Raw genomic sequence first — 44,500 nt, forward strand, 5'->3', positions numbered from 1 at the left:
CGAATGGGTCGAACCATATGAGCCTTTAAACTGTACGCCTTTCAGAAGCTCTCCGTCTGTTACGCCTGTGGCAGCAAAAATGGCATCATCGCCTTTTACCAGGTCTTCCATAAGAAGGACTTTATTAATATCGAGGCCCATCTTCAAGCAGCGCTCAGCCTCTGCGTCATTTTGCGGAAGAAGTTTTCCTTGAATCTCTCCGCCAAGGCACTTAAGGGCTACAGCTGCCAATACGCCTTCTGGTGCTCCGCCTGATCCGAACAGGATATCTACACCTGTCTCATCAAAAGCTGTATTAATGGCTCCAGCTACGTCCCCGTCATTAATTAACTTAATTCGGGCACCTGCTTCGCGAAGCTGGCTGATGATGTGCTCATGGCGCTCACGGTTAAGCACTGTAGCCACGACATCCTGGATATCTTTGTTTTTTGCTCTTGCGACCGCTTTCAAATTATCCAAAACAGAAGCGTTAATATCAATTTGTCCAACTGCTTCAGGACCAACTGCAATTTTGTCCATGTACATATCCGGAGCATGCAGAAGATTTCCGTGGTCAGCTACCGCAAGAACAGCTAAGGCATTCCAGCCGCCGGATGCAACGATGTTAGTGCCTTCAAGCGGATCAACAGCAACATCTACACGCGGGCCATAGCCTGTTCCAAGCTTTTCCCCGATATAAAGCATTGGCGCTTCATCCATTTCGCCTTCCCCGATAACGACTGTTCCCTTCATTGGCACCGTATCGAATACATCTCTCATTGCAGAAGTAGCGGCATCATCCGCTTCATCTTTTAATCCGCGGCCCATCCAGCGTGCTGATGCTAAAGCGGCACCTTCCGTTACGCGAACTAATTCCATTGACAAACTTCTTTCCATCGATTCTTCCTCCCCGGATTCTAAGGCTGGCAGCATGGCGAATGCGGACCGGGTCTTTACCGCCGGCACCGCAAAAGCCCGCCTTAATTTATATTTGTCTGCTGATGTCACTTAAGCTTTGGCCCAAGCAATCATCAGTCAGCTGTCAATATCTCAAGATGATGTTTCTCTATTTATGCGTTCTTCATTTGTTCCATTTCTTCTTTGCTCATTTCTTCGCGCCAGATTGTGGCACCAAGTCCATTCAGCTTTTCAACAAGATGGCTATAGCCTCTGTCGATATGCTCTAAGCCTGTGACTTCAGTAACTCCCTCAGCCATCAAACCGGCAATTACCAGTGCTGCGCCTGCGCGCAAATCGCTCGCCTTAACTTTAGCGCCCTGAAGCTGGATTGGCCCATTGATGATCGCCGAGCGTCCTTCAACTTTAATGTTGGCATTCATTCTGCGCAGCTCATCAATATGCTTGAAACGGGCACTATAAATGGTATCCGTAACCATGCTTGTCCCTTCTGCACCAGTTAACAGAGAAGTCAGCGGCTGCTGAAGATCTGTGGGGAAGCCAGGATAAACAAGCGTTTTAATATCCACTGCTTTCATTTTCTCAGCTGGCCCGACAAATACCTGGTCGTCGTTCGTTTCAACCTGAACGCCCATTTCGCGAAGCTTTGCTATTAGGGACTCAAGGTGATGGGGGATTACATTGTCAATCAGCACACCTTCTCCGGCCGCTGCACCAACGATCATATAGGTTCCCGCTTCAATCCGGTCTGGGATAATCGTATGCTGGCAGCCATGCAGCTGATCTACGCCATCGATGCGGATCACATCTGTGCCGGCACCCTTGATTTTCGCACCCATATTGGTTAAAAGCGTAGCAACATCAATGATTTCAGGCTCTTTTGCAGCATTTTCGATAATCGTTCTGCCTTTTGCCCTGACAGCGGCAAGCATGATATTGATGGTTGCTCCAACGCTGACAACATCGAGATAAATACGGGCTCCGCGGAGCTCATCGGCACGAAGGTAAATGGCTCCCTGCTCATTGGTCACACGCGCGCCAAGAGCTTCAAAACCTTTAATATGCTGGTCAATCGGCATTGGCCCCAGATGGCATCCGCCAGGAAGTCCAATAACCGCTTTTTTGAATCGGCCGAGCATCGCTCCCATTAAATAATAGGAAGCGCGTAATTTTTTCACTTTTCCGTTCGGCAAAGGCATGGAAATCATGGAAGAGGGATCTACTGTCATATCATTTCCGGAGAATTCAACAGTGCCCCCTATTTCTTCAAGCAAATCTTTTAGAATTTGTACATCCGAAATATCCGGCAAACCTTCAATTGTCACAGGCGATTCCGCTAAAATGGTAGCTGGAATCAATGCTACTGCACTATTCTTCGCTCCGCTGATCCGGACTGTTCCTTTTAATGGATATCCGCCTGCAATCATTAGCTTTTCCATTTGTAACTCCCTTCTAAGCCGTTGTTAAACACACATGCTGACATTTGACTTCAATATTTAAAAAATTGATAGCCCTTACACCAAAAGCTACACACTACTTTTCTAACCAATTCCGCCAGAAAATAGCCCCAGATTCTATAAGAAACCAAATAGGCTTGTCTATTTTTAATATCGGAAAAATAGTCTTTGGGAAAATATGCACTTACATATTATCATGTATCTGCATTTTGCAACATTGCAAGATGAATAAGGAACAATTTTCCATGTGTTTTTTACAGATTCCGACATTATCTTTATCCTATAGTTTACACGAAAAATCAAATCTCATGTATTGTATTCAAAAAAAGTTAAAATTAAGAAAGAAGCACTAAAAGCCGGGGTACAAGTGAAGGGGCTGGCTTTGCTCAAGAAAAACGCAAGCGCCTTGCCCACCCCCGACACCTCGAGGGGGCAGGCACTTGCGCTAGACAGCTCTCAAAGTACAAATAAACAAAGCCAGTTTCCTAGAGTTATTTTTCCGAAGAAAGCCTTATCCTCTTGAGTTCCAGTCTGCCAGGAATGCTTCGATTCCCTTATCTGTAAGAGGATGGTTGAATAATTGCTGGATGACTTTATAAGGAACTGTCGAGATATGGGCTCCTCTTAATGCAGCATCCGTCACATGCTGAGGATGTCTGATGGAAGCGGCAATGATTTCTGTATCAATGTCATGAATTGCAAAGATTTCTGCGATTGTGGAAATGAGATCCAGACCGTTATGGCCAATATCGTCCAAACGTCCAAGGAATGGAGAAACGTATGTAGCACCTGCTCTTGCAGCAAGCAGCGCCTGGTTTGCACTGAAGATTAAAGTTACATTTGTTTTAATGCCTTCTTTTGAAAAAGCACTTACTGCTTTTAGACCATCGGGGGTCATTGGGACTTTTATTGTGATGTTAGGTGCAATCGCTGCAAGCTCTCTTCCTTCTTTAATCATGCCTTCTGCATCAAGGGCGATAACCTCTGCACTTACTGAGCCTGGCACCAGGTCCGTGATTTCACGCAGACGGTCAGGGAAGGATACATTCTTTTCCTTTGCCACCAATGATGGATTGGTTGTTACTCCTGCTACTACCCCAAGGGCATATGCCTCTTTAATTTCGTCCATGTTTGCTGTATCGATGAAAAACTTCATAATAATCCCACCTTGTTTAATATTTTGATAATTAATGCTGCGGATATCTATGTATTATTAAATAAAGTTGTGATTCTGTAAAGCCTTACATTTGGATGCAGAAATTCCGCCAGCAGGCACTCAGCGAACCGCCGGATAAAATACAGGGAAACCGCCCCTAAATCCAGAAGCGGTTTCTTATGCAATGATATTAATTATGCTTTGTTTGAAGAACCGAACTCGCGCATTTTGCCGATTACAGTTTCTTTAATCGCTTCGCGTGCCGGTCCTAAGTATTTGCGTGGATCGTATACTTCTGTATCTGCTGCCAATACTTCGCGAACGCGTTTTGCAGAAGCAATTTGGTTTTCAGTGTTTACATTGATTTTTGCGGTTCCTAAAGAGATGGACTTTTGGATATCCTTTGTTGGAATTCCAGTTCCGCCATGAAGAACTAAAGGAACACCTGTAAGGCTTCCGATCTCTTCCATTTCAGCAAAGCCAAGGTTTGGCTCACCTTTGTATGGGCCATGAACAGAACCAAGTGCCGGAGCAAGGCAGTCGATGCCTGTGCGTTTTACCAGTTCTTCACATTCTTTAGCATCAGCATAAATAACGCCATCAGCTACAACATCGTCTTCCTGTCCGCCGACAGTTCCTAACTCTGCTTCAACTGAAACGCCTTTTGAATGTGCATATTCAACTACTTTAGAAGTAGTCTCAACGTTTTGTTCGAATGGATCATGAGAAGCATCGATCATAACAGATGTGAAGCCTGCATCGATCGCTTCTTTACATTTATCAAAACTTGAACCGTGATCTAAGTGGATAGCCACTGGAACGGTAATTTTGTAATCTTCCAGCAGTCCTTCAACCATCTTTACAACCGTTTTGAAACCGCCCATGTAGCGTGCAGCACCTTCGGAAACACCAAGGATAACCGGTGACTTTTCTTCTTCTGCCGCCTGCAGGATAGCTTGAGTGAACTCAAGGTTGTTTAAGTTAAATTGACCTACTGCATAGCCTTCTGATTTTGCTTTATTCAGCATTTCAGTCATAGAAACTAAAGGCATTTTTCTTCCTCCTTATTGATAATCGTTTAAGTTCATCAGACTAAATACTGTTAAAGTTTTCCCCTTAACACTATCGAATATGTACCCTTAAAATAGTCCGCTAAACAGATACGATCCTTTGGAATTCATCTGTTATCATACCAAAAAGGACTTAGAAAAGCCATTATTCCAGAGCGTTTTTGTTAATTGTCATAAAGCAAACGCTATCATTTTTATAGCGATGGAATTTCAGCTTAAAAACGGATAATTTTGGATTATTTCGAGTTAGGCACAGGCAAATATTTCTTTACCGCTGCCCTGATGTCATCGATATCGAATGGCTTCGCAAAGTGAGTAAGAGCTCCGAGATCCTTGGCCTCCTGAATCATATCGAGCTCGCCATATGCAGTCATGATAATGACGCGGATATCTTTATCCACCACTCTCATTCTTTTTAAGATTTCAATCCCATCCATTCCCGGTATTTTCATGTCGAGAAGAACAAGATCAGGCGAATGCTTGGAAACAATGTCGAGAGCCTGGACTCCATTGGCAGCCTGGTATGTTTCGTACCCTTCTTTCTGTAGTACCTCATTAAGCAAAATACGGATTCCGAACTGATCATCTACAATTAAAATTTTCCCTTTCATCAAGCCACCTCTTCCTGTCGTATTAAAAGCACTTAGGTTTAAAACCATACTGAATTATGACTGCAGGTCACTTAACTATACATTCTCCTACAGCTAATTTCTCTGTGAAACATGATTATTCCTGCTGGTTTTTGCAATTTCAAATGTGAATATTTTACCTTTTCCTCCCTTTTCACTATAATAGAACCGCTAAGTGCAGTGACCGAAGGAGTGAAATAATTGCTTAAGATGTTTTCTACCCAGCTGACAGGGCTGTTTAAAAGACTTCAGGAAAAAGAGGAGTTTTCCATCGAGGACAGCGCACGCCTATTGGCTCAAGCTGCCGCCGGTGATGGAAAAATATATATTTACGGTACTAAAGAAATGGCTGCCATTGGCTATGAAGCCGTTCATAGCCAGGAACCGCTTAGAGATGCAGCGATTTTGGAAAGTGATGCGAAAGTCGCAGAAACAGACAGAGTGATCATCTTCTCAAGACATTCAGATGACAAAGACGCTGCTGCTCTGGCAAAATCTTTGTCTGAAAAAGGAATTCCCTTTGTGGCTGTGAGCACAGTTAAGGCGGAAAACAATGTTAACATCTCTGATTTAGCCGATGTCCATATTGATTTGAAGCTTGCTAAAGGGCTCCTTCCTGATGAAGAAGGCAACCGCTTCGGCTATCCGGCATCCATGGCTGCTTTATTTGTTTATTATGGAATTAAGTTTACGATTGAAGAGATTTTGGCGGAGTATGAATAATAGATGAGCAGAATCAGCCCCCAATTTCGGGGGCTGCTGTCATTTTTCTAGTTTGTTCCTTATTGCTGAGCTGGCTTCTTTTGGTGCTTGATTACCTGTAATGGCACTTCCAACGATGACAACATCAGCAATACTATCCTTCAATTCCCCGATTGTTTTTTCTGAAATCCCGCCTGCAATAGCGACTTCGATATCATTTAACCCTTTAACAAGTCTGAATAAAGCGGGATCCGCTATAGAACCCTCTTTCTGCATATCCTTTCCTATATGGAGACAAAATAAGTCCGCTCCCAAATCATATAGGCTCTTAACTCTTTTGGCGTCCTTAATTCCCAGCAAATCAATCATAATTCTTTTATTAGCATCATTTGCAATCTCTAATGCCTGTTTGATCGTGCTGTTATGTGAAAAGCCCATCACAGTCATAACGTCCGCCCCTGCTTTAAAGGCCTGTTCTGCCTCATGTTTTCCTGCGTCACAAGTTTTCATATCCGCCACAATTGTTTTTTCTGGATAAGCAGCCTTCATTTCCCGAACTATCTTCATACCATATTCTTTAATAACGCCCGTCCCGATCTCAATCCAATCGATATTGTCACTAGTTTCATCTGCGATACGGAAACATTCCTGCTCGGTTAAGCGGTCAAGTGCAAGCTGAATTTTCACTTCTATTCTCCTTCTTTTAGAATTGTATTTTTATAAGGAAGCAGCCTGAAACAAAAACCACAGGAATACTTCCTGTGGCTTATTTTTCATATTAAACTCCTGAGTATGCCATAAAGCCGCCGTCAACTGGTACCGTAACACCCGTTACGAAACCAGAATATTCTTCGTCAGCAAGCCACAGCAGCACACCAAGCAAATCTTTTGGCTGGCCAAATCTTTTCATTGGTGTATGAGCAATAATTTTTTCTGATCTGGCCGTATGGGAACCATCTTCATTCAATAATAAATTGCGGTTTTGAGTTGTTAAGAAAAAGCCCGGTGCAATTGCATTTACCCTCAACCCTGTTTCTGCGAAATGCACAGCCATCCACATTGTAAAATTATTAATGGCTGATTTGGCTGCACTATAGGCAGGCACTTTTGTCATTGGCGAGTAGGAACTCATTGATGAGATATTAATAATGATAGGCGATTCCTGCTTTAGCAGTTCTTTGCCAAAAACCTGGCTGGCTAAAAAAGTCCCTGTAAAGTTGCTGGCAAATACATGGGAAAAGCCTTTCTCATCCATATCAAAGAAGGACTTCTCAGAAGAAGTCTCCGCATTATAGGTTTCTACAGATGTAATGGCATCCGGGTGATTCCCGCCTGCCCCATTAATTAATATATCTACCTGTCCAAAGTGGCTGATCACTTCTTCCCTTGCTTTTTCCAGGGATTCACGGTCTAAGACGTCTGCTGCAACAGCAATCGCTGTTCCCCCTGCTTTTTCAATTTCAGCCGATACTGCAGCTCCCTTTTCTGCCGTACGATTTAGAATCGCCACTTTCACCCCATGCCTTGCGAGCTCCCTGGCCATTTCCGAGCAAAGCACGCCGCTTCCGCCCGTAATCACAGCTGTTTTTGCATTTAAATTTTCATGTATTGGAAACATTCGCATTCTCCTTATTTCTCAGATTGATAGGCATCCCATAATCCGTGAAGATACATGATCCCAAGAGCCCGGTCATATAAACCATATCCCGGTCTGCATTCTTCACCCCAAAGATGCCGGCCGTGGTCAGGACGCACGTACCCCTCATATTGAATCTCTGATAACTCCTTGACGACCCCTTTAATATTGATGGAACCATCTGCTGTTAGATGAGAAGTTTCAATAAAATCGCCATTGTCGAATATCTTTACATTTCGGATATGTGCAAATGGTGATCTTGCGACAAATTTTCTTGCCAGGTCAACCATGTCATTTTGCGGATTAGCTCCTAGAGATCCTGTACAAAATGTAATGCCATTGGAGGGAGAGCTGGAAATAGATAGGAGTTTCTGCAGACTTTCTTCTCCGGTCATGATACGCGGCAGGCCAAAAATGGACCAGGGCGGATCATCCGGGTGGATTGCCATCTTGATGCCTGCTTCTTCTGCCACTGGCAGTATTTCCTTTAGGAAATACTGCAGGTTATCCCACAAGTCCTCTGCCGTTATATCCTGATACGCTGCAAATAACTCTTTAATCCGGGACATTTTCTCAGGCTCCCAGCCAGGAAGAGTCAAATCAGAAGCCTCGGAAACCGTTTTAATTAAATCCTGCGGATCCAGATTTTCCACTTTGTTTTTTTCATAAAACAATGCCGTTGAGCCATCTGGAAGTGCACGGTATAAGTCAGTCCGCGTCCAATCAAAGACAGGCATGAAGTTATAACAAATAACTTTAACCCCAAATTCACCCAGGTTCCGAATGGTTTTCTTATAATTTTCTATATGTAGGTCCCTTTCATTGTTTCCAAGCTTAATAGATTCATGTATATTAACACTTTCCACCACATCTGCATGAAACCCAAAGGACTTTATATACTCAACTTCCGATTTAATCTCATCTGTTTCCCAAACTTCCCCGACAGGTTTTCTGTGAAGGGCCCAAACGATTCCTTTCACATTGGGTATCTGTTTCACTTGTTCAAGAGTTACGGTATCATTATCCCTTCCATACCAGCGAAAAGTCATATTCATTTTCCGCCGCCTCCCTTAATTGCTTCGACATATTTTTCACAAAGTGCTTTTACCGACTCTTTGCCGCCGGCTTTGTAAGCCTTGTTTAAGTCACTTCCAATACCGGCTGCGACAGCGCCAGCTTCAAGCCACGCACTGACATTATCCAGATTCACACCGCCAGTGGGCATGATGCTCACCTGAGGCAGGGGTCCATTGACTGCACCGATAAATGATGGATCAAAGCGATTTGCCGGAAACAGCTTTACAATGTCACAGCCGTATTCGAGAGCTGTCACGATTTCAGTTATGGTCATGCATCCAGGAAGATATGGAATGCTGTATCGATTGCAAAGCAAGGCTATATCCTTATCAAAATGCGGACTCACTACAAATTCCGCCCCATTTAAAATAGCATGACGGGCTGTTTCCGAATCCAGAACTGTCCCAGCCCCGATTATACCGTCTGAGCCTCTTAAAGTCTGAAACACTTTTTCCGCCTCAGGTGTAGTATAAGTCACTTCAATAGCACGAAAACCTCCTGCTATGGCTGCCTCAGAAATTTCAATCGCTTCTTCAGGTGTTTTTCCGCGCACAACTGCAACCACTTTCGATTCTGTCAGCTGATTAAGTTTCTCTATTTTTAAGTTCATCTAATCTCCCCTTAATCGAAAACAATAACTGCTTTTCGAACCTGGTCAGGATTGTTCTCTACATATTGGAATGCTTCCTTCACTTCACTTATCGGAAAATGGTGGGTAATAAAACCGTTTGATTGAAGCTTTTCTGCATTCAGCAGAGATACAACCTTTTCAAATTGGTTTGTCTGAAGCCGTGAACCGACAATGGTTACTTCTTTTTTAGTGATTGGAAGCTGCGGAATGGATGATGGCCGTTCATCAAACCCCAGCACAACTACTGTGCCGGCAGGCGATACAAGATTTACGCCAAGCTCAAAGGTAGAAGGCAGACATACTGCATCAATCACAACATTTGGCCCTTCACCATCTGTCAATTCCAATACCCGATCTTCTACAGACTCTTCCGATGCATTAATAATTTCATCTGCCCCATTTTCTTTTGCAAATGCCAGTCGCTCCTGCTTCAAATCACTGATGATGACTCTTGCTCCCTGCAGCTTAGCCATTTTTAAAATGCATATGCCTATCGGGCCGCTTCCCTGGATGAATACAGTATCTCCTTCCTCAACGCCCCCGCGCCACACAGCTTGAGCTCCAATGGTGTAGGGTTCAGCCAATACGATTTCATCCCATTCTAAAGATGAATTCACAACATGAAGCTGTTTTTCAGGCAGTACGAAGAATTCCCGCAAGCCTCCATCTTCATGAACACCGAAAACAGATAATGACTGGCATACATTCGGGCGCCCTTTCCGGCATGCGTAGCACTCTCCGCAGTAGCGGATTGGCTCCACTACAACATGGTCACCAGGTTTCATTCCTGAAACATTTGACCCGACATCAACGACTTCACCAGCCACTTCATGGCCAGCAATTCTTGGATAAGTGGCAAGTGGATTTGTCCCATGGTAAATATGCATATCAGAACCGCATATTCCGACCCTTTTCACTTTCACCAGGACCTCATCGGGATCACTTATAACTGGTGCTTCTATATCAATAACTTCCATTTCCATTGCACTTGGAATTTGAACTGCTTTCATACTTTTACCCCCTATTCAAATAAACTCGGAAGGAACAGTGAGATTTGCGGCACAAAAGCCACAAGCATTAAGACTGCCAGACTGACACCTAAAAATGGCAGTAATTCTTTTGCTGTTTTCCCAATTGAGATCTTGCCAATTTGTGATGCTACGAATAGACATACACCAACCGGAGGCGTTACAAGTCCAATAACAAGGTTCAATACCATCATGACACCAAATTGAACCGGATCCATTCCGATGGAAGCCGCTACTGGCAATAACACCGGGAATAGGATGACTAGAGCCGCAATCGTCTCCATGAACGTTCCAACAAATAACAGCAGCAAGTTAATCAATAGAATAACGACAATTGAGTTTGAAGAGATCCCCAGTATTGCATCTGCAACCATTTGAGGAATCTGCTCACTTACCATAATCCAGCCAAACAGGTTGGCAAAGCCTACGAGAAGCATGATAGAAGCCGTACCTGTCATGGAAGAGAGCATAATTTCCGGAATTTTTTTAATTGGAAGCTCTTTATAAACGAAGATTCCAATGACAAAGGCATACAATACTGCAATGACAGAAGCTTCAGTCGGTGTGAAGTAGCCTCCGAGAATTCCATACATAATGATAACTGTCATAAATAGTGCCCAGAACGCTCCAGTGAAGCTTTTCCATATTTCCTTTAATGACTTTCTTTCCCCTTTGGGATAATTTCTTTTAACAGAAATAATATAGGTTGGAATCATTAATCCCAGTCCAAGTAATATCCCTGGCAGAGCACCGGCCAAAAACAGGTCGCCAATAGATACTGACGCAAGTGTCCCCACGATAATCATTGGAAGAGACGGAGGAATAATCGGGCCAACCGTTGATGAAGATGCCGTTACAGCTGCAGAAAAACCTGCTCCGTACCCTTCTTTTTTCATCGCAGGAATAAGAATAGCTCCTATACTGGCTGTGTCTGCCAATGCTGTACCTGAAATGCCTGCAAATCCCATTGAGGATCCTACATTTGCTAAGCCAAGGCCCCCGCGGATATGGCCGAAGCAATTATTTGCAAACTGAATGATGCGATCCGTAATACCGCCAGCATTCATTAAATTTCCTGCCAGAATAAACCCGGGAATACAGAGCAAAACAAAGGAGTTTAATCCTCCAAACATTTTTTGCGGAATGATGCTTAACGGGATATCAGCCAGAATTAAATAAAAAAGTGAAGACAGCCCAAGGCTGAATGCTACTGGCACGCCCAGGAATATCAGAATTATGAACGAGAAAAACAAAATGGCTGCCATCATAGCTCCCCACCACCCATTTGTGAATTAAAGTCTTCTTCATTTCGAATTAGCCTAATGATTTTGACAATTGAATACAATAATAAAAATGAACTCATGATAAATATTGCAGCGTGGATTACCGACATCTGAAAAGGCATTGTAGCTGAAGTCTGGTTTCCCCCTAGCTGTGTAAAGAACCATCCTTCTTTAACGAGAACCCCGCTTAGCAATATAATCAGCAAATAAATTCCAATTTCATAATAGCGGCGAAAAGCATGTGACATTTTTGCGAGTATCAGATCCACATTAATAAACTCGCCTCGAAGCAAAGCTAGCGGTGCCCCAAAGCAAATGGAGTATATAAACAAATATCGCGTAAGCTCTTCCGTCCAAATGGCTGTGTAGGGAAGATAGCGCGACATGATTTGGATGGTAACCACGATAATAACCCCTGAAAAACTCATAACAGTCAAGAAGGCTAATATTCGGTCAAGCCAAATTCGAATCTTCATGTTTTCATTCCTTCCTTTAATTAAAGGCACAGCTGGCAAAATAGTCAGCGGTGCCTTTAACTTGTTCCAATAAGACTATTATTCTACCTCTAGAATTTTTTCATAAAGCTCATACTGTTCCGGCTTAAGGCTATCTTTAATCGCAGGCTGCATTTTTTCACGGAAGGCATCCTGGTCAACATCAACAAACTCCATTCCTTCGCTTTCAAGCTCAGACTCTATTTTTGAAATTTCCTCATCATAAAGTTTTTCTCCAAATGCCTGTGCTTCTGCAGCTGCTTCTGTCACAGCTTTTTTCTGTTCATCATTCAGGGCCTCAAACTGCTTGTTCCCAATCAGGATATAAATCCATGAATATACATGCTCTGTACGGTTCACATACTTTTGAACTTCATATAATCCGCCGCTCTGAATTAAGTCAACCGGATTTTCCTGTCCTTTAATAACTCCTTGCTGAAGGCCAGTAAATACTTCATTGAAGTCCATAACCTGCGGCTTAGCGCCTGCAGCTTCCCAAACTTTCAGGAACAATGGAACATTTGGTACACGCATTGAGAATCCCTTCAAATCAGATGGTGCCTCAATAGGCTCACTTGAAGTCAAGTTACGTGGAGCGCGTGTATGATAATACAAAGGAGTCAAGCCAACTTTTTCAGTGATTTCCTTTTCAATTTCTTCACCGATTTCCCCTTCTACAACCGTTTTTACATGGTCAAGATCACGGAAGGCATACGGTACTGCCATTAAAGCAGCTTTAGGTGCCCAGTTTTGCATGGTTTCCCCTGAAATGACCATGTCAGCTGTACCCGCCTGAATGGCATTGATTGTATCTGTTTCTCCGCCAAGAGAGTTATTCGGGAAAATTTGAATTTCAATTTGCCCGTCTGTTTTTTCAGTAACCAGATCTGCAAATTCCTCAGCTGTTTTATGCCAAATGTGATTCTCGTCTGCCAAGTGGCCAAACTTCCACTTGATTACTTCTCCCTCTTGCTTCTCGCCACTTGCCCCATTAGAACCGCCAGAACCGCAGGCACTAAGCATCAAAGTCGCAGCTAAAACACCGGATAACCACTTAAATTTCATTGTTTTTCTCCCCTTTTTTTCTATAGATTTAGTTTGTTAAAAACTGATGTACCGTTGAAGCAATTGTGATCCCTTTTTCGAGATTTCTTTCTTCATTCATTTGTTCAATTTCACCTGTCACAAGAACACTTTTAAAACCGGGAGCTGGAGGGGCCTGACGGATTTCTGCCATCATTTGATCCATATTTCCCAGGAATGCTTCTGCATCCGTGAAGAATGCCGGATTAATTGCACAGAAATAATGGCCAAGCTTCCGCTTCTTATCCAGGTCTCCATACATCTTGGCTACATGCGGCCCAAAAGCTGCACCTGCAAGCAAACCTGAGAAGATATCGACAATCATTGATAGTCCATAGCCCTTAGGCCCGCCAAACGGAGAAAGTGAAACGACCTTGGAAGGATCTCTTACGGTTTCCCCATTCTCGTCCACACCCCATCCTTCTGGAATTTCTTTTCCTTCTTCTTTATATTGAAGAATTTTCCCCAGAGCTACATTCGATGTTGCCATATCCAGGATGAATGGTTTCTGTGTTTTTGCCGGAACGCCATAGGCAATCGGATTGGTTCCAAGGAAAGCATCTTTGCCTCCAAATGGCACGACAATTTTATCGGTATGGGTCATCGCAATTCCAATCAGGTTTTGCTCTGCCGCGTTTTGAACAAAATAACTAAGTGCCCCGCAATGGCTGCTGTTAATGGCTGTTACCATCCCCACACCATTTTCCTTTGCCATCTGGATGGCATGATTCATGGCTTCATCTGCAATGACATGTCCAAATCCGTCATCGCCATCGACTACCCCTGTCACAGGACCAGTTTTATTGAATGTAATCTCCGGATTGGGATTGATTCCTCCCGCATTTAGACGATTCACATAATGTTCAGTACGAAGTACACCATGTGAGTTAACATTTCTTAAATCTGCATGAACCAGTATTTCCGCAACTTTTTCTGCATGTTCATGTATCAAGCCAGCATCTGTTAATTTCTGAACTACTAGCTTCTCAGCTTCTTCATGATGAATTGTCACAGTAGACATAATGATCCCCCTACTCCAGGTTGGTATGTTTCTTGACCATTTCTTCGTTCGAATTTCTTTCTGATAAACTATCAACAATTGCAGCATCTAAGATGAGATGTGCGGCCTGATCAAACTGATTTCCCAGAGGCTGAATCGTATCCGGTTCTCCTGTATGGCGGTATTTTGTTGCCGCAGGAATTTGCATTCCCCCCGTAAAGCACGGCTGATGAATGGCCTCTTTATTAGTGGTTATTAAAAATACTTTTGCCCCCGCCCTGAAGGCGTTTTCAGAAAAACTTATTGTCTGTCCTGTTTTGGCTGAGCCAGATAAAACGATTAATATATCGTCTTTCTGAATGGCCGGTGTTGTTGTTTCTCCCAAAACATAGACCGTTTTCCCGCTATGCATGAGACGCATGGCAATCGCCTTTGCCACTAGGCCTGAACGACCTTCTCCAGTAAAGAAAAAACGAGCGTCACTCTTTAAAAGTGCTACGAAAGATTCGTATTCGTTCTTATCGACATGTGAGCATACTGCTCTCATTTCTTTGAGAATTGTAAAAATTGTATCCATTGTCCACCTCTTATCTTTCAACAATAAGGTCATTATTGATAAATGCGTTTACTTCATTTAGATAAGGAAGACCTTCATTATCTCCTGAGACGGTTGTAACCAGGGCGCCTACGCCATTCGCAAATTGAAGCAGCTTTTCCTTGCTGAAACCGTTCAGCCAGCCATAAACGTATCCTGCATCGAATCCATCTCCGGCTCCGACTGTATCAACTGGAGTCACACGGAAGCTCTCTGCCCGTGTCCAAATACCCTCCCGGAATAGCTTTGATCCATTAGCGCCATCCTTTAAGACCAAATCTCTGATGCCATATTCTCTGGCAAAAAGCGCAAGTTCATCTTCTTCTTCCATCCCGCTTATTAACCTGATCTCTTCTAACCCAGTCAGCAGGATATCAACATGCGGAAGAATGTCTTTATACGCTCTTCTCGCTTCTTCGATTGACCAAAGCTTCAGTCTGATATTTGGATCAAAGGAGATTGGAATCTTTTTTTGTTTTGCAGCTTCTATCACTTTAGCGGCAATTTCGATGTTCTTTGGATCAATAGCAAGGAAAACACCTGTAAGATGGACAAGATCTACATTTTCAAACAGTTCTTCCTGAATCATATCCGGTGTCAAAGTTAAAATAGGCGAGTTATACCGGTAATAGAATGTCTTGCCTGATCCATCCTCATTGATTTCCTTAAAGTTAAGTGATGTTGGGCAGCCGCTTACAAAATTCACACCCGATACATCTACGCCCTCTCCCCGAGCGAAGTTATATATGACTCTGCCAAACTCATCTTCCCCCAGCCGGCTAATCCACTTGCTGCCTAACCCAAGCCTTGCACATCCAATGGCAAAGTTGAGTTCTGCACCGCCCACCTTGCGTTCAAACTGGGTAACATATCTAAGTGGCCCTTTTACAGCTGGGTTCAGTGTTATCATGGCATCTCCGATTGTTAAAACTTTGAATGGTGATGACATTATTTTCTCTCCTAACACTCTATAAAGATTCCCGCTCAACTAAAGCAGGAGCGTATCTTTTAATCTCGTATACTTCCTCAAATCGAGGATTTCTAATTAAATCTAATAAAACAGAAGCGGCATCATTGCCAATTTCAAAGGTTGGCTGTTTGATGGCTGTTATCGGTGTTGCCGAGATTTCCAGGAAATCAGAATCATCTACAGCGATAACGCTTACATCTTCGGGAACTTTTAAATTCTTTTTTCTAAAAAATTTCAAAAGTTCAATGAGCGAAAGATCGTTTGTAGCAAAAAATGCCTCTGGTGTTTCTTGACTCATCCACATTTTTTCCAGTTTAGGGATAATGTCTTTTCGTTCTGCAGCAATAATCCAATCATCCTTTACAGGCAAATCATTTTGTTTCAGCTTTTTCTTGTATCCATTTATCCGTTCAATCCGTGGTGTCACTTTTTGGCTTAAGGACATGGATACCAGACCTATTTTCTTATGGCCTTTTTGGACGATTTCCTGAACGGCAATCTCAGCTGCTCTCTCGTTATCCAAAAGCAGTGTCGGATAAATAGCTTTATCAAGCTTTCTATCTACAAAAACAATGGGGAAATTTGAAAGCTTCAGCCGTTTATATTGATCTTCATTTCCGATGGTCGGAAAGATAATCAGACCATCAACTTGTTTAGCTAAAAGCATATCAATGTATGCACGTTCTTTTTCCGGATTATCGTCTGCGTTACAGACAAATAAATGAAATTCATTTTTTTCGCAGACATCTTCAATAGCCCTGATAATTTCTGTCGAAAACGTATGAAGTATATTGGCAACAATCACTCCGATGGTTGATGACTTCTTTTGCTTCAAACTTTTAGCTACGAAATTCGGGATATATCCCAGCTCGCGAATGGCGTCTTCAATTCGCATTTTAGTGGATTCCGCCATATACTCGTAGCGATTATTGATATACTGTGAAACTGTGCTCTTTGATACGTTTGCTTTTTGCGCAACATCTAACATCGTTATTTTTTTCATGTTGTACTATCCTCTCGCAAAACCGATTTAGTAAATCGGTTTAGTAAACCGGTTTAGTGAAAGTATAAATGAAAACCTTTTCAAAATCAATACTAAAATTTCTGAATTTTATTTTTTGCAGAAATCATTCGACAACGATCCGGACAAAAAAAACCCCTCCGAATCCGAAGGGATTTTAACACTTTATTATTTCTCACTAAATTTCAATGACGCCCCGACAAATTCACGGAATAATGGCTGAGGGCGGGTTGGTCTTGAGATAAATTCAGGATGGAACTGGGAAGCAACGAACCAAGGGTGATCCTTCACTTCGATGATTTCCACTAAGCGGCCGTCCGGGCTTGTACCGGAGAAGACAAAGCCTGCTTTCTCCATATCCTGGCGGTAGTGGTTGTTGAATTCATAGCGATGGCGATGGCGCTCATATACCACCTCATCCTGGTATGCCTCAAATGCTTTTGTATCTTCATTCAATTTACAAGCTTGCAGACCAAGTCTTAGAGTTCCGCCTAAATCCTCAATATCTTTTTGCTCAGGCAGAAGGTCGATAATTGGATGCGGTGTTTCAGGAGCAATTTCTGCTGAGTGTGCCCCTTCAAGACCCAGTACATTTCTTGCAAATTCAATGGAAGCCAGCTGCATGCCAAGGCAGATGCCAAGGAATGGCTTTTTGTTCTCACGCGCATATTGAATCGCAAGAATTTTCCCTTCAATGCCTCGGTCCCCAAATCCGCCTGGAACCAGGATTCCATCAACATCCTGAAGCAGTCCATTGACATTATTGCTGTCTACTTCTTCAGAGTTGATCCATTTGATTTCAATATCAGAATCAAAAGCATAACCCGCATGCTTTAAGGCTTCGACAACTGAAATGTAAGCATCCTGCAATTCAACATATTTACCGACAAGGGCAATCCTTGTTTTTCTGGAAAGGTTCAGAACCTTGTCAACCAGCTGTTTCCACTCGGTCATGTCCGCTTCTCCGCAATTCAGCTTTAAATGCTTGCAGACGATTTCATCAAGCTTCTGATCTTGAAGGGATAGCGGTATAGAATATAATGTATCCGCATCTGTTGCTTCAATAACTGCTTCTTTGTCGATATCACAGAATAGCGCAATTTTATCCTTCATATCCTGGGAAATTGGCATTTCTGTACGAAGAACGATTACGTTTGGCTGAATGCCAAGGCTTCTCAGTTCTTTAACACTGTGCTGTGTAGGCTTTGTTTTCATTTCGCCTGCGGCCTTTATATAAGGAACCAATGTACAGTGAATGTACATCACATTATCGCGGCCGATATCGCTCTTAATCTGACGGATCGCTTCAAGGAATGGAAGTGACTCAATATCCCCTACTGTTCCGCCGATTTCTGTGATGACCACATCAGAATTCGTTTCATGGCCTGCACGGAAAACTTTATCCTTGATTTCATTTGTGATATGCGGAATAACCTGCACTGTTCCGCCGTTATAGTCGCCGCGGCGCTCTTTTCTAAGGACGGTTGAGTAAATTTTACCAGTTGTTACACTGCTGTATTTAGTCAGGTTAATATCAACAAAACGCTCATAGTGGCCTAAGTCCAGGTCAGTCTCCGCGCCATCACCTGTTACAAACACCTCACCATGCTGGTACGGGCTCATTGTTCCCGGATCCACATTTATGTAAGGATCGAATTTCTGAATCGTAACCGTTAACCCTCTGTTTTTCAATAAGCGGCCAAGTGATGCTGCCGTGATTCCTTTTCCTAGTGACGAAACAACTCCGCCCGTAACAAAAATATACTTAGTCATGAAAAATTCCCCCTTGATATCAGTTTGTGCATAATGATGCTGGTTTAAAGACTTGATGATAAAAATTCTATTGTTCAGCCTCCGACTTTTCAGCAGAAGCTTATCGCAAAGGGATGGTTTAGCTCTTTTAAAAAGGCACATGGCCTATAAAAAAATAAAAAGCGCTCCTCTTACTTAAGTAAGTAAGGGAGCGCTATTAGCGTCTAAACAATCGTCCTTTTTTAAGGAGCCCAAAAAGTATTCTACAAGCCCTGAAACGAAAAGTCAAGATTATAAATCTTCTTCGTCTTCGTCAGCGTCGAGGTCATCTTCCTCAAGCTCTTCGTCCTCATCGCCGAGGTCGTATTCTTCATCTTTATCGATTATATCATCATCGTCTTCGAAGTCATCATCATCATCAAGATCATCGTCATCGTCGAGAAGATCGTCATCATCGTCTTCTGTCAGATCATCATCATCGAATCCGTCGATATCGTCGTAATCGATATCCTCTTCATCAAGCTCATCATAATCTTCAAGATCGAGATCATCGTCATCCTTTTTCTTCGCCTTTTTCTTCTTTGGCTTGATTACGGTAACGATTTCTTCTTCATATTGGTCAACTGGATACCATGAACGAAGGCCCCAGCGGTTATCGCCCAATCCGATAAAATGGCCATCTATATTTAAATCTGTATAGAACTGTGCAATTTTCCCTTTAACTTGTTCCTCTGAAAGGTTCATAAGTTTAGCCACTTCATTCATAATGTCATTAAAGGCCATTGGTTCTTTTTTGCTTGTTAGAAGCTCATAAGCCACTTCAATCAATGACATTTCCTGTAATTCTTCTTTTGAGAACTGTTCCAAACTCAATATCAGCACTTCCTTTCCTATGTAAACGCTCATTCTGCAGCGCAAATCACTAACTATTTAAGCTGAAGTTCCGCAGCTGTCCGTAAATGCATTAGGACAGCCTGCAAGAAGGCATATTCTTCATTATAAACAAATTTTTACGGTTTATGCCAGTTATATCTGCTGTTCTGCGTATTTTTATGCGATTTATTCTTGATTTTAACTATCTTAATAGGGCTTTGAATGATGTCCGTTAATTTCCGCTACGGGCACTTGCTTTCCGCGGGGAGGAACAGAGCTCCTCGGCTTCGCCTGCGGGGTCTCCCGATGACCCGCATCTCCCGCAGGACATTGAATAAGCTTCCTCGAATGAACACCGCACGAAGGAAATGCAACAGCATTTTCGAGGATCAAGTGCCCTCCGCTCCAATCAACAGGGTGCTGACTACACGTTTTTTACTATCACTGCCGAATCAAAAATGCCTTCACTTTTTGAATACGAGTGTTCGGATAAATTAATGTAACACATAAAGCTAATCTGCCCTTTTTCTCCTCCTGCGCTTTAACGGGCGATCCCATTTTTTATAGGCGAGCCAGGTGAAGTAGATGGAGAGCAGATAGAATGCAATGGCTCCCAGCTGTTTTCCATATAAGAAGTAGACTCCTGCAGCAGCTGCAAGGATGGCTATGTAGAGCAAGATTTTTTTCATTTTTTCACATCCTCAGGTTCCCCGAAGTGCAATGCTATGTATTGATTCCATTATATAGGATATGGATGTATTTTATATTAATTCTATGTTAAATAATAGTGCAGAAAACAAGGGCCTGCTGCTGCAGGCCCTGTTAATCCATTTGGTTTTTACATATTCCGCCGGTACTGTCCGCCTACTTCGTATAGCGCACGGGTGATTTGGCCGAGGCTTGCCGCTTTGACGGTTTCCATCAGCGCGGCGAAAATGTTGCCGCCGCTGACTGCTGTTTCCTTCAACTGTTTCAGTGCCTCTTCCGATTTGTCTTTGTTGCGTTCCTGGAAGCTGCGCAGGTTGCGAATTTGCGTTTCTTTTTCTTCCTTCGTTGCCCTTGCAAGCTCCATGTTGTTCATTTCATCCTCTGATGGAGGATTAGGATTCAAGTAAGTGTTGACTCCGATTATTGGAAGCTCTCCAGTATGCTTTTTCATTTCATAGTACATGGACTCATCCTGAATTTTGCCGCGCTGATATTGAGTTTCCATGGCACCGAGAACGCCGCCGCGGTCATTGATGCGTTCAAACTCTCTCAGTACCTGTTCTTCCACAAGATCTGTCAGCTCATCCACGATAAAGGCGCCCTGAAGCGGGTTTTCATTTTTCGACAAGCCATGCTCTTTTGTAATAATCATCTGGATGGCCATTGCACGGCGGACAGATTCTTCTGTCGGTGTCGTGATGGCTTCATCATACGCATTGGTATGAAGCGAGTTACAGTTATCCTGAAGCGCCATTAATGCCTGCAGCGTTGTGCGGATATCGTTAAAATCAATTTCCTGTGCATGCAGAGAGCGCCCTGAAGTCTGGATATGGTACTTCAGCTTCTGGCTTCTTTCATTTGCGCCATACTTATCTCTCATAACCGTTGCCCAGATGCGGCGCGCCACACGCCCAAGGACTGTATACTCCGGATCAAGTCCGTTGGAGAAGAAGAATGAAAGGTTTGGTGCAAAATCATTGATGTTCATGCCTCTGCTCAAATAGTACTCAACATAGGTGAAGCCATTTGCCAGTGTAAAGGCAAGCTGAGAAATCGGGTTTGCACCCGCTTCTGCGATATGGTAACCGGAAATCGAAACAGAGTAATAATTGCGGACTTTATGGTCGATAAAGTACTGCTGAATATCTCCCATCATTCTCAAAGCAAATTCCGTAGAGAAGATACAAGTATTCTGCCCCTGATCTTCTTTTAAAATGTCAGCCTGAACCGTCCCGCGGACAGTCTGCAGCGTGTTCGCCCTGACTTCTGTGAATTCCTCAGGTGTCAGCACGCGGCCAAGCTCCTGCTCTTTTACTTCAATCTGCTGTTCGATGGCCGTATTCATGAACATCGCCAAAATGATCGGTGCCGGCCCATTAATCGTCATCGATACAGATGTAGATGGATGGCACAAATCAAATCCGGCATAAAGCTTCTTCATATCATCCAGTGTACAGATGCTGACTCCACTTTCCCCGACTTTTCCGTAAATGTCCGGGCGGTAGTCAGGATCCTCCCCATATAAGGTTACAGAATCAAATGCTGTGCTCAGGCGCTTTGCGGCATCATCTTTGGACAGATAATGGAAGCGGCGGTTTGTCCGTTCAGGCGTACCCTCTCCGGCAAACTGTCTCTTCGGATCTTCACCCTCGCGTTTGAATGGGAAAACACCAGCTGTATAAGGGAATGAACCCGGCACGTTTTCTCTGTATACCCAGCGAATGATTTCTCCGTAATCCTTGTACTTAGGCAGTGCCACTTTTGGAATGGACAGCCCGGATAAGCTTTTTGTTTTTAGCACCGTCACGATTTCTTTATCGCGGATTTTTGTCACAAATTGTTCGCCTGAGTATTTTTCCTTCAGATCATCCCAGCCAGCAAGGATTTTCTTTGTTTCAGCAGTCAGCTTCTCTTCTGCCGCTGATTTAATGCCTTCAAGAGAAGCAATGACTTCTTCATTTCCTTCTTGTTCTTTTACAGCAAGCAGAGCCCCTTCCAGCTGGAACAGTTTGCGGGCGAGATCGGCCTGCTCCTCGGCTTTCTTGTGATAGCCGCGGACTGTTTCAGAAACTTCGCGCAGATAATAGCGCTGTTCATTCGGAATAATCACATTCTGCTTCTCAACTTTTGCACTTTTTGTAAAACTTGTCTTCCAGTCTGTGCCTGCTTTTTCATTAATCGTTTCCACAAGTGCAGCAAACACCGCATTTGTGCCAGGATCATTGAACTGGCTGGCAATGGTTCCGTAGACAGGCATGTCTTCCAGCTCTTTTTCAAATAGCATCCGGCTGCGCTGGTACTGCTTTTGCACCTGGCGCATCGCATCCTCTGAACCTTTGCGCTCAAATTTATTAATGACAATTAAGTCTGCATAATCGATCATATCTATTTTTTCAAGCTGGGAAGGCGCACCGAATTCGCTTGTCATGACATACATCGAAGCATCACAAATTTCCGCAATGCCGGCATCCCCCTGCCCGATTCCGCTAGTTTCCACAATAATCAGGTCAAAGCCCGCTGCTTTGACAACTGATATCGCATCCTGAATCGCAAGCGATAGCTCGCTGCGGGAATTTCTTGTTGCCAGGCTTCGCATATACACTCGCGGATTAAAGATAGCGTTCATGCGGATACGGTCGCCAAGAAGCGCACCACCCGTTTTTTGTTTTGTCGGGTCAACAGAAAGAATCGCAACTTTTTTCTCCGGGATTTCATTTATGAAGCGGCGAATCAGCTCGTCTGTCAGCGAGCTTTTTCCGGCACCGCCTGTACCCGTAATTCCCACAACAGGAACCTGCTTTTCGAGGGACTTCACTTTCTCCATGACCGGCTCAAGCGATGCTGCCGCTTCTTTGCCTACGGTTACCTGATGCTCAGCCAGTGTAATGAGCTTGGCAATCGCATTCGTTTCCCCATCCTGAAGCTTTTCAATCTGCTCGGATGCTTCAGCTGTGAACGTAGGGAAATCACACTCCTTGATCATTTGGTCTATCATCCCCTGGAGGCCGTATTGGCGGCCGTCTTCCGGAGAAAAAATCCTCGCGATTCCGTAGTCATGCAATTCTTTGATTTCCTTCGGGATAATGACACCGCCCCCTCCGCCATAAATGCGGATGTGGGATGCGCCTCGCTCCTTCAAAAGGTCATACATATATTTGAAGTACTCTACATGCCCTCCCTGATAAGAGGAAATAGCGATGCCCTGCACATCTTCCTGTATCGCAGCATTTACGACTTCCTCCACAGAACGGTTATGCCCGAGGTGGATGACCTCTGCACCGCTTGCCTGAATGATGCGGCGCATAATATTAATGGAAGCATCATGTCCGTCAAATAGACTGGAAGCCGTAACAAAGCGAATATGATTTTTCGGCTTATAGACTTCTGGATTGCTCATCGTTCTCCCCCTTGTCCGTAAGCGCAGACACTAGTGCTGCTGATGCCTGCGCGCTATTATTAAGCGTTTTCCGAAACTCTGCCCGGATCCTTTATTCCTTGAAAAAGGAGATTGGTCTGCAGCTGGATATATTCATCGATGCTGTACATTTTCTGCAGCGACCAGCGGCGGAATGCCCACATTTGCCCCTGGACAAAGATGTTATGGGCGATCATTTTGATTTTCTCCTCCGGCAGCTCCAGTTCCCCGTTCTCGACGCAAAGTGTAATGACATGCTCGAACATGCCGACCATTTCAATTTCTTTTTTCAGAACATATGGAAGCGCGTCCTTTGTCAGCGCCTTTACTTCCTGGTACATGACGAGCACTTCATCCTGCATTTCATCGACCACTTTGAAATAGTCTGCGATGCCCTGCTTTAGGCTATCAAGCGTGCCCTGCTTCGTATCAAGACCTTTTTGAAGCCGCTCGGCGACCTGGTCATATATGCTGTCACAAACCAGATATAGGACGTCTTCCTTCGTCCGGATGTATTCATACAGCGTTCCAATGCTAAAACCAGATGCCTTTGCGATCTCTCTAGTTGTTGTACGATGGAACCCTTTTTGGATAAAAAGGGTGACGGCACCTTTAATCATCTGATCACGTCTTTTTTTGACAAGACGCTCATCTTTAACAGAAGCCTGCACTTCCCGTTTTTTCATTGTTATCTACCGCCTCCCCCAGTAAGACATATTATTTTGTTACCATACGAGAGATTACAAGACGCTGGATTTCCTGTGTGCCTTCGTAGATTTGCGTAATTTTGGCGTCGCGCATGAAGCGCTCTACCGGATAATCCTTTGTATATCCGTAGCCGCCAAAGATTTGAACGGCATCAGTTGTTACTTTCATGGCTGTGTCACCGGCAAGGAGTTTGGACATGGCGGATTCTTTTCCGTATGGAAGTCCTTCTGATTCCAGCCATGCAGCCTGGTACGTTAATAGTCTTGAAGCTTCAATGCTTGTGGCCATGTCTGCCAGCTTAAATCCGATTCCCTGCTGGGCAGCGATCGGCTTGCCGAACTGCTGGCGCTCTTTTGCATATTCAACCGAGGCATCCAGTGCGCCCTGGGCAATTCCGACAGCCTGGGCAGCGATGCCGTTCCGGCCGCCGTCAAGTGTCATCATGGCAATTTTGAAGCCTTCCCCTACATTGCCCAGCACGTTCTCAACCGGAACCTTGCACTCTTCGAAAATGATTTCAGTTGTAGGTGAGGAACGGATACCCAATTTCTTTTCCTTCTTGCCGACAGAAAAGCCTTCAAAGCCGGCTTCTACGATAAAGGCTGTTGTTCCTTTATGCTTGGAGGAAGGATCTGTCAGGGCAAACACGACATAGATATCTGCAATTCCGCCGTTTGTGATGAAGATTTTGCTGCCGTTTAAGACGTAATGATCGCCTTCGAGACGTGCTGTCGATCTCATTCCGCCGGCATCAGAACCGCTGCCCGGCTCAGTAAGTCCGTATGCGCCGATTTTTTCACCTTGTGCCATCGGCTTTAAGTACTTTTGCTTTTGCTCTTCGTTTCCGAACTTGAAGATCGGCCAGCCTGCAAGGGAAGTATGTGCAGAAAGAGTTACACCTGTAGAGGCACATACTCTGGATAGCTCTTCAACTGCGATGCAATAAGCCAGGTAATCACTGCCGATTCCGCCGTACTCTTCAGGCCACGGAATCCCTGTTAAGCCAAGCTCCGCCATTTTGTCGAAAATCTCTCTGTCAAAGCGCTCTTCTTCATCGCGCTCAGCAGCAGTCGGCGCCACTTCATTCCTGGCAAAATCGCGCACCATTTTTCTGATCATTTCATGCTCTTCACTCAATTGGAAATTCATTGTTGGTCCCTCTCTTTATATGGATTCGTTGATTTTTTTATAAAAAGGCTGCTTTACAGCTGTTTGCTGATGACAATCCGCTGAATTTCGCTTGTGCCTTCATAGATTTCGGTAATTTTAGCATCACGGAAGTAGCGCTCAACCGGGTAGTCTTCTGTGTAGCCGTAGCCGCCGAATACCTGGATGGCTTCTGTTGTTACGTCCACTGCCGTTTTGGATGCAAACAGCTTTGCCATAGAGGCTTCAAGTCCGCACTTGATGCCGCGCTGGCGCATGTCTGCTGCGCGATAGATTAATAGTTTTGCAGCTTCAACGCCTGTTGCCATGTCTGCCAGCTTAAATCCGACGCCTTGCTGAGCGGCGATTGGTTTGCCGAACTGTACACGTTCCTTTGCATAGCTTGCGGCTGCTTCAAAGGCCGCTTCTGCGATTCCAAGTGCCTGTGAAGCAATCCCGATTCGTCCAGCATCCAGATTAGCCATCGCAATCTTGAAGCCCTCTCCTTCATTACCGAGGAGATTTTCAGCCGGAACCCGCATATCTTCAAATGTCAGCTGCAGCGTTCTTGAGCCGTGCAATCCCATTTTGTGCTCATCTTTTCCAAATACAAGGCCTGGCGTATCTTTCTCTACAATAAAGGCGGAGATGCCTTTGCTGCCAAGCTCCGGATTTGTGGATGCAAATACAATATATACATCTGCTTCACCGGCATTCGTAATAAACACTTTTGAGCCATTGATGACATAATGGTCTCCATCTTTTACCGCACGGGATTTCAGGCTTCCCGCATCTGAGCCTGCGCTCGGTTCAGTAAGGCAAAAAGCTCCGAGATACTCGCCTGAAGCAAGCTTCGGAATATATTTCTGCTTCTGCTCTTCCGTACCAAAGTAAAGGATTGGGTTTGTTCCTACTGATGTGTGGACGGATAAAATAACGCCAACTGTCGCACTTATGCGGGACAGTTCATGGATGGCGATAATGTAAGAAGTAAAATCCATTTCGGATCCGCCGTATTTTTCAGGAATCGGAATTCCCATCAGGCCAAGCCCGCCCATTTTGCGGAGAATCTCCCTTGGAAAATCGCCCTGCTCCATTTTTTCTACAAAAGGGGCAATCTCCGTCTGCGCAAAATCACGCACCATTTTTCTCATCATTTCCTGTTCTTCTGTAAATCTCAGGTTCATTTGTATACCCTCCGATGCTGCCTGGCTCTATTTTAGCCGGCTCCTGTGATTATTTTTCGTAAACGTAGAAGCCTCTGCCTGTCTTCTTGCCAAGCCAGCCGGCTTTTACATATTTTCTTAACAGCGGGCACGGACGGTATTTATCATCGCCAAAGCCCTCATGCAGGGTTTCCATAATATACAGGCACGTGTCCAGGCCAATGAAGTCAGCCAAAGTCAGCGGTCCCATTGGATGGTTCATGCCAAGCTTCATCACTTCATCAATTGCCTCTTTTGACGCAACCCCTTCATAAAGCGTGAAGATTGCTTCATTGATCATCGGCATCAGGATGCGGTTGGATACGAATCCAGGAAAGTCATTCACTTCTACAGGCACTTTTTTAAGCGTCTTTGTGATGCCTTCAATTGTTTGATACACTTCGTCTGCTGTCGCAAGGCCACGGATGATTTCTACTAGCTTCATCACTGGCACCGGGTTCATAAAATGCATGCCGATGACTTTTTCCGGCCGTTTTGTCGCAGCTGCGATTTCTGTGATAGGAAGAGACGATGTATTGCTCGCCAGGATTGTATGCTCTGGTGCAATTTCATCCAGCTGGCTGAAGATTTTTGTTTTGATTTCCATGTTTTCAACGGCTGCTTCGATAACGAGCTCAACTTTTTTTGCATCCTGCAGATCGGTTGAAGCGGTTACATTTTTAAGCACTGTTTCCATCTCTTCCGCTGTCATGCGCTCTTTTTCCACCTGGCGGGAAAGATTATTTTTAATCACGCTAAGGCCGCGTTCAACAAAATCTGGCTTTAGGTCGTTTAAGATGACGCTGTAGCCTGCCTGCGCACAAACCTGAGCGATTCCTGAACCCATTTGTCCAGCACCGATTACCATAATGTTTTTTACATTCATTTTTGTATCCTCCGTTCTTGGGCTTTGGCCGGTAAATTGTTAATTTGGTCCGAATAGATGATCAGCTGCCTCTATCGTTATTCAGTTTGGCCGGTATTTCTGCTGATTTGGCCGGTAAATGTCTGTTCAGTCCTGCGATTTATCCGTTTGGCCGTTAAATTGATTATTTTGGCCGTAAAAATCCTAATTCCGGCCGATAAGTGATTAGTTGCATCTATCTCTCGGCCGGTAAAACGATGCTTTTCCGGCTGCACCCGCCGTCCCAAAAACAGATTACTGCTTCGGAACCTCAATCATCACCGCATCGCCCTGGCCGCCTCCGCTGCAGATGGCCGCAATGCCGATTCCGCCTCCTTGGCGCTTCAGTTCATGCATCAGAGTTAGAATGATTCTCGCTCCGCTTGCACCGATTGGGTGGCCCAGAGCAACGGCACCTCCGTTTACATTCACTTTTTCTTCATCAAGGCCGGCAATTTTTCCGCTTGTTAAAGCAACAGCCGCAAATGCTTCGTTAATTTCAAATAGATCAATTTCTTCCAGGGTTTTTCCTGTCTTTTTCAAAAGAGCATTAATGACAAGGCCAGGAGTTTGCGGGAAATCCTTGGCTTCCACTGCAAGCGCTGTATGGCCTAGAATATAAGCTTCCGGCTTTTTGCCTTCGCGTTCCGCACGCTCTTCGCTCATCAATACTAATGCTGCTGCTCCGTCGTTAACGCCAGGCGCATTCCCGGCAGTGATCGTTCCATCGGAGTTAAAAACTGACCCCAGCTTAGCAAGCTTTTCCAGGGAAGTATCTTTGCGCGGAGACTCATCCTTGGAGACAACGACTGGGTCACCCTTTCGCTGCGGCACTTCCACAGGCACGATTTCCTCTGCCAATTTGCCGGATTCCATTGCTGCAATGGCACGTTCATGGCTTCTTAGCGCCCAGTTGTCCTGCTCTTCTCGGCTGATTTCAAACGCTTTAGCTGTCGAGTTTCCATACGTGCCCATATGGACGCCTGTAAAGCTGCAGCTCAAACCGTCATGAACCATTAAGTCTTTAACAGTGGAATCACCCATGCGCAGGCCCCAGCGCGCTTTCGGTAAAATGTATGGCGCATTGCTCATGGACTCCATGCCGCCGGCCACGATGACTTCCTCGTCACCCGCCCGGATGATCTGATCTCCTAAAGTGACACTTCGCATACCGGATGCACAAACTTTATTGATCGTTTCCGTTTTCACTTCCCACGGCAAGCCGGCCTTTTGCGCAGCCTGGCGTGAAGGAATCTGGCCCTGACCTCCCTGGAGAACGGTTCCGAGAATCACTTCATCTACATCCTCTGGATTGACGCCGGCACGGTTCAGTGCTTCTTTTACTGCAAATCCGCCAAGGTCAGAAGCTGTAAAGCTGCTAAGCGCTCCGGCAAATTTTCCAAAAGGTGTTCTTACTCCGCTAAGAATTACGGTTTTCCCCATAAAGAATCGCTCCTTTGTACTATTAATTTAAAATGTTCGAAAAATTGATTAGAAAAAAATTGGGTCTCTTAAGCTGTTCTGGCTGAAGTTAAATGTTTGTGAAGGTGCTTTAGTTGACTGAACGCTCGCTCGAAAAGACCTCGAAACAAAGGGATTTACCCGATCTTCAGTCTCCCATCAGAATTGTAAGCGCTTTATTATTTTCTATTTTACTAGAAAAATAGCAGAAATTGAAACACTTTACACAAAATTCTGGTAAAAACATTTTTCGTCAAAATGCTTTAGCTGAAATTTGCTTCAGTGCTTCAATTTCCACTTTCAATATGTTAGGATGCTAAGTTCTGGCTTTCACCTATAACAGACTTTTCGAGAATTTCGGCAACATCGTACGTATGAACCTGTTCTTCCACTTCTTTTGCTTTCGTGCCATCTGACAGCATCGTTAGGCAGTATGGACATCCGGAGCTGATCACGGATGGATTCACTGCAAGTGCCTGCTCGGTGCGTGAGACGTTGATGCGGTGTCCTGTTTCCTCTTCCATCCACATCAAGCCGCCGCCCGCTCCACAGCACATGCCGGTTTCGCGGTTTCTTTCCATTTCCACAAGCTTAACGCCCGGAATGCTCTTAAGGATTTCACGCGGAGGATCGTACACCTCGTTGTAGCGTCCAAGATAACAGGAATCATGGAATGTGATCGTTTCTTCTACAGCATATTGCGGCTTCAGCTTGCCTTCTTCTACAAGCTGGGCAAGCACTTCAGTATGATGATAAACCTCTGCCTCTAATCCGAAATCCGGATACTCATTTTTGAAAATGTTGTAGGCATGAGGGTCAATCGTTACGATCTTCTTCACTTCATTTTTCTCAAACTCTTCAATATTCTTTGTAGCAAGCTCCTGGAATAAGAACTCGTTTCCAAGGCGTCTTGGTGTATCACCAGAGTTCTTTTCCTTGTTTCCGAGGATAGCGAACTTAACGCCTGCTTCATTCATGAGTTTCGCAAAGGAAAGAGCGATCTTTTGGCTGCGGTTATCGTAAGATCCCATGGAGCCAACCCAGAATAGGTATTCAAACTCTTCTCCTGCCTTTTTCATTTCCTTCACTGTCGGCACATGAACATCTTCGCGTGCTTCTCTCCAGTCTTCGCGCTCCTTGCGGTTCAGTCCCCAAGGATTGCCCTGGCGCTCGATATTGGTCATGGCACGCTGTGCATCAGCATCCATTTTACCCTCAGTTAAAACAAGGTAGCGGCGGAGGTCAATGATTTTATCCACATGTTCATTCATAACCGGGCATTGGTCTTCACAGTTGCGGCAAGTCGTACAAGCCCAGATTTCTTCTTCTGTGATGACTTCCCCGATCAGGCTTGGGCTGTATGCAAGGCCCGCAGCTGCTTCTTCTGCACCCTGGCCGGCAGCTGCAAGGGCAAGCTGATTGCCTTTCGTATTTGAAAACGCGAATGTCGGCACCCAGGGCTGCTTCGAGGTGACAACAGCACCGTGATTGGTTAAATGGTCACGCAATTTCAGGATTAAATCCATTGGCGAAAGCATTTTTCCCGTGCCGGTTGCCGGACACATATTGGTACAGCGTCCGCATTCCACACATGCATAGAAATCGATCATCTGATGCTGTGTAAAATCTTCAATCTTTCCGACACCAAAGCTTTCCTGTGATTCATCTTCAAAGTCGATTGCTTTTAATTTCCCCGGATTATCCAGACGGTTGAAATATACGTTGGCCGGTCCGGCGATTAAGTGAGCGTGCTTGGATTGCGGCACGTACACAAGGAAAGCGAGCAGGAATACTAAGTGAATCCACCATGAGATGTAAAACACAACAATTGAAGCCGTTTCACCCATCCATGAGAATGCACCGGCAATCATGGAAGCAACCGGCTCTGTCCAGGTTCCTTCATGGCCATGCCAAATCATGCCCATTCCATTGCCAAGCAGTACGGAAAGCATGAGCCCTCCGATAAAAATAAGTACGAGACCTGATTTGAATCCGCGTTTTAAGCGGACAAGCTTTTCCACATAGCGGCGGTAGAAAGCCCAGATTACCGCAACAAGGATCATAAGGGTCACAATTTCCTGGAAAAAGGTGAAGCCAGGATATAACGGGCCCAGCGGCAAATGCGCACCTGGCTTAATTCCCTTGATAATAAAATCGATTGCTCCAAATTGGACAAGAATGAAGCCGTAGAAAAACATCACGTGGATGATACCGCTTTTCTTATCCTTTAACAGCTTTTTCTGGCCAAATACGTTGACCAAGATCTTCTCAAGGCGTTCTTTCACCTTGCCGTCAAACTCCACCTTTTTGCCAAGCTTGATATATTCAATCCGTGTCTTCACAACATAGACAAACAGGCTAATAGCGTAAGCGGTTACAAGAAGAAATGCAATTAAGTTGATCCATAATAAACCGTTCATAGGCATGGTGCTCCTTTCTTCATCTTAGAAAATTTTAAAAACAATATAATTTTCTGAATTTAATCTTACTTCCATTATATTATGAATGAGCATTCAGTCAACCATTTTTCGTTAAACTTGTTCGAAAAATTTTTATTATTTACATTTATTAAATTCTTTTTAAAGGTGAAAAGTCCTCCCCTTTTGGGAAGATTCCATGATAGAAAAATCTCTGCAGGAAATACTAACAGGAAAATCCTGTCGAGAGGAAGATTGCATTGACTGTCTGGAATATCATTATGGTCGTTTTACTCGTCATCTTCTTGTGGCTCTATATTGATTTTACACTGGGCCGGAAAAGCCATATGAAAAAGCTTGAGCGGACCACCCTGCCCATCAGGCAGTCTGATATGGAATTGTTTGCAGACGGGCCTGCTTTGTTTGATGATTTATTCTCCGAGCTTAAGAAGGCCCAAAAGCATATCCATATTTTATTTTATATTGTGAAGGATGATAAAATCAGCAAGGAGTTTTTAACTATTTTAAAGGGTAAAGCAAAAGAAGGAGTGGAAGTCCGTCTTTTGCTTGATTGGGCCGGAAGCTTTCCTGTTAAAAGAAAGACTGTTAAGGATCTAAAAAGCAGCGGCATTAAGTTTTCGTTCGCCCATGTGCCAAAGCTGCCTTTTCTCTTCTATTCTTTTCAGGCCAGGAACCACCGGAAAATTACCGTTATTGACGGAAAGGTCGGTTACAGCGGCGGCTTCAATATCGGCAAAGAATACATCAATCAGGACAAAAAGCTGAGCCCCTGGCGTGACTATCATTTGAAATTCCACGGTGAAGGGGTACAGGATCTGCAAAGAGAGTTCCTGATTGATTGGTATAAAGCAGCGAAGACTGACCTGCTCGCAAACAGCATCTATTTTCCTGAGCTGCATGCAGGAGAATACCGCCATCAGTTTGCGTCTTATAAAGGGGCTTTTTTAGAAGAAAGCTTCTCCTCTTTAATACGCAATGCGAAAAAGAGCATTACGATTGGGACCCCCTATTTTATTCCGGGCAAAAGGCTTTTTCAGGACTTAATTCATGCCTTGGAACGCGGCGTTACAGTAAAAATACTCGTCCCGTGCATCACGGATCATATTCTTGTAAAAGAGGCCTCTTATCTTTACTTAAGGACCTTGATTAAACAAGGTGCTTACGTGTATGAGTACAAAAAGGGCTTTTACCATGCAAAGGCGATTATTATCGATAATGAAATCAGTGATGTCGGAACAGCCAATTTTGATAAGCGGAGCCTGTTCTTAAATTATGAAATCAATTGCTTTATTTATGACAAAGAGTTCATTAAGCAGATCCAAGCTGTTGTAGACAAAGACATACTAAATGCAAAGAGATTGACGCTAAAAGAATTAAACCGGCTGGATCCTTTACGGACTTTCAAGGAAATGCTTGCCCGGTCTGTGGCAGGCTTTCTGTAGTGGATACCAGCATAAAGAAGGTGCTGCAAAGTGAAAATCAGACTGGGATATGTTTCCCATGCCATCAGCTTGTGGGAGGCATCTCCTGCGAGAACGTTAACGTTTACGCGCTATCAGCAAATGCCTGAGGAAGAAAGGCTCGACAAGCTGAAGGCCGTCACAGCGGTGAATCTGCAAAGTACGTTAAGAATGCTTTATTTTAATATCGCCCATGAAATCCAGCTATATCGGCTTTCAAGCTCAATCGTGCCCCTGGCCACACACCCGGAGGTTTTATGGGATTTTGTCACACCCTTTAAGGATAAATGGCTGGAAATCGGTGAATTAATTAAGAAACATGGGCTCCGCGTCAGCTTTCATCCCAATCAGTTCACCCTGTTCACATCTCCGCGCGAGGATGTGACCCGAAATGCAGTCAAAGATATGGAATACCATTACCGGATGTTCGCGGCCATGGGCGTTGAAAACGAAAGCATCATTAATATTCATATTGGCGGGGCTTACGGGGACAAGCTCACGACCATCCGCCGTTTCCATAAAAATCTCCAAATGCTGCCGTCTCATATTAAAGAGCAAATGACACTCGAGAATGATGACAAAACCTATAACGCGGATGAAACTCTCCTGGCCTGCCAGAAAGAAAACATCCCCCTTGTGTTCGATTATCACCACCATATGGCGAATCTCGGCACCCGCCCCCTGGATGAGCTTCTCCCAGAGATTTTTCAGACATGGGAAAAAACAGGACTCAAGCCGAAAATCCACATCTCCTCGTCCAAATCGGAAAAAGCCTTCCGGTCCCATGCCGACTATGTTGACATTGATTTTATCAGACCGCTTCTCGATCTCCTGAAAACCTTTAATCGGGATATCGATTTCATGATTGAAGCTAAAGCAAAAGATAAGGCTGCTCTTAAGCTGACAGAGGATATCAGCAGCATCCGCGGGGTGAAAAGGATTGGCGGGGCGGAGGTAGAATGGAAATAAGAAAAGCGGAGGCGCCTTGCTCACGAAGGAACGCAGACTAAGAACGCCACGTCCTGTGGCAACGTCTGCATGACCCCCACAAGACGAGCCTCACGGAAAGGCGTTCTTTGCCTTTTTGGGAGGATTGTAAGAAATGTGGAGGCGACTGCCCAGGGACGACAAGCATAAGACGTGCCCTTCCAGAAGGTGTTCTTTCCTTCTGGAAGGGATCGACTTATGTCTCGAGTCCCTAGGAGCCGCAACTAGACAGGCTTGTGACCTCGAGGGGGTAGGCGCCGCAGCTAGACAGTTATCTAATTCCGAAGTTTGTCATTCGTAATGGAAGGCGTTCCATGGCGGAACGCCCTTTTATCTTAACTGAATCTCCTTCACCTTCTGTCTCTGTTCCTCCGGCCACCAGGCCCCACAGTCTTCAGAGACTACACAGGCAGCGCATTTCTCTAGGTCATAGACCTTCATCCCCGTAATTGGCGGTGAATAAAGGTGCAGTGTGACAAGGTTCTCCCTGCCTGCACTCTTCATTTTATGCACCCCTTTTTTGGGAGCAAAAAAGAAGGATCCTTTGGACATTATCTCTGCAAAAAGCTCAAATGGGACGCCTTTCTTCACTTCAAAAACGGTGTTTTCCGAATCTCCATTTACTACTTGAATCCACCCCTTTGAATTACCATGATCATGAGGGGCGCATTCGAGATCCGACCAGTTCATGACGAGCAGCTCCACTTCATTATTTTGATATAGCAGCTTGCGGTAATAGGGTTTTCCATCTGCCGGCTGCAAGTGGGGAAGTAAATCCTCAAGTTTGATATCAAGTGATGCCAAAGCCTTTCTAAGTTCTTCTGCAGAAGGTGATTTCAATGAATTCAAACTCTTTTTAAACCGTTCCTTCAAGGCCACTAAACGACTCCCCCTTTATGTGGATTATCGTTTCCTCCATGAAAAATATTTCAGCTGACCATTCACCATGATCACTCCTATAATAATTATGATTCCGCCCATTATGCTTATGAAGGAAATTTTTTCACGAAGCAATAGAATGGCCGCAATAAAGGTAAACAGCGGCTCCATATAGATAAACATTGATACTTTGGAAGCTTCCAAAACCTCAAGTGCCCTGGACCAGTACCAGTAGCCAACCCCCGACACAAATATGCCCAGAAACAATATATGAACCCATTCAGAATCGGATAAAAGATGAAACTTCTCCCACCCTCTATCTCTCATTAAAAAGGGAATGGTCAACACACATCCAAGCAAACTCATATAAAAAGTGACCACAAGTGAAGGAAGCTTAATTTGCAGCTTCTTCACCAAAATCGAGTATATGGCCCAATTCAGTGTACTTAGGATCATGAGAAAATACCCTATATTTAAAGCAAATCCAAGCGTCTGTCCGCTTCTTGCTCCTGTTACCATGAGCACTCCGGAAATCGCAGTTATAATGCCCAGTGCCTTTAGGAATGTCAATTTTTCATGAAGGAAGATCATGGAGAGAAGCACGGTAAAAACAGGTGAAAAAGAAATGATCCACCCCGCAGATGAGGCGTCTATTGTCTTTAGAGATGTTACCTGGATGACCTGATGGATGAAAACGCCGAGTACACCGAGAACAATTAAATGGGGAATATATCTGAGCGGGATGTGGAGCGGATATTTTTTTAAGAGAAGCACAAGGAGCAGAAAAGCTGCCCCGATGGCAAACCGGAGCATGATTAATGTATAAGGGTCCAGCTTATCCAAAACAGCTTTGGTGGAGACAAAAGAGACTCCCCAAAAACTGATAGAAATGGTTGCATAAAGAGAGGCTGCAAATTGTGGCTTCATGGGCGAGCATGTCCTTTCCGGAAGGGTTTCTACCATGATATGCTCGTCCCGATGTAAAATGCGGAGTTTAGTTTGATTTACTTGCGGATTGTATGCCAAATTTATTATTTTTTTGCTGATTTTCCGGATTGGCTGACTAATTTTCTGAGGATTTGCCCGTTACTTTTTGGTTTGCTGCCTGGTTTTCCGATTTGTTTGCTGATTTACCGGGTTTGTTTGCATTTTTCCTGATTTGCTTGCAGGTTTCCAAGGTTTATTTGCATTTTTCCTGATTTGTTTGCTGGTTTCCAAGGTTTATTTGCTAAATTCAGGATTTATTTGTAAAGTTCACATTTAGAAAAAAGAATGCCCCCAAATAATGTGGACACCCTTTTCCAATCTATCTCAATATCCCCTGCAGCCAGGGCAGAACCACTTCATATGCTTTAAACCCGAGGTAAATGCCGACAATCCCCATTATGCCAGGCAAAGCTGGCGGAGCGGGAATCGGCAGCTTCATGAAAGCAAAGACAAATCCGACAAGAAATCCTGTAAGTATGGATAAAAGAACGATTTTCATGAGATCCTCCTATAGTGGCTTACTATGTTTTACCAGTTTAACTACACCCTTTAAACATATGCCTTTAGCTTCCCCTTTTTCGTCTAAAACATGAAAAAAGCCGGCACCAATAAGTGCCAGCCTTGCGTTTTACATTTTTTCTGGAGCAGATACACCGATTAATTTCAGAGCGTTTTTCAAAGTAGTCTGAACCGCTTTGATTAATGCCAGGCGGGCTTTGGTTCTTTCCGGATTTTCCGCATCCAGTACTTTTTCAGCATTATAGAAGCTGTGGAAAGTAGAAGCCAGTTCATAAATATAGTTCGTGATTCTGTGCGGCATGCGCTTTTGCGCAGCTTCGCCGACAGCCTGCGGGAATTCGCCGATTTTCTTCAGAACGTCGATTTCCTTTTCCGCCTGAATCAGGGAGTAATCTGCAGCTTCGGCAGACATGCCCTGCTCTTCACCCTGGCGCAGGATGCTGGAAATACGCGCGTGTGCGTACTGGGCATAGTAAACGGGGTTTTCGTTTGATTGTGATACAGCCAAATCAAGGTCAAAATCAAGATGCGTATCTGCGCTTCTCATCGCGAAGAAATAGCGTGTTGCATCCAGTCCTACTTCTTCCACAAGGTCACGCATCGTTACCGCTTTGCCGGTACGTTTGCTCATCTTCATTTTTTCGCCGTTTTTGTACAAGTGTACAAGCTGGATGATTTCGACTTCGAGCGCCTCACGGTCATAGCCAAGCGCCTGGATGGCTGCTTTCATGCGCGGGATGTAGCCATGGTGATCAGCGCCCCAAATGTTGATCAGCTTTTCAAAGCCTCTTTCAAGCTTGTCTTTATGGTAAGCGATATCTGGAGTCAGATATGTGTAAGAACCGTCATTTTTAATCAGAACACGGTCTTTATCATCACCGAAAGCAGTTGAGCGGAACCAGGTTGCACCCTCATCTTCGTAAATGTGGCCGTTATCCTTTAATGCCTGCAGGGCTGTGCCGATTTTGCCATTATGATAAAGGGATGTTTCAGAATACCATACATCAAATGGCACGCGGAAGTCTTCAAGATCCTGCTTCAGCTTCGCCATTTCATATTTCAGGCCGTATTCACGGAAAAAGTCAAAACGCTCTTTTTCATCCGCATTTACATACTTATCGCCGTACTCGTCAGCCAGCTTTTTGCCGATGCCGATGATGTCTTCGCCATGGTAGCCGTCAGCCGGCATTTCTTTTTCAAGGCCAAGAGCCTGGAAATACCGCGCTTCAACCGATAGAGCCAGATTGTTAATCTGGTTTCCGGCATCATTGATATAGTACTCACGGGAAACATCATAGCCGGCTTTATCTAAAATGTTGCATAAGGAGTCGCCGACAGCTGCGCCGCGGGCATGTCCAAGATGCAAGTCCCCTGTCGGGTTAGCTGAAACAAACTCCACCTGGATCTTCTGGCTGTTTCCAACCGTTGTTTCTCCGTACTGATCCCCTGCTTCCAGAACGGCCGGAATCAGGTCAGTTAAATAAGAATTATTCATGTAAAAATTGATAAAGCCAGGCCCGGCGATTTCAATTTTTTCAATGGAAGCCTTTGAGCTGTCAAAATGAGCGATAAGCTCCTCTGCAATCATTCTTGGCGCTTTTTTAGCCACACGCGCTAATTGCATCGCCATATTCGTGGAATAGTCTCCATGCGCCTTTTCCTTCGGGATTTCCAGAATTACATCCGGAATCTGCTCTTTCGCTGCCAAGCCAGCCTTAACAACCGCATCCTTTATTTCCTGCTTTAATTTGCCTTGCACCTGCTCAACTATGTTCATTGTTCTCCTCCTCAAACGTAATCGCCAAATGGTATGTACCTGCCTGGGATCCCTGCATTTTCAAATCGTATAAAATATCAATCGAACCTTCGCCGGATTCTTCATCATATTGATGGACCATCCGCTTGGTCACTGTGCCCATCTCAAACACTCCGTATGGCGTCTCGTAGCTGCCGCGGAGCTTTTTATTCATTCTGAAAGGGAGCCTCATTTTCACGGCGCCGCTTCGTAAAATCAGTCCGTCTGCATCGGACATTTTTATGATCGTCTTTACTGTTCCCTCTTCCATCATTTCATCATACTGAAGGAACCGGGCAGAATCTTTTCTATAGTATCGGCCAAAAGCAGTCAATTCAAAAGTCTCTTTGCTGCCTCCGCTGCGAATATCTGTCTTCACATTAATCTTCACAGGCATTTGTTCCGCTGAGCGACTGGACAACGGCAACACATCCTTTTCATCATATATAACTATATAAGTATAAATACTTGATGGGGAAAGTGCAAGGAGCGGGTGGCAGGCACCGCCCGAATTTTATCAAATAAAAAAACGGAGACCGAGGTCCCCGTTTATCGCAGTCTACCGAGCAGCAGGCCCCCATTCAAGACTCAGAAGAATGAATGGGGGCCTACTGCCCGTAAAGGCACGATTGGATCAACTAACAATCAGTTGGGGATAAAAAACTCCCCAACTGATTAAAGTTTCACTTTTATTTTTTATTCACCCATCCAAGAATCATTTCCCGGATCAGTTTGCTGGCTGTATTGGCCGTTTGTTCAGATGGGTCATAGATGGGCGCAACCTCTACAAGGTCAGCTCCAACGACTTTAACATCTGAATAGGCAATTTCATGAATAGAAGCAAGAAGCTCTCTTGATGTGATGCCGCCTGCGTCGACTGTGCCTGTTCCCGGCGCGTGGGCAGGGTCAAGAACATCAATATCAATTGTTACATAGACCGGACGTCCTGCAAGCTTAGGAAGAATATCTTTCAATGGCTTGTGCACTTCGAATTTTGAAATGTGCATGCCGACTTCTTTCGCCCACTGGAATTCTTCTTTCATGCCAGAACGGATGCCAAAAGAATAGACATTGCCAGGCCCAATTAAATCAGCTGCCTTGCGGATTGGCGTTGAATGGGATAATGGCTCCCCTTCATAATCCACACGAAGATCCGTATGGGCGTCCATATGGATAATCGCTAAATCCGGATATTTTTTGTACATTGCTTTGATCACAGGCCAGGAAACCAAATGTTCTCCGCCCATGCCAAGCGGGAATTTATCCTCCGCCAGAAGCTGATCGATAAACTCCTCAATCATATCGATGCTTTTTTGGGGATTTCCGAATGGCAGCGGAATATCGCCGGCATCATAATATTTTACCTCTTCAAGCTCACGGTCCAGGTATGGGCTGTACTCTTCAAGCCCGATGGAAACTTCCCTGATGCGGCCAGGGCCGAAACGGGAGCCTGGACGATAGCTGACCGTCCAATCCATCGGCATTCCATAAATGACCGCTTCACTTTCCTCATAACTAGGATGGCTTTTAATAAACACATTGCCTGAATAGGCTTCATCAAAACGCACCAAGGTCATCCCTCACTTTTTATGTATTCAAGAAGGCTGCTTTAGAAAGCAGCCTGTCCATTACTTCACTAAGTCTGCAACAAATTTAGGCAATACAAATGCCGCTTTATGCAATTCCTTCGTATAGTATTTTGTTTCGATTTCATGGAAGCGATCTTCGCTTACTTCTAATGGATCGTATTTTTTAGATCCGATTGTAAATGCCCACATTCCGCTTGGGTAAGTAGGGATATTCGCAGTGTAGAGACGAGTGATTGGGAAAATTTCTTTCACATCGCGCTGTACGTTGCGGATAAGGTCCGCTTTGAACCAAGGGTTGTCAGACTGGGCCACAAAGATGCCGTCTTCTTTTAAGGCTTTAGAGATTCCAGCATAGAAGCCTTTTGTGAATAGATTTACCGCAGGTCCAACCGGCTCAGTTGAGTCCACCATGATTACGTCATATTCATTTTCGCTTTCGGCAATGTGCATGAAGCCATCGCCCACCTGCACATCAACGCGAGGGTCATCGAGCTTGCCTGCAATCTCAGGAAGGAATTTTTTTGAGTACTCAATAACCTTTCCGTCGATATCCACCAGAGTCGCCTTTTTCACGCTTGGGTGCTTAAGGACTTCACGGATAACACCGCCGTCACCGCCGCCAACAACAAGAACGTTTTCAGGGTTTGGATGCGTGAACAAAGGAATGTGCGCAACCATCTCATGGTAAACAAACTCATCCTTGACTGAAGTCATAACCATGTCGTCAAGAAGAAGCATATTGCCCCACTCTTCTGTTTCCACCATATCAAGCTTCTGGAATTCTGTCTGTTCTGTATGTAAAGTACGCTTTACCTTCATCGTAATGCCAAAGTTCTCCGTTTGTTTCTCTGTAAACCAAAGTCCCATTCTTTAATCATTCCTTCCATAAAAAAATGAATTATCACTAAAGAGCAGCAAAAAGCATTTTCATCTTTTATACTTCCCTAACATGCAAATAACAAACACAGAAAAAGTATAGATGAATCTAGCAAAATTGCAAGAAAAATTTCGCTAATTAGTAGAGAAAGATGTTTAAAATCCTCCTGTTTTTTCAATACTGAATACATAGAGCACTTATTAGGAAATTATTTGGATAATTCGCTGCATTTATCGGTCAGCTTTTAATTTTATCGGTCACTTTGGAGTCTTTATCGGTCAGACTTCTAGTTTATCGGTCAGTTTGGACAGTTTATCGGTCAGTTTTTTATCTTTTCGGTCACTTGGCACTGCATTAACTTTTCACTATAAAAAAGTTTGAAACAGATAAATAGGGGGTGCTTGATATGGAATTAATGACAGATCAGCGTTTTCGGAAAACGATGAAATATTTGCGTGCGGTTCTCATTATTAGCTTAATAGGAATGGCTATAGCCGCAGTGATGATCGGAGGCATTCTCGTATATGCCAAAATCTTAGGGCCTCCGCCGCTTGCCGTTCCGCAATCGACTTTATTTTTCTCGGATGATGGCACGGTTATCGGAGAAAGCCACAACGGCCAAAAACGCTATTGGGCCCCACTTGATGACATCAGCCCGCATTTGATTGATGCGACGGTCTCGATAGAGGATAAGAATTTTTTCGAGCACAATGGATTTGATTATAAAAGAATCGCAGGTGCCGCCATCGCTGATATAAAGGCAATGGCCAAAGTTCAGGGCGCCAGCACCATCAGCCAGCAGTATGCCCGCAACCTGTTCCTTGAACATGAAAAAACCTGGAAGCGGAAATTGCTTGAGGCTTTTTATACCATTAGGCTGGAGATGAATTATACGAAAAAGGAAATCCTCGAAGGCTATTTAAATACGATTTATTACGGCAATGGAGCTTACGGCGCGCAGGCAGCAAGCCAGTTCTATTTCGGGAAGGATGCAAGTGAGCTGTCATTGGCTGAGGCTTCGATTTTATCCGGCATCCCTAAGGGTCCTGGCATCTACTCGCCATTTGCATCAGCAGAAAAAGCAGATCAGCGTCAGAAAGTGATTCTGCAGACGATGGTGAAGAACGGGCTTGTCAGCCAAAAAGAAGCTGATCTCGCGGCGGCGGAAGAGCTTGAGCTGGTTGGTGAGCACATGCATCCACGATCGAAAACAGCCCCGTATTTTCAGGACGCTGTCCGCAATGCCCTTAAAACACAGCTGAAGCTGGATGACCGCACAATTGAACTGGGCGGGTTGAAGGTTTATACCACTTTGAATCTGAAGGAACAGGAAATCGCGGAAGAAACAATAAATAAGCTTATTTCAAAAGACTCGGAGATTCAGGTCGGAGTTGTGGCCATGAATCCGAAAAACGGGTATGTGAAAGCAATGGTTGGCGGACGTGATTATGAGGAAAGTCCATTTAACCGGGCAGTCCAGGCAGTCAGGCAGCCCGGATCGACGATAAAGCCGCTTCTCTATTACGCGGCATTGGAGCAGGGCTTCACCCCCTCCACTCCAATCCGGAGCGAGCAGACGACTTTTCGGTTTGAAGACGGTACGCCGGACTATACACCGCATAACTTCAACAGCAAGTATGCGGATGACGAAATCACAATGGCCCAGGCCCTTGCTCTATCTGACAATGTCTATGCGGTGAAGACTCATTTATTTTTAGGAGAAGAGACGCTTGTCAATACAGCCAAGAAATTTGGCATTACCTCTAAAATGGCGAAGGTACCGTCCCTTGCACTCGGCACATCCGGTATGAGAGTCATTGAGCTTGCGAACGCCTACAGCATGTTCGCCAATGGAGGGAAAAAGGTCTCGCCGGTACTGATTAAGCGTGTGGAGAACCATAAAGGCGAAGTTATCTACGAGCAGGAGCCATTTCAGATGAAGGTTCTGAAGCCTGACCTTGCTTTCGTTATGACCCATATGATGACAGGTATTTTTGACCGGAAGCTGAACGGCTATGCCCAGGTAACGGGAAGCACAGTCATCAACGACATGACACGCCCGTACGCCGGCAAGTCCGGTTCAACAGAAACAGACAGCTGGATGGCCGGCTTTACACCACAGCTGGTCACTGCGGTATGGACCGGCTATGACAAAGGCCAGGTCATTACAAAAACAGTTGACAAAACGTATGCCAAAAATATTTGGATCCGGTTTATGGAGGAAGCCCATAAAGGAAAGCCGGCCAAGGAATTCAAAGCGCCCAAAGATACAGTCGGCGTCTACATTGATCCAGCCAACGGGAAAATTGCCGGGGAAAACTGCCCGGTCAAGCGCCTAACCTATTTCGCAGAAGGCACAGAACCTGCGGAATACTGTACAGACCATTTGAGCCATAAAGATGAGAAGAAAATCGAGGAGCCTGAAAAGAAGCCCGAGACACCTTGGTATAAGAAACTGTTTCGGTGGGCTTCGTAATGGTGACAGGCACCTATACCACTAATAAAAATGGTATAGGTGCCTGTCTTTTTACATTGAAAAACCCCGGGGTCCGAATCCCGGGGTTTTTCGTGTCCTAGTGCTATATTGTGCCTTCACACTGTTAAATAGTTTACTTTTTTTATTGGAATTGTACAAGTAGTTAGAAAATCACGTCAAAAAAATGTCACAATTTCGTCACAAAATTAGACTTTTTTTCTAAATGGCTTGTAAATCTGTTTTTAGCCGTTCCGCCGATCTTTCCCACATGCCTGCGTCATGATTTTTCAGGAAATCTGCCAGCACTTTTTTGGATTTCTCATCCATATGATCTACAATGATGTGTCTTTTAATCGATTTATCCATGCGGTTCACATGCTCTGGCAGCGATTTGTAGCCCCGGCGGATTTTTCTGTCGACTGTCATCTCACATGCTGTAACACCTGCATAATAAGCGCCGCCCTCTTTGCGGTCTATGGTGACCCAAATTAGCCAGTACGGCTTCCCATTTGGCACTTCCTCTTTGCTTTTCAAAAACTTGATGCCTTTTTCAACAGGACTGCGAGCATGCATGGCGCCCACTTCAATTGACGCCTCCCCGGCATCCACATCAATAATAACCGGTGTTACATTATCAAGGCTCAGAGTCCCGACCCCAAATCCGCCATGTCCTTCAGTCGGGTCGCTCTTGATTATATTAAAATCAACCTTCTTTTTCTTTTTTTCTTCCATTTCAAGTCCTCCTAAGCAAATATTAGGCTCTTATTATTATGTCATAAATATTTCATAGAAAAAATCATTTAGGCCGCTCGCCAGCACTGGCAAAACGGTGTTAAAAATTGGCTGGATGGTGTATTGATCCAGCGGTGTAATGACAAGGATAAGGAAAATAACGGACCCATACGCCTCAAACTGAGTCATTTTCGGGCGAATATGGGCTGGTGCCAGATCCTCAATAATTCTGTAGCCATCAAGCGGCGGAAACGGCAGCAGGTTGAATACAAACAGCACTAAATTCAGCTGAATAAAGATATTAAGGAAATCTGCCACAAACGCTGGAAACGAAGCAGCGAGTCCTGTACCGGCTAGGGCATACCAGATAAAAAAGCCCAGGACAGCCATCACCAGATTGGATATCGGTCCCGCAATTGAGACAGATATCCCGGCAAGCTTCGGATTTTTGAAAAAGAAACGGTTGACCGGTACTGGCCTGGCCCATCCAAAACCGGCAATAAAAATCAGGATTGTTCCAATCGGATCCAGATGCTGCATGGGATTTAGAGTTAATCTGCCCTGATTTTTTGCTGTGGGATCTCCAAACTTATAAGCCACATAAGCATGGGCAAATTCATGGACCGTAAAGGCGATCATCAACGTTACCGCGACATAGGGAATCTCCCTGAGAGAAAATGCCAAAAATTGTTCCAAATGCCAAAACTCCCTCTCCTGCCGGCTGAAAAGCCAGGCTTTATTTATACATACTATGTAGGAAAAGCCGATGCTATTTACCTAAAAGTATGTATAAATAAAGCCTGGCTTTTCAGCCGGCAGGAGAGGGAGTTTTGGCATTTGGAACAATTTTTGGCATTTTC

Annotated in this window: 41 protein-coding genes; 4 read left to right on the forward strand and 37 right to left on the reverse strand. The window is 44.5% G+C overall.

Going from position 1 to position 44,500, the window contains the following annotated elements; genetic code table 11:
* The 5 genes from glpX to ACEQ1T_RS04485 all read right to left on the reverse strand — a co-directional run.
* Positions 1–876 (reverse strand): class II fructose-bisphosphatase (gene glpX / locus ACEQ1T_RS04465; protein WP_370221874.1); only part of this gene is annotated, 876 nt, incomplete at its 3' end.
* Positions 877–1,049: 173 nt separating this feature from the next.
* Entirely contained in the window at positions 1,050–2,336 is a 1,287-nt protein-coding gene (locus ACEQ1T_RS04470) for a UDP-N-acetylglucosamine 1-carboxyvinyltransferase (protein WP_370221875.1), read from the reverse strand.
* 529 nt (positions 2,337–2,865) lie between these two features.
* On the reverse strand, positions 2,866–3,510 hold the full coding sequence (gene fsa, locus ACEQ1T_RS04475; RefSeq protein WP_206840761.1) for a fructose-6-phosphate aldolase: 645 nt from the start codon (positions 3,508–3,510) through the stop codon (positions 2,866–2,868).
* A 194-nt stretch (positions 3,511–3,704) separates the two neighbouring features.
* The gene (locus ACEQ1T_RS04480) at positions 3,705–4,562 is read right to left on the reverse strand and encodes a class II fructose-bisphosphate aldolase (protein ID WP_019380596.1); all 858 of its coding nucleotides are present in this window, start codon (positions 4,560–4,562) and stop codon (positions 3,705–3,707) included.
* A gap of 254 nt (positions 4,563–4,816) precedes the next feature.
* Positions 4,817–5,194 (reverse strand): response regulator, encoded by a 378-nt coding sequence (locus ACEQ1T_RS04485; RefSeq protein ID WP_206840763.1) that lies wholly within the window; start codon positions 5,192–5,194, stop codon positions 4,817–4,819.
* 216 nt (positions 5,195–5,410) lie between these two features.
* On the opposite strand from ACEQ1T_RS04485, the gene ACEQ1T_RS04490 reads away from it, so the two are divergent.
* Positions 5,411–5,932, forward strand: a complete 522-nt coding sequence (locus tag ACEQ1T_RS04490; protein WP_370221876.1) for a DUF2529 domain-containing protein — start codon at positions 5,411–5,413, stop codon at positions 5,930–5,932.
* Between the two features lie 39 nt (positions 5,933–5,971).
* Here the strand turns inward: ACEQ1T_RS04490 and hxlA are convergent, their stop codons facing one another.
* The 23 genes from hxlA to ACEQ1T_RS04605 form a co-directional block, all read right to left on the reverse strand.
* On the reverse strand, positions 5,972–6,598 hold the full coding sequence (gene hxlA, locus ACEQ1T_RS04495; RefSeq protein ID WP_370221877.1) for a 3-hexulose-6-phosphate synthase: 627 nt from the start codon (positions 6,596–6,598) through the stop codon (positions 5,972–5,974).
* 91 nt (positions 6,599–6,689) lie between these two features.
* Positions 6,690–7,529, reverse strand: a complete 840-nt coding sequence (locus ACEQ1T_RS04500) for an SDR family oxidoreductase (RefSeq protein ID WP_370221878.1) — start codon at positions 7,527–7,529, stop codon at positions 6,690–6,692.
* An 11-nt stretch (positions 7,530–7,540) separates the two neighbouring features.
* Positions 7,541–8,602: a mannonate dehydratase gene (uxuA, locus tag ACEQ1T_RS04505; RefSeq protein ID WP_370221879.1), complete on the reverse strand. Its 1,062-nt coding sequence runs from the start codon at positions 8,600–8,602 to the stop codon at positions 7,541–7,543.
* On the reverse strand, positions 8,599–9,234 hold the full coding sequence (locus tag ACEQ1T_RS04510; RefSeq protein WP_206840773.1) for a bifunctional 2-keto-4-hydroxyglutarate aldolase/2-keto-3-deoxy-6-phosphogluconate aldolase: 636 nt from the start codon (positions 9,232–9,234) through the stop codon (positions 8,599–8,601). The genes uxuA and ACEQ1T_RS04510 overlap by 4 nt, the downstream gene beginning before the upstream one ends.
* A gap of 11 nt (positions 9,235–9,245) precedes the next feature.
* Complete coding sequence (locus ACEQ1T_RS04515) at positions 9,246–10,265, reverse strand: zinc-binding alcohol dehydrogenase family protein (protein ID WP_370221880.1); 1,020 nt, start codon at positions 10,263–10,265, stop codon at positions 9,246–9,248.
* A gap of 11 nt (positions 10,266–10,276) precedes the next feature.
* Complete coding sequence (locus ACEQ1T_RS04520; RefSeq protein ID WP_370221881.1) at positions 10,277–11,551, reverse strand: TRAP transporter large permease; 1,275 nt, start codon at positions 11,549–11,551, stop codon at positions 10,277–10,279.
* Complete coding sequence (locus ACEQ1T_RS04525; protein ID WP_206840778.1) at positions 11,548–12,042, reverse strand: TRAP transporter small permease; 495 nt, start codon at positions 12,040–12,042, stop codon at positions 11,548–11,550. The genes ACEQ1T_RS04520 and ACEQ1T_RS04525 overlap by 4 nt, the downstream gene beginning before the upstream one ends.
* Before the next feature lie 78 nt (positions 12,043–12,120).
* The gene (locus tag ACEQ1T_RS04530) at positions 12,121–13,125 is read right to left on the reverse strand and encodes a TRAP transporter substrate-binding protein (RefSeq protein ID WP_206840780.1); all 1,005 of its coding nucleotides are present in this window, start codon (positions 13,123–13,125) and stop codon (positions 12,121–12,123) included.
* A 28-nt stretch (positions 13,126–13,153) separates the two neighbouring features.
* Complete coding sequence (allD, locus tag ACEQ1T_RS04535) at positions 13,154–14,164, reverse strand: ureidoglycolate dehydrogenase (RefSeq protein WP_370221883.1); 1,011 nt, start codon at positions 14,162–14,164, stop codon at positions 13,154–13,156.
* Positions 14,165–14,174: 10 nt separating this feature from the next.
* Positions 14,175–14,720, reverse strand: a complete 546-nt coding sequence (hxlB, locus tag ACEQ1T_RS04540) for a 6-phospho-3-hexuloisomerase (protein WP_370221884.1) — start codon at positions 14,718–14,720, stop codon at positions 14,175–14,177.
* 10 nt (positions 14,721–14,730) lie between these two features.
* Positions 14,731–15,687: a sugar kinase gene (locus tag ACEQ1T_RS04545; RefSeq protein ID WP_370221885.1), complete on the reverse strand. Its 957-nt coding sequence runs from the start codon at positions 15,685–15,687 to the stop codon at positions 14,731–14,733.
* Positions 15,688–15,706: 19 nt separating this feature from the next.
* Positions 15,707–16,711: a LacI family DNA-binding transcriptional regulator gene (locus ACEQ1T_RS04550; RefSeq protein WP_370221886.1), complete on the reverse strand. Its 1,005-nt coding sequence runs from the start codon at positions 16,709–16,711 to the stop codon at positions 15,707–15,709.
* A 186-nt stretch (positions 16,712–16,897) separates the two neighbouring features.
* On the reverse strand, positions 16,898–18,502 hold the full coding sequence (locus ACEQ1T_RS04555) for a CTP synthase (RefSeq protein ID WP_206840790.1): 1,605 nt from the start codon (positions 18,500–18,502) through the stop codon (positions 16,898–16,900).
* A 270-nt stretch (positions 18,503–18,772) separates the two neighbouring features.
* Positions 18,773–19,354 carry a DNA-directed RNA polymerase subunit delta gene (rpoE, locus tag ACEQ1T_RS04560; RefSeq protein WP_370221887.1) on the reverse strand — a complete coding sequence of 194 codons (582 nt, stop codon included), beginning with the start codon at positions 19,352–19,354 and terminating at the stop codon, positions 18,773–18,775.
* A gap of 512 nt (positions 19,355–19,866) precedes the next feature.
* Positions 19,867–20,043, reverse strand: coding sequence for a hypothetical protein (locus tag ACEQ1T_RS04565; protein ID WP_206840794.1), 177 nt, complete (start codon positions 20,041–20,043; stop codon positions 19,867–19,869).
* A 149-nt stretch (positions 20,044–20,192) separates the two neighbouring features.
* Positions 20,193–23,459 (reverse strand): fused isobutyryl-CoA mutase/GTPase IcmF, encoded by a 3,267-nt coding sequence (gene icmF / locus ACEQ1T_RS04570; protein ID WP_370221888.1) that lies wholly within the window; start codon positions 23,457–23,459, stop codon positions 20,193–20,195.
* A gap of 59 nt (positions 23,460–23,518) precedes the next feature.
* Positions 23,519–24,163 (reverse strand): TetR/AcrR family transcriptional regulator, encoded by a 645-nt coding sequence (locus tag ACEQ1T_RS04575; RefSeq protein ID WP_206840799.1) that lies wholly within the window; start codon positions 24,161–24,163, stop codon positions 23,519–23,521.
* A 31-nt stretch (positions 24,164–24,194) separates the two neighbouring features.
* Positions 24,195–25,334 (reverse strand): acyl-CoA dehydrogenase, encoded by a 1,140-nt coding sequence (locus ACEQ1T_RS04580; protein WP_370221890.1) that lies wholly within the window; start codon positions 25,332–25,334, stop codon positions 24,195–24,197.
* A 53-nt stretch (positions 25,335–25,387) separates the two neighbouring features.
* Entirely contained in the window at positions 25,388–26,518 is a 1,131-nt protein-coding gene (locus tag ACEQ1T_RS04585; protein WP_206840803.1) for an acyl-CoA dehydrogenase, read from the reverse strand.
* Positions 26,519–26,567: 49 nt separating this feature from the next.
* Positions 26,568–27,422: a 3-hydroxybutyryl-CoA dehydrogenase gene (locus ACEQ1T_RS04590; RefSeq protein WP_370221891.1), complete on the reverse strand. Its 855-nt coding sequence runs from the start codon at positions 27,420–27,422 to the stop codon at positions 26,568–26,570.
* 77 nt (positions 27,423–27,499) lie between these two features.
* On the reverse strand, positions 27,500–27,688 hold the full coding sequence (locus tag ACEQ1T_RS04595; protein ID WP_206840806.1) for a hypothetical protein: 189 nt from the start codon (positions 27,686–27,688) through the stop codon (positions 27,500–27,502).
* Between the two features lie 7 nt (positions 27,689–27,695).
* Positions 27,696–28,883 carry an acetyl-CoA C-acetyltransferase gene (locus ACEQ1T_RS04600; protein WP_370221893.1) on the reverse strand — a complete coding sequence of 396 codons (1,188 nt, stop codon included), beginning with the start codon at positions 28,881–28,883 and terminating at the stop codon, positions 27,696–27,698.
* A gap of 326 nt (positions 28,884–29,209) precedes the next feature.
* Entirely contained in the window at positions 29,210–31,321 is a 2,112-nt protein-coding gene (locus ACEQ1T_RS04605) for a heterodisulfide reductase-related iron-sulfur binding cluster (RefSeq protein ID WP_370221894.1), read from the reverse strand.
* 278 nt (positions 31,322–31,599) lie between these two features.
* On the opposite strand from ACEQ1T_RS04605, the gene cls reads away from it, so the two are divergent.
* Both cls and uvsE read left to right on the forward strand, forming a co-directional pair.
* A complete protein-coding gene (gene cls, locus ACEQ1T_RS04610; RefSeq protein ID WP_370221902.1) occupies positions 31,600–32,781 on the forward strand; it encodes a cardiolipin synthase in 1,182 nt (393 codons plus the stop codon).
* 30 nt (positions 32,782–32,811) lie between these two features.
* Entirely contained in the window at positions 32,812–33,768 is a 957-nt protein-coding gene (gene uvsE, locus ACEQ1T_RS04615; protein ID WP_370221895.1) for a UV DNA damage repair endonuclease UvsE, read from the forward strand.
* A 348-nt stretch (positions 33,769–34,116) separates the two neighbouring features.
* On the opposite strand, the gene ACEQ1T_RS04620 is transcribed toward uvsE, so the two are convergent.
* The 7 genes from ACEQ1T_RS04620 to speE form a co-directional block, all read right to left on the reverse strand.
* Positions 34,117–34,665, reverse strand: coding sequence for a cysteine dioxygenase family protein (locus ACEQ1T_RS04620; RefSeq protein WP_370221896.1), 549 nt, complete (start codon positions 34,663–34,665; stop codon positions 34,117–34,119).
* Between the two features lie 24 nt (positions 34,666–34,689).
* Positions 34,690–35,592 carry a DMT family transporter gene (locus ACEQ1T_RS04625; protein WP_370221897.1) on the reverse strand — a complete coding sequence of 301 codons (903 nt, stop codon included), beginning with the start codon at positions 35,590–35,592 and terminating at the stop codon, positions 34,690–34,692.
* A 379-nt stretch (positions 35,593–35,971) separates the two neighbouring features.
* Complete coding sequence (locus tag ACEQ1T_RS04630) at positions 35,972–36,151, reverse strand: XapX domain-containing protein (protein ID WP_009332314.1); 180 nt, start codon at positions 36,149–36,151, stop codon at positions 35,972–35,974.
* A 129-nt stretch (positions 36,152–36,280) separates the two neighbouring features.
* The gene (argS, locus tag ACEQ1T_RS04635; RefSeq protein WP_370221898.1) at positions 36,281–37,948 is read right to left on the reverse strand and encodes an arginine--tRNA ligase; all 1,668 of its coding nucleotides are present in this window, start codon (positions 37,946–37,948) and stop codon (positions 36,281–36,283) included.
* A complete protein-coding gene (locus ACEQ1T_RS04640; RefSeq protein ID WP_206840819.1) occupies positions 37,935–38,387 on the reverse strand; it encodes a DUF1934 domain-containing protein in 453 nt (150 codons plus the stop codon). Before ACEQ1T_RS04640 ends, argS begins: the two co-directional genes overlap by 14 nt.
* A gap of 268 nt (positions 38,388–38,655) precedes the next feature.
* Positions 38,656–39,534 (reverse strand): agmatinase, encoded by an 879-nt coding sequence (speB, locus tag ACEQ1T_RS04645; RefSeq protein ID WP_206840821.1) that lies wholly within the window; start codon positions 39,532–39,534, stop codon positions 38,656–38,658.
* Between the two features lie 60 nt (positions 39,535–39,594).
* Positions 39,595–40,422 (reverse strand): spermidine synthase, encoded by an 828-nt coding sequence (gene speE / locus ACEQ1T_RS04650; RefSeq protein ID WP_206840823.1) that lies wholly within the window; start codon positions 40,420–40,422, stop codon positions 39,595–39,597.
* 416 nt (positions 40,423–40,838) lie between these two features.
* On the opposite strand from speE, the gene ACEQ1T_RS04655 reads away from it, so the two are divergent.
* On the forward strand, positions 40,839–42,908 hold the full coding sequence (locus ACEQ1T_RS04655; RefSeq protein WP_370221899.1) for a transglycosylase domain-containing protein: 2,070 nt from the start codon (positions 40,839–40,841) through the stop codon (positions 42,906–42,908).
* Positions 42,909–43,127: 219 nt separating this feature from the next.
* Here ACEQ1T_RS04655 and ACEQ1T_RS04660 read toward each other — a convergent pair whose 3' ends face one another.
* The gene (locus ACEQ1T_RS04660) at positions 43,128–43,640 is read right to left on the reverse strand and encodes a YwhD family protein (RefSeq protein WP_370221901.1); all 513 of its coding nucleotides are present in this window, start codon (positions 43,638–43,640) and stop codon (positions 43,128–43,130) included.
* A gap of 36 nt (positions 43,641–43,676) precedes the next feature.
* Entirely contained in the window at positions 43,677–44,336 is a 660-nt protein-coding gene (locus tag ACEQ1T_RS04665; RefSeq protein WP_019380571.1) for a site-2 protease family protein, read from the reverse strand.
* Between the last annotated feature and the right edge of the window lie 164 nt (positions 44,337–44,500).

Origin of the sequence: Cytobacillus sp. (assembly GCF_964223445.1) — a bacterium.
Lineage (GTDB): Bacteria > Bacillota > Bacilli > Bacillales > Cytobacillaceae > Cytobacillus.

What these genes read in the sequence shown, in the direction of transcription:
- ACEQ1T_RS04470 (WP_370221875.1), bottom strand. Translation starts at nt 2,336, where the DNA reads ATGGAAAAGCTAATGATTGCAGGCGGATATCCATTAAAAGGAACAGTC.
- fsa (WP_206840761.1), bottom strand. Translation starts at nt 3,510, where the DNA reads ATGAAGTTTTTCATCGATACAGCAAACATGGACGAAATTAAAGAGGCA.
- ACEQ1T_RS04480 (WP_019380596.1), bottom strand. Translation starts at nt 4,562, where the DNA reads ATGCCTTTAGTTTCTATGACTGAAATGCTGAATAAAGCAAAATCAGAA.
- ACEQ1T_RS04500 (WP_370221878.1), bottom strand. Translation starts at nt 7,529, where the DNA reads ATGTTTCCAATACATGAAAATTTAAATGCAAAAACAGCTGTGATTACG.
- uxuA (WP_370221879.1), bottom strand. Translation starts at nt 8,602, where the DNA reads ATGAATATGACTTTTCGCTGGTATGGAAGGGATAATGATACCGTAACT.
- ACEQ1T_RS04510 (WP_206840773.1), bottom strand. Translation starts at nt 9,234, where the DNA reads ATGAACTTAAAAATAGAGAAACTTAATCAGCTGACAGAATCGAAAGTG.
- ACEQ1T_RS04515 (WP_370221880.1), bottom strand. Translation starts at nt 10,265, where the DNA reads ATGAAAGCAGTTCAAATTCCAAGTGCAATGGAAATGGAAGTTATTGAT.
- ACEQ1T_RS04520 (WP_370221881.1), bottom strand. Translation starts at nt 11,551, where the DNA reads ATGATGGCAGCCATTTTGTTTTTCTCGTTCATAATTCTGATATTCCTG.
- ACEQ1T_RS04525 (WP_206840778.1), bottom strand. Translation starts at nt 12,042, where the DNA reads ATGAAGATTCGAATTTGGCTTGACCGAATATTAGCCTTCTTGACTGTT.
- ACEQ1T_RS04530 (WP_206840780.1), bottom strand. Translation starts at nt 13,125, where the DNA reads ATGAAATTTAAGTGGTTATCCGGTGTTTTAGCTGCGACTTTGATGCTT.
- allD (WP_370221883.1), bottom strand. Translation starts at nt 14,164, where the DNA reads ATGTCTACTGTGACAATTCATCATGAAGAAGCTGAGAAGCTAGTAGTT.
- hxlB (WP_370221884.1), bottom strand. Translation starts at nt 14,720, where the DNA reads ATGGATACAATTTTTACAATTCTCAAAGAAATGAGAGCAGTATGCTCA.
- ACEQ1T_RS04545 (WP_370221885.1), bottom strand. Translation starts at nt 15,687, where the DNA reads ATGTCATCACCATTCAAAGTTTTAACAATCGGAGATGCCATGATAACA.
- ACEQ1T_RS04550 (WP_370221886.1), bottom strand. Translation starts at nt 16,711, where the DNA reads ATGAAAAAAATAACGATGTTAGATGTTGCGCAAAAAGCAAACGTATCA.
- ACEQ1T_RS04555 (WP_206840790.1), bottom strand. Translation starts at nt 18,502, where the DNA reads ATGACTAAGTATATTTTTGTTACGGGCGGAGTTGTTTCGTCACTAGGA.
- ACEQ1T_RS04565 (WP_206840794.1), bottom strand. Translation starts at nt 20,043, where the DNA reads ATGAAAAAAATCTTGCTCTACATAGCCATCCTTGCAGCTGCTGCAGGA.
- icmF (WP_370221888.1), bottom strand. Translation starts at nt 23,459, where the DNA reads ATGAGCAATCCAGAAGTCTATAAGCCGAAAAATCATATTCGCTTTGTT.
- ACEQ1T_RS04575 (WP_206840799.1), bottom strand. Translation starts at nt 24,163, where the DNA reads ATGAAAAAACGGGAAGTGCAGGCTTCTGTTAAAGATGAGCGTCTTGTC.
- ACEQ1T_RS04580 (WP_370221890.1), bottom strand. Translation starts at nt 25,334, where the DNA reads ATGAATTTCCAATTGAGTGAAGAGCATGAAATGATCAGAAAAATGGTG.
- ACEQ1T_RS04585 (WP_206840803.1), bottom strand. Translation starts at nt 26,518, where the DNA reads ATGAACCTGAGATTTACAGAAGAACAGGAAATGATGAGAAAAATGGTG.
- ACEQ1T_RS04590 (WP_370221891.1), bottom strand. Translation starts at nt 27,422, where the DNA reads ATGAATGTAAAAAACATTATGGTAATCGGTGCTGGACAAATGGGTTCA.
- ACEQ1T_RS04600 (WP_370221893.1), bottom strand. Translation starts at nt 28,883, where the DNA reads ATGGGGAAAACCGTAATTCTTAGCGGAGTAAGAACACCTTTTGGAAAA.
- ACEQ1T_RS04605 (WP_370221894.1), bottom strand. Translation starts at nt 31,321, where the DNA reads ATGAACGGTTTATTATGGATCAACTTAATTGCATTTCTTCTTGTAACC.
- cls (WP_370221902.1), top strand. Translation starts at nt 31,600, where the DNA reads ATGGTCGTTTTACTCGTCATCTTCTTGTGGCTCTATATTGATTTTACA.
- ACEQ1T_RS04625 (WP_370221897.1), bottom strand. Translation starts at nt 35,592, where the DNA reads ATGAAGCCACAATTTGCAGCCTCTCTTTATGCAACCATTTCTATCAGT.
- ACEQ1T_RS04630 (WP_009332314.1), bottom strand. Translation starts at nt 36,151, where the DNA reads ATGAAAATCGTTCTTTTATCCATACTTACAGGATTTCTTGTCGGATTT.
- argS (WP_370221898.1), bottom strand. Translation starts at nt 37,948, where the DNA reads ATGAACATAGTTGAGCAGGTGCAAGGCAAATTAAAGCAGGAAATAAAG.
- speE (WP_206840823.1), bottom strand. Translation starts at nt 40,422, where the DNA reads ATGGGACTTTGGTTTACAGAGAAACAAACGGAGAACTTTGGCATTACG.
- ACEQ1T_RS04655 (WP_370221899.1), top strand. Translation starts at nt 40,839, where the DNA reads ATGGAATTAATGACAGATCAGCGTTTTCGGAAAACGATGAAATATTTG.
- ACEQ1T_RS04660 (WP_370221901.1), bottom strand. Translation starts at nt 43,640, where the DNA reads ATGGAAGAAAAAAAGAAAAAGAAGGTTGATTTTAATATAATCAAGAGC.